At 54.9% G+C, this 57,671-nt stretch carries 48 protein-coding genes, 2 tRNA genes and 2 rRNA genes (2 of these 52 running past the window's edge); 34 read left to right on the plus strand and 18 right to left on the minus strand.

Annotation, left to right across the window (positions count from 1 at the left end; all coding sequences use genetic code 11):
- The 7 genes from P3B99_005770 to P3B99_005800 form a co-directional block, all read left to right on the plus strand.
- Positions 1–60: transfer RNA gene (locus P3B99_005770), tRNA-Ile, on the plus strand (it extends 17 nt beyond the left edge of the window).
- Between the two features lie 197 nt (positions 61–257).
- A 23S ribosomal RNA gene (locus tag P3B99_005775) occupies positions 258–3,112 on the plus strand.
- A 129-nt stretch (positions 3,113–3,241) separates the two neighbouring features.
- Positions 3,242–3,358: ribosomal RNA gene (gene rrf, locus P3B99_005780) — 5S ribosomal RNA — on the plus strand.
- A gap of 640 nt (positions 3,359–3,998) precedes the next feature.
- Complete coding sequence (locus P3B99_005785) at positions 3,999–4,358, plus strand: hypothetical protein (GenBank protein ID WYJ06718.1); 360 nt, start codon at positions 3,999–4,001, stop codon at positions 4,356–4,358.
- Positions 4,359–4,412: 54 nt separating this feature from the next.
- Positions 4,413–5,756: an FAD-dependent oxidoreductase gene (locus P3B99_005790; protein WYJ06719.1), complete on the plus strand. Its 1,344-nt coding sequence runs from the start codon at positions 4,413–4,415 to the stop codon at positions 5,754–5,756.
- 651 nt (positions 5,757–6,407) lie between these two features.
- Positions 6,408–8,519, plus strand: a complete 2,112-nt coding sequence (locus P3B99_005795; protein ID WYJ06720.1) for a hypothetical protein — start codon at positions 6,408–6,410, stop codon at positions 8,517–8,519.
- A gap of 187 nt (positions 8,520–8,706) precedes the next feature.
- On the plus strand, positions 8,707–9,642 hold the full coding sequence (locus P3B99_005800; protein WYJ06721.1) for an SUMF1/EgtB/PvdO family nonheme iron enzyme: 936 nt from the start codon (positions 8,707–8,709) through the stop codon (positions 9,640–9,642).
- Positions 9,643–9,719: 77 nt separating this feature from the next.
- On the opposite strand, the gene P3B99_005805 is transcribed toward P3B99_005800, so the two are convergent.
- From P3B99_005805 to P3B99_005815, 3 genes are read right to left on the minus strand one after another with little or no spacing between them, the layout of a single operon-like run.
- Complete coding sequence (locus P3B99_005805; protein ID WYJ06722.1) at positions 9,720–11,180, minus strand: sialidase family protein; 1,461 nt, start codon at positions 11,178–11,180, stop codon at positions 9,720–9,722.
- A 7-nt stretch (positions 11,181–11,187) separates the two neighbouring features.
- Complete coding sequence (locus P3B99_005810) at positions 11,188–12,435, minus strand: hypothetical protein (GenBank protein ID WYJ06723.1); 1,248 nt, start codon at positions 12,433–12,435, stop codon at positions 11,188–11,190.
- A 13-nt stretch (positions 12,436–12,448) separates the two neighbouring features.
- Complete coding sequence (locus P3B99_005815) at positions 12,449–13,024, minus strand: uracil-DNA glycosylase family protein (protein ID WYJ06724.1); 576 nt, start codon at positions 13,022–13,024, stop codon at positions 12,449–12,451.
- A gap of 187 nt (positions 13,025–13,211) precedes the next feature.
- Between P3B99_005815 and P3B99_005820 the strand changes: the two genes are divergently transcribed.
- The 7 genes from P3B99_005820 to P3B99_005850 all read left to right on the plus strand — a co-directional run bounded on the left by P3B99_005820 (position 13,212) and on the right by P3B99_005850 (position 20,917).
- On the plus strand, positions 13,212–14,396 hold the full coding sequence (locus tag P3B99_005820) for a hypothetical protein (GenBank protein ID WYJ06725.1): 1,185 nt from the start codon (positions 13,212–13,214) through the stop codon (positions 14,394–14,396).
- A 6-nt stretch (positions 14,397–14,402) separates the two neighbouring features.
- Positions 14,403–15,332 carry a CsgG/HfaB family protein gene (locus tag P3B99_005825; GenBank protein ID WYJ06726.1) on the plus strand — a complete coding sequence of 310 codons (930 nt, stop codon included), beginning with the start codon at positions 14,403–14,405 and terminating at the stop codon, positions 15,330–15,332.
- 1 nt (position 15,333) lies between these two features.
- Positions 15,334–16,788, plus strand: coding sequence for a hypothetical protein (locus P3B99_005830; GenBank protein ID WYJ06727.1), 1,455 nt, complete (start codon positions 15,334–15,336; stop codon positions 16,786–16,788).
- 35 nt (positions 16,789–16,823) lie between these two features.
- A complete protein-coding gene (locus P3B99_005835) occupies positions 16,824–17,240 on the plus strand; it encodes a DUF1425 domain-containing protein (protein WYJ06728.1) in 417 nt (138 codons plus the stop codon).
- 10 nt (positions 17,241–17,250) lie between these two features.
- Complete coding sequence (locus P3B99_005840) at positions 17,251–17,814, plus strand: hypothetical protein (GenBank protein ID WYJ06729.1); 564 nt, start codon at positions 17,251–17,253, stop codon at positions 17,812–17,814.
- A gap of 12 nt (positions 17,815–17,826) precedes the next feature.
- Positions 17,827–17,961, plus strand: a complete 135-nt coding sequence (locus P3B99_005845) for a lipoprotein (protein WYJ06730.1) — start codon at positions 17,827–17,829, stop codon at positions 17,959–17,961.
- Between the two features lie 121 nt (positions 17,962–18,082).
- Positions 18,083–20,917 (plus strand): beta-galactosidase, encoded by a 2,835-nt coding sequence (locus P3B99_005850; GenBank protein ID WYJ06731.1) that lies wholly within the window; start codon positions 18,083–18,085, stop codon positions 20,915–20,917.
- Between the two features lie 148 nt (positions 20,918–21,065).
- Here the strand turns inward: P3B99_005850 and P3B99_005855 are convergent, their stop codons facing one another.
- On the minus strand, positions 21,066–21,869 hold the full coding sequence (locus P3B99_005855) for a TatD family hydrolase (protein WYJ06732.1): 804 nt from the start codon (positions 21,867–21,869) through the stop codon (positions 21,066–21,068).
- A gap of 105 nt (positions 21,870–21,974) precedes the next feature.
- On the opposite strand from P3B99_005855, the gene trxB reads away from it, so the two are divergent.
- From trxB to P3B99_005880, 5 genes are read left to right on the plus strand one after another with little or no spacing between them, the layout of a single operon-like run.
- Entirely contained in the window at positions 21,975–22,889 is a 915-nt protein-coding gene (trxB, locus tag P3B99_005860; protein WYJ06733.1) for a thioredoxin-disulfide reductase, read from the plus strand.
- A 60-nt stretch (positions 22,890–22,949) separates the two neighbouring features.
- Complete coding sequence (locus P3B99_005865; GenBank protein ID WYJ06734.1) at positions 22,950–23,825, plus strand: 50S ribosomal protein L11 methyltransferase; 876 nt, start codon at positions 22,950–22,952, stop codon at positions 23,823–23,825.
- Positions 23,826–23,829: 4 nt separating this feature from the next.
- A complete protein-coding gene (locus P3B99_005870; protein WYJ06735.1) occupies positions 23,830–24,795 on the plus strand; it encodes an HD domain-containing protein in 966 nt (321 codons plus the stop codon).
- 5 nt (positions 24,796–24,800) lie between these two features.
- Entirely contained in the window at positions 24,801–25,412 is a 612-nt protein-coding gene (gene rdgB, locus P3B99_005875; GenBank protein WYJ06736.1) for an RdgB/HAM1 family non-canonical purine NTP pyrophosphatase, read from the plus strand.
- Positions 25,413–25,416: 4 nt separating this feature from the next.
- Positions 25,417–26,535, plus strand: a complete 1,119-nt coding sequence (locus tag P3B99_005880; protein WYJ06737.1) for an aldose epimerase family protein — start codon at positions 25,417–25,419, stop codon at positions 26,533–26,535.
- A gap of 201 nt (positions 26,536–26,736) precedes the next feature.
- On the opposite strand, the gene P3B99_005885 is transcribed toward P3B99_005880, so the two are convergent.
- Positions 26,737–28,584: a U32 family peptidase gene (locus P3B99_005885; protein WYJ06738.1), complete on the minus strand. Its 1,848-nt coding sequence runs from the start codon at positions 28,582–28,584 to the stop codon at positions 26,737–26,739.
- Between the two features lies 1 nt (position 28,585).
- Positions 28,586–29,560 carry a CPBP family intramembrane glutamic endopeptidase gene (locus P3B99_005890; GenBank protein ID WYJ06739.1) on the minus strand — a complete coding sequence of 325 codons (975 nt, stop codon included), beginning with the start codon at positions 29,558–29,560 and terminating at the stop codon, positions 28,586–28,588.
- 221 nt (positions 29,561–29,781) lie between these two features.
- Between P3B99_005890 and P3B99_005895 the strand changes: the two genes are divergently transcribed.
- Genes P3B99_005895 through P3B99_005905 form a run of 3 tightly spaced genes read left to right on the plus strand, consistent with a single transcriptional unit; the run spans position 29,782 to position 35,456 of the window.
- Positions 29,782–32,811, plus strand: coding sequence for a tetratricopeptide repeat protein (locus P3B99_005895; protein ID WYJ06740.1), 3,030 nt, complete (start codon positions 29,782–29,784; stop codon positions 32,809–32,811).
- A gap of 11 nt (positions 32,812–32,822) precedes the next feature.
- The gene (locus P3B99_005900) at positions 32,823–34,019 is read left to right on the plus strand and encodes a hypothetical protein (protein WYJ06741.1); all 1,197 of its coding nucleotides are present in this window, start codon (positions 32,823–32,825) and stop codon (positions 34,017–34,019) included.
- A gap of 21 nt (positions 34,020–34,040) precedes the next feature.
- A complete protein-coding gene (locus tag P3B99_005905; protein WYJ06742.1) occupies positions 34,041–35,456 on the plus strand; it encodes a hypothetical protein in 1,416 nt (471 codons plus the stop codon).
- 341 nt (positions 35,457–35,797) lie between these two features.
- Here P3B99_005905 and P3B99_005910 read toward each other — a convergent pair whose 3' ends face one another.
- The 4 genes from P3B99_005910 to P3B99_005925 are packed head-to-tail and all read right to left on the minus strand — an operon-like array spanning position 35,798 to position 38,898.
- Positions 35,798–36,328, minus strand: a complete 531-nt coding sequence (locus tag P3B99_005910; GenBank protein ID WYJ06743.1) for a thioredoxin fold domain-containing protein — start codon at positions 36,326–36,328, stop codon at positions 35,798–35,800.
- A gap of 43 nt (positions 36,329–36,371) precedes the next feature.
- Positions 36,372–37,643 (minus strand): glycoside hydrolase family 43 protein, encoded by a 1,272-nt coding sequence (locus P3B99_005915; protein WYJ06744.1) that lies wholly within the window; start codon positions 37,641–37,643, stop codon positions 36,372–36,374.
- A complete protein-coding gene (locus tag P3B99_005920) occupies positions 37,643–38,545 on the minus strand; it encodes a phosphatidylcholine/phosphatidylserine synthase (GenBank protein WYJ06745.1) in 903 nt (300 codons plus the stop codon). Before P3B99_005920 ends, P3B99_005915 begins: the two co-directional genes overlap by 1 nt.
- Complete coding sequence (locus P3B99_005925; protein ID WYJ06746.1) at positions 38,542–38,898, minus strand: type II toxin-antitoxin system RelE/ParE family toxin; 357 nt, start codon at positions 38,896–38,898, stop codon at positions 38,542–38,544. The genes P3B99_005920 and P3B99_005925 overlap by 4 nt, the downstream gene beginning before the upstream one ends.
- Positions 38,899–39,048: 150 nt before the next feature.
- On the opposite strand from P3B99_005925, the gene P3B99_005930 reads away from it, so the two are divergent.
- Entirely contained in the window at positions 39,049–39,690 is a 642-nt protein-coding gene (locus tag P3B99_005930) for an EF-hand domain-containing protein (protein WYJ06747.1), read from the plus strand.
- Positions 39,691–40,149: 459 nt separating this feature from the next.
- Here P3B99_005930 and P3B99_005935 read toward each other — a convergent pair whose 3' ends face one another.
- Positions 40,150–40,854, minus strand: coding sequence for a Bax inhibitor-1 family protein (locus tag P3B99_005935; protein ID WYJ06748.1), 705 nt, complete (start codon positions 40,852–40,854; stop codon positions 40,150–40,152).
- A gap of 59 nt (positions 40,855–40,913) precedes the next feature.
- On the opposite strand from P3B99_005935, the gene rph reads away from it, so the two are divergent.
- The gene (gene rph, locus P3B99_005940; protein WYJ06749.1) at positions 40,914–41,669 is read left to right on the plus strand and encodes a ribonuclease PH; all 756 of its coding nucleotides are present in this window, start codon (positions 40,914–40,916) and stop codon (positions 41,667–41,669) included.
- Positions 41,662–41,979, plus strand: coding sequence for a C-GCAxxG-C-C family (seleno)protein (locus P3B99_005945; GenBank protein WYJ06750.1), 318 nt, complete (start codon positions 41,662–41,664; stop codon positions 41,977–41,979). Before rph ends, P3B99_005945 begins: the two co-directional genes overlap by 8 nt.
- A gap of 113 nt (positions 41,980–42,092) precedes the next feature.
- Here the strand turns inward: P3B99_005945 and P3B99_005950 are convergent, their stop codons facing one another.
- The 3 genes from P3B99_005950 to P3B99_005960 form a co-directional block, all read right to left on the minus strand.
- Positions 42,093–42,743, minus strand: a complete 651-nt coding sequence (locus tag P3B99_005950) for an HAD family hydrolase (protein ID WYJ06751.1) — start codon at positions 42,741–42,743, stop codon at positions 42,093–42,095.
- 88 nt (positions 42,744–42,831) lie between these two features.
- Positions 42,832–45,195 (minus strand): NAD-dependent DNA ligase LigA, encoded by a 2,364-nt coding sequence (gene ligA / locus P3B99_005955; protein WYJ06752.1) that lies wholly within the window; start codon positions 45,193–45,195, stop codon positions 42,832–42,834.
- Between the two features lie 126 nt (positions 45,196–45,321).
- A complete protein-coding gene (locus tag P3B99_005960; GenBank protein ID WYJ06753.1) occupies positions 45,322–46,059 on the minus strand; it encodes an SIMPL domain-containing protein in 738 nt (245 codons plus the stop codon).
- Between the two features lie 174 nt (positions 46,060–46,233).
- On the opposite strand from P3B99_005960, the gene P3B99_005965 reads away from it, so the two are divergent.
- From P3B99_005965 to fabV, 3 genes are all read left to right on the plus strand, one after another.
- On the plus strand, positions 46,234–47,244 hold the full coding sequence (locus P3B99_005965; protein ID WYJ06754.1) for a DUF1080 domain-containing protein: 1,011 nt from the start codon (positions 46,234–46,236) through the stop codon (positions 47,242–47,244).
- 56 nt (positions 47,245–47,300) lie between these two features.
- On the plus strand, positions 47,301–48,194 hold the full coding sequence (locus P3B99_005970) for a polyprenyl synthetase family protein (protein ID WYJ06755.1): 894 nt from the start codon (positions 47,301–47,303) through the stop codon (positions 48,192–48,194).
- Positions 48,195–48,261: 67 nt separating this feature from the next.
- Positions 48,262–49,440: an enoyl-ACP reductase FabV gene (fabV, locus tag P3B99_005975; GenBank protein ID WYJ06756.1), complete on the plus strand. Its 1,179-nt coding sequence runs from the start codon at positions 48,262–48,264 to the stop codon at positions 49,438–49,440.
- Positions 49,441–49,539: 99 nt separating this feature from the next.
- Here fabV and dxs read toward each other — a convergent pair whose 3' ends face one another.
- Entirely contained in the window at positions 49,540–51,417 is a 1,878-nt protein-coding gene (dxs, locus tag P3B99_005980; protein ID WYJ06757.1) for a 1-deoxy-D-xylulose-5-phosphate synthase, read from the minus strand.
- A 34-nt stretch (positions 51,418–51,451) separates the two neighbouring features.
- Positions 51,452–51,688 carry an exodeoxyribonuclease VII small subunit gene (xseB, locus tag P3B99_005985; GenBank protein ID WYJ06758.1) on the minus strand — a complete coding sequence of 79 codons (237 nt, stop codon included), beginning with the start codon at positions 51,686–51,688 and terminating at the stop codon, positions 51,452–51,454.
- Between the two features lie 268 nt (positions 51,689–51,956).
- Here xseB and P3B99_005990 point away from each other — a divergent pair, with 268 nt between their 5' ends.
- The 6 genes from P3B99_005990 (at position 51,957) to P3B99_006015 (ending at position 56,021) form a co-directional block, all read left to right on the plus strand.
- The gene (locus P3B99_005990; GenBank protein ID WYJ06759.1) at positions 51,957–53,291 is read left to right on the plus strand and encodes a thymidine phosphorylase; all 1,335 of its coding nucleotides are present in this window, start codon (positions 51,957–51,959) and stop codon (positions 53,289–53,291) included.
- Positions 53,292–53,540: 249 nt separating this feature from the next.
- Positions 53,541–53,618, plus strand: a tRNA-Glu gene (locus P3B99_005995).
- 237 nt (positions 53,619–53,855) lie between these two features.
- Entirely contained in the window at positions 53,856–54,407 is a 552-nt protein-coding gene (locus tag P3B99_006000) for a Fic family protein (protein WYJ06760.1), read from the plus strand.
- Positions 54,408–54,913: 506 nt separating this feature from the next.
- Positions 54,914–55,261: a hypothetical protein gene (locus P3B99_006005; protein ID WYJ06761.1), complete on the plus strand. Its 348-nt coding sequence runs from the start codon at positions 54,914–54,916 to the stop codon at positions 55,259–55,261.
- A 189-nt stretch (positions 55,262–55,450) separates the two neighbouring features.
- Positions 55,451–55,588, plus strand: a complete 138-nt coding sequence (locus P3B99_006010; protein WYJ06762.1) for a hypothetical protein — start codon at positions 55,451–55,453, stop codon at positions 55,586–55,588.
- Between the two features lie 142 nt (positions 55,589–55,730).
- Positions 55,731–56,021: a hypothetical protein gene (locus P3B99_006015; protein ID WYJ06763.1), complete on the plus strand. Its 291-nt coding sequence runs from the start codon at positions 55,731–55,733 to the stop codon at positions 56,019–56,021.
- Positions 56,022–56,177: 156 nt separating this feature from the next.
- On the opposite strand, the gene ribF is transcribed toward P3B99_006015, so the two are convergent.
- Both ribF and truB read right to left on the minus strand, forming a co-directional pair.
- The gene (gene ribF / locus P3B99_006020; GenBank protein ID WYJ06764.1) at positions 56,178–57,122 is read right to left on the minus strand and encodes a riboflavin biosynthesis protein RibF; all 945 of its coding nucleotides are present in this window, start codon (positions 57,120–57,122) and stop codon (positions 56,178–56,180) included.
- A gap of 4 nt (positions 57,123–57,126) precedes the next feature.
- Positions 57,127–57,671, minus strand: partial view of a tRNA pseudouridine(55) synthase TruB gene (gene truB, locus P3B99_006025; GenBank protein WYJ06765.1) — the 3' portion only. The gene runs 184 nt beyond the window's last position; only the last 545 of its 729 coding nucleotides appear in the window; its start codon lies off the right edge, out of view; it ends in the stop codon at positions 57,127–57,129.

Consider the following 57,671-nt stretch of genomic DNA (forward strand, 5'->3'; position numbering starts at 1 on the left):
GGTTAGAGCACACGCTTGATAAGCGTGGGGTCGATGGTTCAAGTCCATCTGGGCCCACCACTATGAAAGAGTGGGGGAAGCGCAAAAAGAATTTCAGATCTTTGACAGTATGTAGAGCGAGATTTATTAACGAACATAGAATATTTACGTAGAGATACGGGAATTCTACAATTCAGTTAAGAAGACTTAGAATACAAAAGAAGAGACTAAGGAACCAAATGCATAGATAGCCCGATTTTAAAAAAGGAACAATTTGTAATTAAACAAAAGAAGGGCAACAGGCGGATGCCTTGGCGACACATGGCGAAGAAGGACGTGGCAAGCTGCGAAAAGCTACGGGGAGCCGCAAGCAGGCTTTAATCCGTAGATATCCGAATGGGAAAACCCGGCCGATGTAAGAGTCGGTCATCAATTACTGAATCCATAGGTGATTGAAGTTATACCTGCTGAAGTGAAACATCTCAGTAAGCAGAGGAAAAGAAAGCGAATGCGATTCCCTGAGTAGTGGCGAGCGAAAGGGGAGGAGCCTAAACCGAGAGGATTTATTCTTTCGGGGTTCGGACTTCGATATAGACTTGTGAAGAATAGACGAAAGGTCTGGAAAGGCCTACCAAAGGGGGTGAAAGTCCCGTAATTGAAATTTTTCACATACTTAGGAGTATCCAGAGTAGCACCGGACACGTGAAACCTGGTGTGAATATGTGCAGACCACTGCATAAGGCTAAATACAAGGTGTCGACCGATAGTGAACAAGTACCGTGAGGGAAAGGTGAAAAGAACCCCTGTTAGGGGAGTTAAAAGTACCTGAAACCTGTTGCCTACAAGCGGTCGGAGCTCCGAATGGAGTGACGGCGTACCTTTTGCATAATGGGCCTAGGAGTTTATGTGAGTTGCGAGCTTAAGAGTTTACGACTTGGAGGCGAAGCGAAAGCGAGTTTGAATAGGGCGCCAGTAACTTGCATAACACCCGAAGCGGAGGCGATCTAGCCATGGCCAGGTTGAAGCACCGGTAATACGATGTGGAGGACCGAACCCATTAACCTTGAGAAGTTAAGGGATGAGCTGTGGTTAGGAGTGAAAGGCTAATCAAGCCCCGTAATAGCTGGTTCTCTCCGAAATATATTTAGGTATAGCGCCGAATGTTAAAAGCCGGGGGTAAAGCACTGAAAAGGCTAGGGTTCACACCAGAATACCGAACCTTATCAAACTCTGAATACCGGCTGGGAAAATTAGGTAGTCAGTCAGCGGGGGATAAGCTCCGTTGGCGAGAGGGAAACACCCCAGACCATCGAATAAGGTCCCAAAGTTAGTACTAAGTGGCAAGAAGGAGGTAAATTTTCTTAGACAATGGGGATGTTGGCTTAGAGGCAGCCATCATTTAAAAAGTGCGTAATAGCTTACCCATCGAGAGAGTTTGCGCCGAAAATGATCGGGACTAAAGTACTACACCGAATTCGTGGAATTAGCAATAATTGGTAGGAGAGCGTTCCAACGACGTAGAAGCGTGATTGAAAGAGAGCGTGGAGTTTTTGGAAGTGAGAATCTAGGCATGAGTAACGAAAAGCATGGTTAAAATCCATGCCGCCGTAAGGATAAGGTTTCCTGGGGAAGGTTCGTCCGCCCAGGGTTAGTCGGGAGCTAAGGCGAGGCCGTAAGGAGTAGTCGATGCACAATAGGTTAATAATCCTATACCTGCTTAATGGTGTTCGAGTCGCATATTGACGAATACGTGAAGTTCAGCCGGGTGATGAATGTCCCGGTCTAAGGTTGTGAAAGCAGCTGGGGACTTAGAGGCTACGGCCGATAGGGATTGAATGGATGGTGTTCCGGGAAAATTTATGCGATTAATCATTAGGTAGCCCGTACCGCAAACCGACACAGGTATCCGGGAAGAGTATTCTAAGGCGCGTGAGTGAAATCTCCCCAAGGAACTCGGCAAAATGGCCCCGTATCTTCGGTAGAAGGGGTGCCAACGCGAGTTGGTCTCAGCAAAGAGGCCCAACCGACTGTTTATCAAAAACACAGCTCTCTGCGAAGTCGCAAGACGACGTATAGGGAGTGACACGTGACCAATGCGGAAAGGTGAAAACTGCTTGTTAGCGCTTGTGGTCTAAGCCCCCGTGAATGTCGGCCGTAACTATAACGGTCCTAAGGTAGCGAAATTCCTTGTCGGGTAAGTTCCGACCTGCACGAATCGTGTAACGAGTTGGGTGCTGTCTCAGGGAGAAGCTCAGTGAAATTGTAGTCGCGGTTAAGATGCCGCGTACCCGCAGAAGGACGGAAAGACCCTATGAACCTTTACTATAATCTGATATTGGCGTTTGATTTTCAATACGTAGAATAGCCGGGAGGCTTCGAAGTTGCCCTTCAGGGGGCGATAGAGCCGCAATGTGAAATACCGGTTTTTGCCAATTAGGCGTCTAACCGCAAGCCATAAGCTGGCTGTGGGACAGTGTTAGAGGGTTAGTTTGACTGGGGCGGTCTCCTCCTAAAAAGTAACGGAGGACTGCGAAGGTTCCCTCAGACCGGATGGTAATCGGTCGGCGAGGATATGGCTAAAAGGGAGCTTAACTGTGAGACCTACAAGTCGAGCAGATGGGAAACCAGGCCCAAGTGATCCGGCGATAGCTCGTGGGAGCGTCGTCGCTTATGGGATAAAAGGTACTCTAGGGATAACAGGCTGATTTCGCCCAAGCGTTCATAGCGACGGCGAAGTTTGGCACCTCGATGTCGGCTCATCACATCCTGGGGCTGTAGAAGGTCCCAAGGGTTTGGCTGTTCGCCAATTAAAGTGGTACGCGAGCTGGGTTCAGAACGTCGTGAGACAGTTCGGTCCTCTATCCTCTGTGGGCGTTGGAAATTTGAGGGGTTCATTCCTTAGTACGAGAGGACCGGGAATGACGTACCGCTGGTGTATCGGTTGTCGTGTCAACGGCAGCGCCGAGTAGCTAAGTACGGAAGAGATAAGCGCTGAAAGCATCTAAGCGCCAAGCTCCTCCCAAGATGAGATTTCCATGAGGGTCCAAGTAGACGACTTGGTTGATAGGGTACAAATGTAAGCGCAGTAATGCGTTGAGTTAAGTACTACTAATATCCCGAAAAGTTTAATTACAAAATTGTGCGCCTTTTTTAAAATAGAGTTATCAGCATTTGGAGCTGAATTGGGTTGATAAATCCGCGCTACATGCTTTGAATTTGCAAAGCGGTTGAGAGAGAGCCGAGGCAACATCTACGATGAAACTCTGGTGATCATAGGCGAGAGGAAACACACGTTCCCATCTCGAACACGCTCGTTAAGCTCTCAGCCGCCGATGGTAGTACGACCCCGCTGTCGTGCGAGAGTAGGTTGTTGCCAGTCTAATGAGCCCCGACGTCCCAAAGGATGTCGGGGCTCTCTTTGTATGCGGATGTCCGCTCGCACGACAGCGGGGGTATGTCCGAACAAGGGGTGTTTGGGGAAGCTCCTTATCCACTTCGCGGACTGCTCGTCCGCTTCGTTCAACTTTTATAGTCTGTTCTTGAAGCTACTGCTCTCGCCGTGAGCTTCAATTCATTGCCAGTCTAATGAGCCCCGATGTCCAAAAGGATGTCGGGGCTCTCTTTGTATGCGGATGCCCGCTCGCACGACAGCTGGGGGAATGTCCGAACAAGGGGTGTTTGGGGAAGCTCCTTACCCACTTCGTAAAGCGGAAGCTTTACTTCGTTCAACTTTTATAGTCTGTTCTTGAAGCCACTGCTCTCGCAGTGAGCTTCAATTCATTGCCAGTCTAATGAGGCGCAAGTTTCGAAAGAAGCTTGCTGCGCCTCTCTTGTTTTTCATGTCCGAACACAAAAGTTTTTGTGCGAAGCGCAAAAAGCTTTTGGGAAGCATAATTGGCGCGAGCCAATTACCCGTAGGGCGCGTACTGCGCGGATTGGCGTAAGCCAACCAAAGCAGACGCGTGCAAAGGATGTCCGGCTCCTCTTGTTTACGGGTGTCCGTGCGCTGTGGATTGTCCATGAAGTTGAAAATTTTCAAGGAGAACATCGCTTCCGACATAAAACTACCAGTAATACATAAGGAAAAAGAGCCACCCAGAGTTGAGAGCGTTGATAACATCATAAAAATATTCAAGGCGCTTCATAAATTTGCGGTTCCTGCCTTTGCATTGCTAACATTTGCAGGAATTCGCCACGAGGAGATTTCATCTAAAGAAAGAGAAAAGACCATCATGACGTGGGACAATATAAATATAGAGGATAAAACGCTAACTGTCCCTAGTGCTGTTGCCAAGACTCGCAAAGTTCGCCGAAGCGAAGATATTATTCCTGACAACTTATGGGAGTGGCTAAAGATAATTCCGCCGGAAGAACTATAATTTTCTTGTGCTTCCACTGTTATTGTTTTACAAGGATAAACGGAGAAGATAAATATGGATAGACGAAAATTTGTGGCGGCGATTGTTTCCGGCGGAGTTGTATCATCATTGGCAAAAGAAAAATCTATTTCCGGCAATATCGATTCAGACTATGATGTCGTTGTTGTTGGTGGCGGTGTATCGGGAATAATAGCCGCACTGCAATCCGGTAGGTCGGGGTTGAATACTCTTATTGTCGAAAGTTCGTCTCAACTCGGAGGAACCATGACGACGGCGGGCATAAATTCTCCTGGGCTTTTTCATGCGTGGGGAAATCAGGTAATCGCCGGAATAGGTTGGGAATTGGTTTCAAAAACCGTACAAGCGCACGGCGACAAATTTCCGGATTTTAGCAAATTTGACAATCCCGCATTTTGGGAACTTCAAGTGACGTTGAATGAATATTTATATTCGTGTTTGGCAGAGGAGGAAATCCTAAAAACCGGTATACATATATTGTATTATATGTCTCCCGAATCCGTGGAGGAGTGCGGCGGCGGATACAAATTGTCAATCGTCGGAAAATCATCGAGAAAAAGCGTCTTTGCAAAAAGAGTCATAGACTGTACGGGAAATGCGGCGGTAGTGGATATGGCGGGTTTTAGAAGGCTGCGGGGAAACGTAATTCAACCAGGAACGTTGGATTTCGAGTTCGAAAATTTTGATGCGTCGAAAATCACCCGTGAGGAATTTTTCATTGCCAAAAAAAATGCGATTAAAAACGGCGAACTGCTACGTTCTGATATTTACGGCGACCTATACAGATTGGTAAGTTTTAAGGGCAGAAATTGCGAACATCTCGCGGATGCCGACTCGTCGAATGCGCAAATTCAAAGTTCGTCGAACATAAGGGGCAGGGAAAGTTTTTTGCGGATTTTCAGATTTCTGAAAAAATTGAAGGGTTTTGAAAATGTGAGAATAAAAAATGTCAAAACCGAAGTCGGAGTGCGGGAGTCGTTCAGGATTGACGCACTGCACAACATAACAGTAGATGAATATGTATCCGCGAAACGTTATCCAGACGGCGTTTGCTATTCGTTTTATCACATTGATTTGCACGACGACAAAGGCGCAAGGGCAAGACGTTTAAAAAAAGGAGTAGTGCCTTGTGTCCCACTGTCGGCATTGATTCCAAAATCTTCAAAATTTATGATTGCGGCGGGAAGACACGTCGGAAGCGATAGATTGGCAAATTCAGCGTTGAGGATACAGGCCAGCTGCATGGCAATGGGACAGGCTGCCGGTGCGGCTTGTGCGGTGTCAATTAGAAATTCTTGTCCCATCTCCGAGGTGGATATCAATCAGGTTAGAACCATCCTCTCTGAAAACGGAGCTATACTGCCTCCGCTTGGAAAATGACATATTTTGTGAGGTAGTGTTAATTATAATCAAATTTTAAATCCATGCTAAAAATCGTCAATCGATATCGAAGTTTTTAAGAATGGAGCGATTCGGGAAAAGGAGTGATTTACACTAAAACTTTATCTTTAAACAACAATAAACCAGATTTTATTCTCATATAAAGTGGTCCAACTTATTTGGTTCTGGCACAACTGATTTTATAATTGTCATTAAAAGTTCTAAAATGGGTTCCGCATAAGAGCGATAATTTGGATATGTTAATCTTAAATCCCTACTGTATCGCGCCAGAAGGTTTGACGTAAGCGTGCCACACGTTTGACCATTTTGGCGATTTTTCGCCTTACCCAAAACCCCCGTTGCGGATGGTTTGCACGGGGGCTGCATTGTCTTTGCGGAGTGGTTGCAAGGTCGGGGTTGCGGGGGTATGTCCGAACAAGGGGTGTTTTGGGACGCTCCTTACCCACTTCGTAAAGCTCCGCTTTACTTCGTTCAACTTTAATAGTCTGTTCTTGAAGCCACTGCTTCGCAGTAGGCTTCAATTCATTATTGACTTTGATAGGGGGGGGAGTGATGATAGATATTATGAATTTACGTTTTGTTACATTGTTTATATCAATGCTTTTCTGTCTTTTTGCGAATGCGCAGAAATTGAATTTGCACCACGCGGATCCCGCTTACGGCGTTGCGATTGAGTATGAAAAAATTGCGGGAACAAAAGGCACGCTCTCGCTTGAAATCGTCGGAGACAAGCTTTATGCGTTGGAAAATGGAGGGCTTTCGATATACGACATTTCAACACCCGCCGCCCCGAAATTTTTAGGTTCTGTTTCGGGAATGGGGCATGTTCGCCAGTTGAAAGTTCGCGGAAAAACCGCGTTCCTTACGGCGCGCCAATCGGGGCTTTGGGCGGTCGATGTTTCCGACCCAAAAAATCCGAAAATAATTTCGCACTTCGACGCCATCGAGTATGCCACAGGCCTTGACGTTTCGGAAAATTTTGCGTTTATCGGCAACCGCGTATTCGGCGTCCAGTGTGTCGACATTTCGAATCCCGCGAAAATGCGCCATGTTTCGCAAATTTTGACACACGAATCGCAATCCGTTTACTATAAAGACGGAATAGTTTACAGTGGCGACTGGGGCGCGGGCGAAATTACGAGCATCGATTTCGCAAATCCGCTTTCTCCGCAAAAAATTTCCGTAGTAAATCTTGAAGGAATGGGCGACGGCATCGACATTGACGGAAACTTTCTCTACGCATCGACAGGGCAGCACCGCAAGACTGGGCCTGCTGAGCTTCGGCACGGCGCGGGGCATGGGCTTGAAATTTTCGACATTTCCGACAAACGCAACCCGCGCAAAATTTCGCGTGTCGACTTTCCCAAAATTTATTTCGGACCTTGCGATTATTGGACGCCGCGCGTTTCGGGGAACTACTGCTTTGCGGCGGACACTGTAAATGGAGTATTTATTCTTGATGTTTCAAATAAGGAGAATCCTAAAATTCTTGGAAATTTGATATTGCCGAAGGTCGCGCCAGACAACCCAAATCTCAAATTTTCCATGCTTGACGCTTCGCTGCCTCAGGGCGACCCGGTGTCGTCGATAGCTGTAGGCGACGGCGTCTTGTACATTGCGGGCACTTTTACTGGGATATATTTTGCGGAGCTTCCGCAAATCGCAAAACCTCGCAAAAAAACTGATACTGTCGCTCCCAAGCTTAACGGGGCGTTCAAAGCAAAACCGATAGACGGCTTCGACTTCATTGCCGCCGACTCCGCAAATCCCGCCCGTGCGCTTGCTGTTCGCGGAGATTTAGTCTACGTAGCACAGGCTGACGGCGGTGTTCGAATTTTCGACCTGTCCGCTGCGGGCTATCCGCAAGTCGGAAAGATTGAATGCAAGATTGCGTACGACGCAAAAATTTCAGACAGCAGGCTTATCGTTGCCGAAGGTTTCGACGGAGTCGGTATCTACGACATTTCTGCCGCGCCCAATAGCCGTTCGGGAGTTTCCTCCTACAAGCCGAGGGAAATCGGCAGGATAACTTGCGGCATGATAGGGCGTCCGCAAACGCTCCACGTTTGGGCGTTCGACAAATGCAATGTCGCCGGAGTCGGCGCGGGGGCAGCTTCGGCTTGGTTCTTCGACATTTCGAATCCCGCAAACCCGAAAAAGCTTTTGCGCAGCGGGGGCAGGGAAATTGTCTACAACGACTACGGTTCGCGACGCCTCGCCTCGGGGAAATATTTCGGTTTGAATTTCCACTGCGGCGGAAGAATGGTTTTTGAAATGACCGCAAATTCCGTCAAGCGTGTGTTTGCGGACAGCTATCCGCTCTGCTCTCAGAACGGTTCAATCGCCGCGTTCGGGGACAAGTTTTTAACGATGAATCGCGGAGGTTATTCGATAGACAATCCCGCGCAACCGTTGAAAAATTCGGAGTTGACGCCGCTAAAATTTCCCGACGGCGAGCCGCTTCCGTTTGTTCCGGAAGGCGATTCGGTGCAAATTCGCGCGGAATTTCCTCAGGGCGCGGACGAGGGCTTTGCATACTTCGACGAAAAAACGAAAAGGCTTGTTGTCGCCAACCGCGCTTCGGGGAAAGTATCGATTTACGATTTTTCCGACGCGAAAAACCCGAAGCGCATGCGCTCGTTTGTAGTCGACGGCAATCCGTCAGTCGCCGATTTTACGGAAGACGGCAGGGTTGTTTTACCGTGTGGCTATGCGGGCGTGTTCGTCGAGCGCAAAAAGTAGAGCTGCAATTTTCGGCACTTCGATTTTTCGTCCGAAAAAAATCACGCCGCAAAATTTTTTGCAACAAATCTTGGGGTTGGTCATTTGAATGAATAGAGCGTTTAAACGCTGTGTTTTTTATTTAGAAGTTAAAAACATAAAAACCCCAAGAAAAATGAAAATAGCAATTAAAAAAATTATCTTTTTTATGGCGGCAACTCTTGCTTGCGGCGTTGCGCTTTCAGCTGTCAACCCAGATGCAAAGCTCCACAAGTTCAGCACGACAATAGAAAAAGAGCGTCCGCAGCTCGATGTGGAAACGAAATCGCTTATCGCCGCGTACCGCAAAAGTCCGACGGAGGCGAACCGCGCCGCGCTCGAAAAGAAAGTCGCCGATAATTACGACAAGGTAATAGCCCGCAAAAAGGCGAAGCTTGAAGAATTGAAGCGCACCGCAAAGGACGCCTCCAAGGTTCGCGAAATGCAGGAAATTGTCGACGAAATGCTCGCTATGCGTTCAACGCGCATCGAGCGCACGATGAGCCGTTTTACCGATCCGCGTTTACGCCCAAACGCCCGCGAATCGAAAGACGGATTTTTGCCTGTCATCGGCGCGGCGCAGAACCTAAGCATTGCCCGCACGCCGATTACAAACGCCGAGTACAACGCGTTCCTGAAAGCGACGGGAAAAGATGTGCGCAAAGTTGCGTCGGCAAAGGCGAAGTGTCCCGCTGTGAATGTTTCCTACGACGATGCCGTAGCGTACTGCAAGTGGCTTAGCGCAAAAGACGGCAAAGCCGTATACCGTCTGCCGACCGAGGCTGAATGGGAAATCGCGGCGGGGCACATGCCCAAGGACGCCGACTTCAACTGCGGCGAGAAAAACACGACGACGCCCGTCGACGCCTACTCAAAAACGCTCGCCGCGTGCGGGGCAATCGACATGTGGGGCAACTGCTGGGAGTGGACTTCCACAGAGGTCGCCGCGAAAGACGGGGCGTCGAATCGCGGGCGGCTTATGGCGGTAAAAGGCGGCGCGTTCGACTCTCCCCGCACAAGCTGCCGCACCGAATTGAAGGGCGAGTCCCGCGCGGCGTCGTCGGGATACGCGAATGTCGGCTTCCGCGTCGTGAGAGAAAAATAGGGGCTTGCCGGCCGCACGAACGCGGCAAACGGCGCGCAAAAAAGCGGCGCGGATTCCGAACCCCGCGCCGCTTTCTTTTATTTTTCCACGATAACTTCGCGGCAGAGAATCGTCTTTTTCTTCACGCCGTCGGAGTCGGGATAATAGAAATCGCTGTAAAAAAGCAGTGCTTTGTTTTTGTCTATCGGGATTATTTCGGGATTGTTGCACGAGCCCGCCCAGCTGATGAAAGTCTTTGTTTTCGGCTTTGCGTTCGCCAGAGCGCTGCGGTCGTCGGGCGTCATTGCGACAAGCGGCTTTGTCCACTTTGTGCCAGAGTCGTTTTCGCTCGCCTGAATGTATGTCCCCGGCCGCGCGTAGCAAAGGAGCGTCGTTCCGCATTCGAGTTTTGCGAGGCGCGGCAGCACGCCGACGTTCGCGAATTTTTCGGGCTTCGACCAAGTTTTGCCGCCGTCGGTCGAGCGCGAAACGTACATCGGCGACCACTCCCAGCCCGTGTAGTTGAACCACTGCGTGCGCATGAACCAGACAATCGAGCCGTCGGGCATGAACTCGAAATCGCTGTCGCTGAATCCGCCCGTATCGTAGGGAAATTCCGAGCCGTCGGCGGGATACTCCATGTGGGCAACCTGTTTGAAGCTTTTGCCGAAGTCGTCGGAACGGAAAATTTCGGCGGAGTAGTAGGGGCTGTATTTGCCCGTGTCGGGGTTGACGTGCCCTTCGCCCGAAAATGCGGAAATCCAGAGCGAGCCGTCGGGAGCGAGCTTCATGTTGCCGCGCGGAAAAATGGGCTTCATGATGTTGTCGAAGCCCGCGCCGCTGTGGACTACGCGCGTAAGGCATTTCCAGTCTACTTTTGCGTGCTCTTTGACCGCCTCCGTTTTGCCTGCGGGAATGCGGTACGCAAGCCACTCCTTTTTTGCGAGGCTCGGCGGAAGCCTGTCGGCGTTGTAGGCTTTGATTGCGACTCCGTTTATCCAGTCCGCCTTCATTCCGTCGGGAATGGGAAGCGTGCCCTCGTCGGCGCGTTTCGACGCGTCGTAGTCGGGCGTGTACTCGCTTTGGCTTGGCTGTTTGTATTTCGAGACGCTGAACCCCGATTCGGGAGGGAAGTAGATTTTGTCGCCGTTGGGCAGAAGTATTCCGCATTCGGCGTCGCGCGCGGCGTCTATTTCCCGCCAAGTTTTTCCGTTGTCGAGGCTTTCGAACCACCTGTTGGGCGCGCCGAAGGACTTGATGTCGTCCCGCGAAACGTGGACGGCAACAAGCAGTCTGCCGCCCAAATTGTAGGGGCGCGGGAACTGATACGCACCCCAGCGGTTTTTCTCGAACGGCATTCCGCGCACAATCACGCGCGGCTCGCCGAGCCTGATTTTCATGGGCGAAACCGAGCCGTCCGCGTTGTAGTAAGCACCCGAAATTTCGGAGGCTTCCGCCTGCTTGTAGTTTACGTCGTTGAACGCGCAGAGCAGAAGCGCCGACGCGAGCGCGGCGGCGGCGGGGAGCGCGGATTTTTTTGTTAGGTATGATTTTCCCATGTCGTTGTTATTTTTCGAGCCTGTCGGATACGTCGAGAATGTAGACGCAGCGTTTGCCGTTTTTCGTGTCGTTGTAGACCACGGCGTTTCCGCCGAGCACCCAGACGGGGTGCGCGTCCACGCGGAATTCGGGGTTTTTCTTGAACGGCGGAAGCGCGGTTTTTGCGAGGGTTGTCTCCGTCTGCTTCGCGACGTTTATCAGGCGAATCGGCGAGCGTCCGTCGGGGAGGTTCATTTCGCCCGCGTACGCGTCGGTTAGGATAAGCGGAAGCCCGCGCGGGTGGTACGACGGGTGTCCCGACCCTGGCGCATAGACCTGTTTCAGCTCGCTTCCGTCGTATTTTACGGTTATGATTTCAAGCCCCTTTTTGCCGTCGATGTCCAAGTTCATCGACATGTACACGCCGTCGGGCAGCCAGTTGATGTGGTGCCCGCCCTTCGCCCACTGATCGGGGGTGATTGCCGTGCGTATGTCCGAGCCGTCGGGGTTCATTGTGATTACCGCGCGCCTGCGTTTGCCGCCGTCTAAGGGCGTCCACTGCACCGTCGCCAAGATTTTCGTTCCCTGCGGATTCCACTTCGCCTGAAAGCCGTAGTACTCGTATTTTTCGGGGTTCGGAATCTTGATTGACGGCGCGGACTTTTCGTAGATGTCGCGCAAGGAGGCAACCATTTTGCGTTTGTTCGATTCGATGTCGGTAATGTAGATTCCGTCGTCGGCGACCGGCCCCACATTGCGCTTTGCGAACGCGTCGGGGACGATTACGCCGTAGCCCACCTGCGCGAAGCGCGACTTCCTGAGGTTGTGCGAAACGAGCTTTTTGCCGTCGGGCGAGACCATGAAAACCGTGCCCGCAAGGCGCGTTTTTTTGCCCGTTTTGAAGTCGAGCCTCACGGCGAATTCCTCCCATGTCTTCGGGTCTACGTCGTTGTAGAAGAGGTCGGCGTCGCTTGCGCCCCACTGGACGTTTGCGCCCATCTGCGTTTCCCAGCCGCGCGATTCGGTTTCGAAAACCCTCTTCATCGACGGCAGTTCGACCACAACCACTTTGCCCGCGTCGCCCGCGACTGGCTTCTTGCCTTCGTAGGGCAGCTCGAAGAGCGCGGCGTATTTGCCCGACGGGCTGACGGGCGACGTGTCGAAGAACCTGTGGATTACGCCGTTTTCGGCGACGAGTTGCGGTTGGGGCGCGCCCGCGCAGCCGCACAGAATTGCGGCGGCGAAAGCCGATATTATTGCTGCTGTTTTTTTCATGTTTTTTGTGTGTTTAAATCAATCCCGTTTTGCGGAACATATCCGCGTAGATTCGCGCCTTTTCTTCGAGCGGTTTCGGATACGCCCGCGACGACGACGGCATTCTGAAAAATTCGATTTTGCGCCCGCCGATTTCGACTGCTTCCGACGCTCCCGCAGCGGGCGGTGTCGCGCCGCACGATTCCGCGAAAACCTCCGCCGCCTTTGCGCCCGCGCACGCAACCGCGCGGCATTTTGGGAGGCTGGCGAGGATTTTTGCGATGTCGGTCTTGCGGACTATTTCGAGGAACTTGTCGGAGGCGTTGTCTTTGAGGCGCACGACTTCCTCCGCCGTGTCGAAAAGCGCGATTCCCCTTTGCGAGAGAAAGCCCGCGATTTTCCCCGCGTCGAATTTCCGCTCGCCCGATTTCACGAATTCGTCCCTGTTGCCGAAAAACGCCAGCCCGAAAATGCGCCACATGTCGTTCTGGAAATTCGGGTAGAAGAACTCGATTGACCAGCGTTTCCTGTCGGGCGGGAAAGTTCCCAAAAGCAGAATTTTTGCGTTCGGAGGCAGGAAGGGTTCGAGCGGGTGTTTTTCGGGTTTCATGTCAGTCTCCAAAAAAATACGGACTGGCGCGGCTATGTCAAGGGCGCGGAATCCGCGCCGAAACAAAACGCGGAAAAATGCGTATAATATAAAAGAAGAGTGTTGCCACGGGGCGGGCGTCGGGCGTATTTTTTGCGGCGTCGGGCGGACGTTTCCCCGCGCGGCACAAACCGAAATCAGGCAAAACATGAAAAGAATACCGTTTTTTGTACTCGTCGCCGCGGCTTTCGCGACGCTTTGCGCGGGCGTTCCAGCGGGCGGCGGCACGGCGGGGCGGACAGCTCCGCAAAAGGTCGCGGTCGTCGTCGTCAACGACAGCGGAAACCGCGCGCTCGACTCAAAGACAAAGGCTTTCGAAAAGTCCCTTTCCGCACGGCTTTCGGGCGCGGGTTTCGGCATTGTCGACTACGATTTGGCGGTCCGCAACCTCAACGACTATCTCGGCGACCCCAACGCAAAGTTCCGCTCAGCCGCCGCCGCGCTCAAACGCGCGCTCGACTCCAAGGAGTCGGCCGGCTCCACGCTCATTTCGGACGCCTCCGGCGTGCGCCTCGGCGGGCTTGTGGGGGCGGACTATATTTTGTCGGTTTCCGTCGCCTCTTATTCCGTCGAAAAGCGGAACTCGAAAGTCTACGGAGTGGCGACCGAAAACACGGTCTACAAGCTCCGCACAAATTCGACTTTGCACGTCCTCTCCGATGTCGCGTATTCCGTCGCGGGCTTGTCGCTGGGTTCCGAGAAGACGCTGCGCAATACCGCCGACATTTCGGTGTCGGACGGCGGCGTGATGGACGAGCTTGTGGCGGACGCCGTCGAGCGCACAGCCGAGTTTTTCGCCCTGCGCAGCAAAAGCGAGCCGCTCGCCGCTCCCGTAGGAACTTCGGGGGAAATCGAAATACTCTTCACCGTGGAGGGTTTGGACATGCCCGAAATCGTCCGCGAGAACGGCAAATACGCGCTTTCGAAAAAGACGCTGCCCGTTTCGGTCTCGTCGGTGTCGGCGGAAATCGACGGCATCGCGCAGACGCTGGGCGGCAAAATTTCGCTTCCGCGCGGAATCCACACGCTTGTAATCCGCCAGAGCGGGCTTGAACCGCTCGAAAAAAACATAAACATTACGGGGGCTTCGGGGCAGCGGCTGACGTTTTCGCTCCGCCCCGACGCCGCAACCCGCGCGGCTTTCAAGGCGGACGCCGAGTTTGTGGAGGAGATGAAAAAACGCGCAATGGCGTCCGACTCCGCGCTCGAAATTTCCGCCGCCGAGGCTGAGCGCATTCGCGGCGCGGCAAAAATGTACGAGCAGTCGGGCTTCAAGGTGGACGCAAAGGCGCTTCCCGAAATCAACAAAACACAAAGCATATTCGGACAATAGACAACCATGAAAAAAATAGCATTGTTTCTGATTTTGTCGGCGTTTGCCGCATTCGCATTCGGACAGAAAAAGGAGTCGCTGGCGGTGGTAAAGGTAAAGCCGACGGCGGCGGTGGAGGCGGCGGCGAAGTCGGCGGGAACGCTTCCCACGCTGCAAAGAATCGTGGACTCCGTCGATTCGAACCTCACGTCGGCGTTCCAGCGCACGCGCAAGTTCGACGTGCTTACGCGCGGCGATTTGGACGCCGTCCTCAAAGAGCAGGACTTCTCCGCCTCGGGCAACGCCAACCAAAAGGACGCCCCAAAAACGGGCAACATGAAGGGCGCAAAATACGTCGTCGCGGTCGAAATTGACGATTTTCAGGACTATTCAGAACGCGACGTCTTCCAGACGGTCAAGCGCGACGTCGAAAACCGCAAAATAAGGGTTGGGGTCGTCGCGAAAATCGTCGATTCCGAAAGCGGCTCCGTGCTCGAAACCGCCAACATTTCCGAAACCGCCGACTGCGTCGCCGAGCGCGACTCGCTCTCGCAGCATTCGGGCGGGCGCATGACCGACGCCCTCGCGGGCGGCTTTTCCCGCGCCGTGTGCGAAAAAATCGCCCTCGGCGTGCTCGACGTTCTGTTCCCCGCGAAAATCGTCGGCAAAACGGGGTCGCTCGCCACGTTCAACAGGGGCGCGGGAACGGACGTTGAAGTCGGCGACGAGTACAACGTCTACGCGCTCGGCGAGGAAATGGTAGACCCCGACACGGGCGAAAAGCTCGGCAGCGAAGAGGTGCTCGTCGGCAAAATGACGGTCGTGGAAGTTTCGCCGAAGTTCTCCAAGGGCAGGCTTTCGGAGGACAACGGCGTGGAAAAGGGGCAGCTTGCTCGCGTCTCCAAAAAAGCTCCGCGCAAGGCAAAGCCCGCAGTGCCCGCGACCGAAGAAATTTAGCATGGCGCATTTCCCGACCGCGTTCGCCTTGCTTGTGCTGGCAGTCGCGCTTTGCGGCTGCGCAACGCACATGAGCGAAACAAAATCCGCCCGCGCAAGCTGGGAGGCGGGGAATTTTGCGCGCGCGCAGTCGGAGTTCGCGTCGGCGGCGGAGGACAAGTCCGACACCGACATTCTCGTGTGGCGTTTGGAGGAGGGCGCGGCGGCGCGCGCAAGCGGCGACCTCAAAAAAAGCGCGGAGCTGTTTTCCGAAGCCGAGCGCATTGCCGACTCGTACGACGACCAGCCGCAGATTAGCATAACGCGCGAAACCGCCGCGTTCCTCGCCAATCAGAGCTATCTTCCCTACAAGGGCTACAACTACGACAAAATTTTCGCGGGCGTGTATTCCGCCGCAAACTACATCGAGTTAAAGGAATTCGACAGGGCGGCGGTCGAGCTAATCAGGCTCGACAACGTACAGCGCAACTCGCAGCGCAGGAGCGGCGAGCGCATGTCGAAAGAGGCGGCGGCGATTTCCGCCGCGGGCAAAAACAACGCTTCCTACGACGCCTCGCGGACGCTTTCGAACCCCGATGTCTATCTGAAACTGCGCGAAATTTACGGCGCGGATTTCTCCGCAAAGGCTACGGCGTCGGCGTATTCCGTTCCGTTCGCCTACTGGTTAGCGGGCGTGTTTTTCATGAACAGGGCGGAGGACTCCTCCGACAGGGAACGCGCCGCCGACATGTTCAGGTTCGGCTGGAAGGCGTCGGGCGGAAAGTCCGAAATTCTCGCCGAAGACTTCAACGCCGCGGAGGACTTCGCCGACGGCAAAACCGCGACGCCGCCCGCAACCACATACATCGTCTACGAAACGGGCTGCGCCCCCGCCCGCGACCAGTTCAAAATAAACCTGCCGCTCTATCTTGTGGCGCACAACGTCCCGCATGTCGGCGTAAACTTCCCGATTCTGCGCAACAACAACTCCTTTTCGCCCGACCTCCGCGCGACCGCAAACGGGCAAGCCGTCCGCTTTGAAACCCTCGCCGACGTTGACGCCATTGTTCGCCGCGAGTTCATGGACGCTCTTCCGCTCGTGCTTGCGCGGACGATTCTCTCGTCGGCGGCGAAAGCCGCCGCGCAGTACGCCGCCGCGCGGTCGGCGGGCGACGGCTGGGCGGGGCTTGCGGTCAACATCGCGGGCAGCGTCTACCAGTACATGACAAACGACGCCGACCTTCGCGCTTGGACGACGCTCCCCAAGCGGATAAAACTTGCGCGTTTCCCGACGCCCGCCGCCGGCGTCGTAAATGTGGACGGGCGCGTCCTTCGGGTGCCGACATCGGGCGCAAACATAATTTGGGTAAAACGCACGGGCGCGGCAACGCCCGCAAGCGTCAGAATTTTCGACTTCAAAGACGGCGCGGCGGAAAAACACGTCCGGCAATCCGCCGCCGCCCGCGCAAAAAAGTGATTGTCGGACGCAAAAAACAATACCATAATCGGAATATGAAAAAAATAACGGCATTGATGATTGCATGCGCGGTTCTCGCGGGCTGTTCCTCGGTCAATTCGGTCGAACGCGCCGAGCCGCAGTCGCGCGCGCAGGTCGTGAAGGACAAGCGCATTATTACGGACTCCACTCTCGACGGATACGCGTGTGTCGTAGCCGTCAACGAGGGCGTCGCGGCGGGCGGGCTTCCGAAAGTTCAGGTGAAAATCGCAAACAAGACTTCGGGCTACCGCACCGTAAACTACAAGTTCTCGTGGTTCGACGAAAACGGCATGGAGATTTCCTCGCCGTCGTCGCCGTGGCTCACCCTCGCGCTCGAAGGCGGAGAAAGCCGCTTCGTCTCCGACGTCGCGGTCTCTCCGAAAGCAAAGGATTTCTCCCTGAAACTTCTTTCCGACGTAAGAAACTACTAAAATAAAAACCATGAAAAAAACGTACATTTTGGCATTCGTTCTCTCCGCGCTCATGCTCGCGGGCTGCGCAAGCAAAAACGCTACATATGTGGAATCGGGCGGCGCGCGCTCGATTGTCTCTACAAACAAAATCAACATGGCGGACTGGAACGCCGCCGCGTCGTCGCTTGTCAACGAGCTTCTCTCGTCGGGCGCGATAGACTCTACGGGGCTTGCCCAGCCCGTGAAAATGAAAGTCGGCAGAATCGTAAACCGCACAAGCACCGCGGTCGATACCGACCTGCTCACGCGGCAGATTTCCATTGCGCTCTCAAAGACGGGCAAAGTCGCAACCGTCTCCGACGACGCCGAAACCGAAGAGCTTGCCCGCTACGAGGCGAAGCGTCAGGGCAAAATGCTCGCCCTTCCCAAGCTCACAATGACGGGCAAAATCATAGAGGACAGGGAAAGCAACCGCGAGCTTCGCGAAGTCACCTATGTTTTCTTCCTTGAAGTCAACTACCTCGGCAAGGCGGTCTGGCAGGGGCAGAAGCAGATTGCAAAGCAGCAGGAAAAATCCGGCTTGGGCTGGTAGGCGGGAGGCGACGTGAAAAGGCTTGCCGTACTTTTGATTGCGCTGGCGGCTCTCGCGCTTTCGGGCTGCCAGAGCTGCGGCTTCAACGGAAATTTTCTGCGCGACACATTCACACCCGACGTTTCCGAAGAAGTGTATGTAAGATAGCATATTGAAAACTGCGCGGCTCGCGTCCCCGCGCAGTTTTTTTGCGCAAAAAAAGCTTGCCTGCGGAACGCGCGGCATGCTAAAATACCTACAAAAGCAACAAACAACAACAAAATACAATATGAAAAAAACACTTTTCGCTGCTTTGCTTGCAGTATTTGCGTTTGCGACGGCGTTCGCCGCGCCCCGTTCCTCCGAGTACCGACTCGACATCTCCAAATTCGCCAACATTCCGCTTGCGTCGGACATAGACGACGGTGAATACGCCGCGCCCGAAAGAATGAAGACGGGCAAATTCGGCGGCATCGACTTTACAATCCCCGAACCCGACGCCGACGGAAATTCGGTGGTCTCGCTCTCGTCGCTCCGCGACCCGAAAACGCGGGAATTTTCCGTGGACATTCCCAATATCCGCACGCGCTTCCTCTACGTTTTGCACTCGTCGGGCAAGAATATCCGCGCGAAAAACAAAAACAGGAATATTGGCAGCATAACCGTGCAGTATCGCGACGGTTATTCGGCTACTTTCTGGGTAAAGAAAGACGAAGAGGCGATTTCCGCCTTCGAAAACAAAACGGGCGAAAACGGGCTTGCCGTGCGCAAGGCCAACGCAACGCGCGGTACGGGTTCGGCGCACCTCAGCCGCTTCATGGTGGACCAAAAGGCGATTGTAAAGATTACATTCAAGGCGGCTCGGTATTCGTCGTGGAACATTTTCGGCGCTACGCTCACGCGCAAGGACGTTCCCACGACAAAGTTTTTCGAATTCGCCGCCGACGAGTGGAAGCCTATCGACGTTTCCGACTTGGAGGTCAAGAGCGGCTCGGCTCTCGATGTTTCTGCGGGCATGGGGCACGTCCCCGCGGGCAAATTCGGGCGGCTTAGAATTTCGAAAGACGGCGGCTTTGAGTTCGAGGGCGCGCCGAACGTCCCCGTAAAATTCAAGGGCACAAACTGGCGACCCGGCGACTGGTTCTTCAAGCGCATAAAGACAAAGGAGGACATCGACGTGCTCGCGAGAGCCGCATTCAAACAGGGCTACAATTTGGTTCGCTGGCGCATTTCGATGGGCGGCGAGCGCGAGTTCACCGCGCCCTACGTCATGAAGCCCGAAGTGCTCGACATGTACGACTATTTCCTCTACGCGATGGGGCGCGAGGGCGTCTATACCCACCTGAACCTTTCGAGCCACGACTTGGGCTTGCCGACCTTCAAATGGGCCGACCGCTACGACGTCAAATTCAGAACGGTTCTCGGCGACGAAACCCTGCGCGATGCGTGGCGCAATCTCGTGAAAATGCAGCTCAACCACGTCAACCCCTACACGGGCAAAAAGTGGAAGGACGACCCCGCAATCGCCACCACCGAATACTTCAACGAAATGGAGCTGGGCTTTTTCAGATACACCAGCCTCCGCCCCGAATCCGTCGCGTTCGGCAACAAGAAAATTCAGGCGTGGCTGAAAAACAAGTACGGCACAATCGACAAGCTCAAAGAGGCGTGGAGCGCGGAAAAACTTCCCGTCAAATTCGCCGACTTCTCCGAAATCGACGTTTTCGGGGACTCCAAATACAAGGGCAGCACCGACAGAAGCCTCTTCATTCGCGACTGCATTCGCGACTACGTTTCGTTCTGCGAAAAGGTCGTCCGCGAGGAGGAGGGCTTCAACGTTCCGCTCCACCAGTTCAACTGCGGGCGCAGGCTCGACATCGAGTTCGCGAGCGCGGAGTCGGGCTCGTACATGGCGCAGAACGTCTATTTTGCGCACGGCACGAACTTCATGGCTCCCGATTCCCGCACTCCGCAGGGAAGCTCGCTCGACGAGTCCGTTGCGTTGGGCTACTTCCGCGGCGCGGCGGCGAAGCGCATGCCCGACCGCCCCATGGTTCTCTCCGAATGGCAGCACTGCCACTGGAATCCCTACAAGCACGAGGGGGGCGTCGCGTTTCCCGCGCTGTCCGCGCTTCAAGGCTTTTCGAACCTCACAATCCACGACGTCGCGATTGAGAAAAAGGGCGAAGGCGTCTTCGGGCACGCGGAAGTCGCCAAAAACCCGATTCTCCGCGCAAACGAATTCCTGACCTACTGCTTCTTCTACCGCGGCGATGTGAAAAAATCGCCGCACCGCGTTGACGTTGTGTTCGACAAAAAATTCGTCGAAACAAGCCCGATGATGTGCATGGGCATAAACGCGGAACAGTCCAAAATTGCGTTCCTTACGGGCTTTGCGATAGACTTCCCCTCCGCCCGCAAGATTTCCGACTTGAAAGACGTGCGCGTAAAACCCGCCGACTTCACGCTCAGCCCGTCGGGCTTCTCCGCGGCAAACATGCTTTCCGACTTCGGAAGCCTCGGTTCGGGCGACAGCTCGGGCTTCGACCTGCCCGCATTTGCGGCTGAATTGAAGTCGCGCGGAATCCTCTCCAAAGACAACATCTCCGACCCCGCCAACGGCGTCTTCCAAAGCGACACCGGCGAGATTGTCCTCGACTTCAAGAGGCGTCTCGCAAAGGTAATCACTCCGAAGAGCGAGGCTGTCGTGTTCAAGCCCGAAACAAAGAACGAAAAGCTCGGCGCGCTGACGGTGGTTTCCTCCGACGTCGCGGCGTCGGTCGCCGCCGCTTCGATGGACGGCGCGCCGCTTGCCGAATCGTCGCGAATAGTGCTCGTCTACGCAACCGACACCGTCGCGAGCGGCTTCAAGGTTTCGCAGTCGCGCGAGGCGTTGAAATTCAGGGGCACCCAGCCGATACTTTTGCGCGTCGGCAAACTTTCCGCAAAACTGCGCCTGAACCCGCGTTCCGACGGCAAAAAATTCGCCCTCCACGCGCTCAAACTCAACGGCGAGCGCATAGCGGAAATTCCGCTGAAATACGACGGCGGCGAAATGATTATCTACATCGACACGTCGAAACTTTCCGAACCCGCCGTGTTCTACGAACTCGTCGCGGAATAGTTTGACCTGCGCAAAACGAAATTCCCGCCCCGCCGCGAAGTCCCGCGGGCGGGGCGGATTTGTTTGGGGCGTTCGGGGGCGGACTTTCTTGCGCGGGGCGTCGGATTTTGCCGCCTTTTGATTTCCACAAGCCGCGCGCAGGGTTAGATTATTTTTGCGAAAGATTAAAAAATTCCTCCGCGTTTTCCTCCGTCTTTGCCGCAATGTATTCGGGCGAAACGCCGAAGATTTCCGCCGCCGCCCGCGCGGTGTCGGCAAGCATTGCGGGTTCGCAGGTCTTGCCCCTGCGCGGCACGGGCGCAAGGTAGGGGCAGTCGGTCTCCAACATGAGTTTGCCAAGCCCCTGCGCGAGCATCGCCGCCCGCATTTCGCCCGCGTTTCTGTATGTGATTATCCCCGTGAACGACGCCCTTGCGCCGCGCTCGTTAAGCTCGGCGAGCTTTTCGGGCGAACCCGCAAAACAGTGGAAAACCGCGTTTGAGAAGTCGAGCCGCGCGCGCTCGATTTCGGCAATGCACTCGTCGATTGCGCCGCGGGCGTGGACGCACACGCGCAGTCCGAGGTCGGCGGCAATGCGCAGTTGGCGGGCGAAGATTTCGCGCTGGCGAAGTTTTTTGCGCTCCGATTCTTCGGGGTCGTCGGGCAGAAAATGGAAGTCGAGACCTATTTCCCCGACGGCTACGGGCAGTCTGCCGCCGCCGACGAAAAGCGAGGGCAGGGCGTCGAGCGCGGTGTCGGAGTCGTCGGAAATATCTTCGGGGTGGATTCCCGCCTGCCAGAATATTTCGGGGTGCTTTTCGGCGGCATCGCGGTATGAAATCCAGTCGGCGGGATTTGTGGAGCATGTGATAACCCGCTCCACGCCCGCGCGTTTCGCGCGTTCGAGCGTTTCGGCGAGCGCGCCGTTTTTTATGAATCCGTCCAAGTGGGCGTGTGTGTCCGTGAGTTTCATTTTGCGCGTTTTTTACGATATTTCACCTGCCGGTTCAACAAGGAAATTCGGACGCGGACAATATGCTTGCGGAAAATCGGGAAGTTTTTTTAGATAAAGGCAAATATGGAAGAAATAATAATAATCGGAAGTGGCTGCGCTGGAATGGGGGCGGCGATATACGCCGCGCGCGCGGGCGCAAAGCCCCTCGTGCTCGAAGGCTCGCGGCCGGGAGGACTCCTTACGACGACAAGCGAAGTCGAAAACTACCCCGCTTTCCCTGAGGGCGTGGGCGGCTTCGACCTCGTCTGGAAAATGCGCGAACAGGCGCAGAAATTCGGCGCAAGGACGGAAAACGCGACCGTCGTGAAAGTCGATTTTTCGGGCGATGTAAAAAAACTCTACGGCGTCGACGGCAAAGTTTTCGAGGCAAAGAAAGTGATAATCGCCACGGGCGCGTCGCCGCGCATGACGGGCGCAAAGGGCGAGGCCGAGCTTCTCGGCACGGGCGGCGTCTCCGTTTGCGCCACCTGCGACGGCGCGTTCTACAAGGGTAAAGACGTTGCGGTAATCGGCGGCGGCGACACCGCCTGCGAGGAGGCGCTGTTCTTGTCGCGCTTTTGTTCGTCGGTGAAAATTGTCCACAGGCGCGACTCTTTCAGGGCGTCGCGCGTGATGTCGGAGCGCGTGGCGGCTAACCCCAAAATTTCGGTCGTCTGGAACTCCGTGCTCGAAGAGGTTTTGAAGAACGAAAACGGCAAGTGCCGCGGAATTTCCGTAAAAAACACGGCGGACGGCTCCGTTTCGGAAATCCCGTGCGCGGGCGTGTTCATCGCAATAGGATACGTCCCCGACACAAAAGCTTTTGTAAATGCCGTTGACACCGACAAAGACGGCTACATTATACCATACGGAAAAACGCTTGTGCAGACGAGCGTCGCCGACGTCTACGCGGCGGGCGACTGCACCGACCGCGTTTTCGGGCAGGCGATAACCGCAACCGCCATGGGCTGCATGGCGGCGATTCTCGCAAGCTCGTAGCGCGTTCCTCCCGACGGACGCGCGGGGAAAATCCGCGTCCGCAACAATACGCACACTACAATGGTAAAACTTACGGCAACAATTTCAGACGCGCTCGTCCAGCCGCTTGAAGACGCGTTCTGCGAACTAACGCGATCGAGCTGGGGCATAGAAAAAATCAACGACCGCACCGCGCCCGAACTCTTCGGGTATTTCGATTCGGACGGCGACGCAAAACAGGCCTACGCGGAAGTCCGCGGTCGCTTCCCGACAGTCCCCGAAACGTTTTCGATAGAGAAAATCGACGACCGCGACTGGCAGAACGAATACAAAAAATTCCTCAAACCGTGGACGTACCGCGACCTCCACTGGGTTCCCGAATGGATGCGCGGCGGCTACTCCGCCCCCGCCTCCGACAAGGTTCTATACTTCGACGCGGGGCTTGCATTCGGCACGGGCGACCACCCCACCACGCGCCTCTGCGCAATGGCTATGCTCGACTACGCCGGCGCGCACGATGTGTCCGATAAATTCATAGTGGACGCGGGCTGCGGGTCGGGCATTCTCGCCCTGACCGCCAAGCTCTACGGCTTCGGCAAAATCTACGGCTTCGACCGCGACGAAGAGGCGGTGCGCGTGAGCGTCGAAAACGCCCGCGCCAACGGCATTCCGCTTGAAAACGTCTCGTTCGAGCACGCGGGGATTGAGCGCGCCCTTGCGGGCAAACAGGCGGACGTCGTATTGGCGAACATCATTTCCGACGTTTTGTGCATTTATGCCGATGTCCTTCTGGGCGCGGTAAAGCGCGGCGGACTGCTTGTGCTAAGCGGCATTCTCGCCGTCGAAAACGAAAGGGTGCGCGACTACTTTCTGTCGCGCGGCGGCGGTATGATAGAGTCCGCCGAGCCGATGACGATGGGCGAATGGTCGCGCCTTGTGATAAAAATGAGGGATTAGTTCCGTGGCGGAGACTATCGCAGCACTCAAAAACTCGCGCGAGGACGACGGGCGCAGAAGCTTCCGCGTGGTTGGGCTTCTGCGGTCGGCGCAGGTGAAGATTGCAAAGAACGGCAGCGAATTTCTCATGCTCGAATTCGGCGACAACGGCGGCTCGTTCTCGTCGATGTGCTTCGACGGCTCGCCCGCGTTCGACGCCCTGCGCGACGCCCCCGTGGGCGCGGCGTTCGAAGTCTGCGGCACGACCGACTTCTATCAGGGGCGTTTCAGCCCGAAGATTGACTCCGTCCGCAGAATCGAGGGCGAGGAGCTTGACGCCATGGTCGAAGCCCTCGCGCCCGTCTCGCCCTACGACCCCGACGAGATGCGCACCGAGCTTGAATCTTTCATCGAGCGCATAAACGACGAGCCCCTGCGCAACACCGTCCAGTCCGCGATAGATTCCGTGGGAGAGGCGTTTTTCAAAAGCACCGCGGCGGTAAAAATGCACCACGCCTACGTTTTCGGGCTGCTTGAACACACGCTGAAAACCGCGCGAATGGCGTCCGCATTGCTGCCGCTCTACCCCTTTGTGGACGCCGACTTGGCTCTCGCGGGCTGCATTCTCCACGACATCGGCAAAGTGCGCGAGTACTCTCAGGGGCTTGTCCCCGAACGCACGAAAATCGGCATTTTGCAGGGGCATGTCGTCTTGGGATACAGAATAGTGCGCGGCGCGGGGCTGAAAAACGGGCTTAAACGCAGCATTCTCGAACGCCTCGAACACATAATTTTGAGCCATCAGGGCGAGCCCGAATGGGGCGCGGCGGCGCGGGCGGCGACACCCGAAGCCGTGTTCGTTTCGAACGTGGACAACTTCGACGCGAAAATGGGCGCGATTGAAGCCGCGCTCGCTTCGGCGGGAGACGCAGAATTCGTCGAAGTCGGCGCGTTGCGGGCAAAGGTTCTCGCCGAAAAACCGCAGTATTGATTTTTATGGAAATTTACATAGCAACATCGAACAAACACAAAGTCTCCGAGTTCGGCGAAATGTTCGCCGCCGCGGGGCTGAAATGCGTCGTGCGCTCCGCCGCCGACGTAATCGGCTTCGAAAGCCCCGTCGAGGACGGCGGCACTTTCGAGGAAAACGCGTTCATCAAGGCGGAGGCGTTGAAGCGCAAAACCCCGCCCGACGCGTACGTCATGGCGGACGACAGCGGAATTGTCGTTGACGCGCTCGGCGGCGCGCCGGGGATACGCTCGGCGCGGTACGCGGGCGTTTCGGGCGCGGGCGCGGACTCCGCCAACAACGAAAAACTTTTGCGCGAGCTTGCCGACGTTCCCGACGGAAAACGGAGCGCGCGCTTCGTCTGCGCAATCGCGCTTATTTGCCCCGACGGCGAACGCGCGGCGTTTTGCGGGAAAATCGAGGGCGTCATAAACAGGGGCGCGGCGGGCGTCAACGGCTTCGGCTACGACCCGCTTTTCTGCCTGCCCGAATGCGGCAAAACCACGGCGGAACTTTCGCCCGAAGAGAAAAACGCAATAAGCCACAGGGGCGCGGCGTTCGCGAAACTCGCGGAATTTTTGAAAACCAAAACAAAGTAAAAATATGAAAAAATACCTATCGGCATTGTTGGGGCTCGCGGCGTTGTGCGCGGGCTGCTCGCAGAGCGTGGAAGTCTCCGACTTCGGCAAAACAAAGGACGGCCAGACCGTAAAGGAGTACGTCCTTAAAAATTCGCGCGGCACAACCGCAAAGATTCTCGACTACGGCGCGATTATCCGCGAACTGCGCGTCGCCGACCGCAACGGTAAATTCGGCGATATCGTTCTGGGCTTCGACAACGTTTCGGACTACGAAACCAAAAGCCCGTATTTCGGCGCGGTCGTGGGACGCTACGGCAACAGAATCGCCGACGGCAAATTCAGCCTCGACGGCAAAGAGTACAATGTCTCGAAAAACGAAAAGGGCATTACCTGCCTACACGGCGGCGCGGTCGGTTTCGACAAGAAAATCTGGAAGGCGGAAACGCGCACAACTCCCGACGCGTCCGTTTTGAAGCTCACCCTCGTTTCGCCCGACGGCGACCAGGGCTTCCCCGGAAACCTCAAAGCGGTAGTGGTCTACACGCTCGACAACAACGACGCGCTCACCGTGGAATACTCCGCCACGACCGACAAGCCCACCGTTTGCAACCTCACAAACCACTCCTACTTCAATCTCGCGGGCGCGGGCGAGGGCACAATCCTCAATCAGGAGCTTGCGCTCGACGCCGACAAATACACGGTTGTGGACCGGAAACTCATTCCCACGGGCGAACTCCGCAAGGTTGACGGCACGCCGTTCGACTTCCGCAAACCCGAAAAAGTCGGCGCGCGCATAAATTCTTCCGACGAGCAAATCAAGACGGGCAGGGGCTACGACCACAACTTCGTGTTCCGCAAGGGGCAGACCGCCGAACCCGTCGCCGCCGCCTCGCTTTACGACCCCGCCAGCGGCCGCCTCATGGTTATCGAAACCACTGAGCCCGCCGTGCAGTTTTACAGCGGCAACGGCTTGGACGGCGTAGCGGGCAAGGGGGGCAAGAAGTACGTTAAAAACGGCGCGCTCGCTCTCGAAACGCAGCACTACCCCGACTCGCCCAACCAGAAGGACTTCCCGTCCACGACGCTCCGCCCGAACGAGCAGTACAAGAGCAAGACGGTCTTCAAATTCTCCACAAAATAGAATCGGAAACCCGAAAACAAAAACAGCTCCCGAAAAATCGGGAGCTGTTTTTTTGCGCCTTCGCCCGCCGACATTTCGCTTCGGGCTGCATTGCCGTTTCAACGCGGACTTATTGGGGGGCGCAATTACTGCCGCGGAAACGCAAATCGCGCAAAGTTCCGCAGGCAGTCGCCTTGTGTCTTGGTGGCGCAAATTTCCGAGCTATGGGCGGCGGGGGGCGCTCCAAAATATTTCCATGCCGCAGCGGTTGCAGTCGAAGCGCAGGCGTAGCTCGGCGGAATCGTTGACGAGAAAAAGCGGTTCTTCGAGCTTTTTGCCCGACGTTTTTTTGCACATTCCAAGCTCCCGCAAAATGCAGTGTTTTGTGGTCATCACGCGCTTGCCGCGCATGTCGGGGCGTTCGATTTCGCAGGCGAATTCGGAGACGCTTGCGCCGAACCTTTCGTGGAATTTTGCGGCGTAGCCGTTTGCGATGTTTTCGTCGGAGTCGAGCGGTTTTGAAAACGCCTTGTAGAACTGCGGCGGGCGCGGCTTGCGGTTGCGGAGCTTGGCGTTGTAGGCGTCGAGTATATTTGCTTCGAGCGCGGCCACAAGCCCGCGCCTGATTGCGTTGATTTCCGCCGCCCGCAAAAACGGCGCGCAAGAAATTCGCACGTCGTCGGTGGAAAACGGGGTGTTGCCGAGCTTTGAAAGGTTCTGGGCAAGGGAGGCGCGGGCGGCGTCGGGGTTCTTCGCGCGCTCGAATTCCGGCAGAATCATTTCGGCGCGGGCGTTGCGGTCGTCGAGGGTTTTTATCGAAAACGCTATTTGCCCGCCGCGCTCCTCCGCCGAAATTTCGACGGGCATTTTTCTGACCGCCTCGCGCGAAAGCCCGCTTTCGAATGCGGTGTTTTTGTTTCTGTAAATTTTGGCTCCCGCGGGAATTTCCGCGCGCCCGTTCGGCGTTCCGACGAACACCCTGTCGCCGTCGATTTTCGAGACGCTCGCCCCCGACGCTCCGCCGTCCCATTCGAAGGCGAGCCCGTCGCCGTTTGCGAGTGTTTTGTCCGCGCCGCGCAGTGTGAATCCGCCGCGGAAAACTCTTTCCGCCGCGCCGAGAAGTTCGCCCCGCGCCTTCGGCGTCGCGAAAGACGCGCAGCCTCCCTGCGTTCCGTGCAGGTGGTATTCGCAGAACCCGCGGTTGAACGACTTTTCCGCCGACGGCTCGAAAACCGTTTCGACGTACCCGTAGGACGGCTTTTCGACGCGCCGCTTTTCAAGCTCGGCGTCGAGCAGTTTGCGGTAGAGGGCGGTTATGTTTTTGACGTATCCCGCGTCTTTGAGTCTGCCCTCTATTTTGAAAATGTCCACGCCCGCGTCGAGCAGTTCGCCGAGCGAGCGCGAGCGGTTCATGTCGCGCAGGGAAAGGTAGTGCGCGGCGGGGGCGATTTCGTTTCCGCGGGCGTCGAGCAGCCTGTATTTCATGCGGCACGGCTGGGCGCATTCGCCCCTGTTGCCGCTGCGCCCGCCTATCGCAAAGCTCAGCTTGCAGCGTCCGCTGTACGAAACGCAGAGCGCGCCGTGCACAAAGCACTCCAAGCGCGTCGATGGTTTGAGGGCGGCTGAAATTTCGGAAATCTCGCGCAGCGAAAGTTCCCGCGCGACTACGATTGTGTCGAAGCCGCACGCCTCCAAAAATTTCGCCTTTTTCGGGGTCGTCGTGTGGCACTGCGTGCTTGAATGGATTGCAATCGGCGGAAGCCCGTATTCCAGCAGTCCCAAATCCTGAACGATGAGCGCGTCCACGTTCGCCTCGTAGAGCTTTTGCGCAAGCCTTGCCGCGCGGGGAACTTCGGCGTCGGAAAGAATCGTGTTCAGGGCGACGTACACCTTGCAGCCGTAGATGTGGGCGAAGTCGCAGAGCTTTGCGATGTCGTCAACCGTATTGCCCGCCGCGCTTCTTGCCCCGAATTCGTCCGCGCCGATGTACACGGCGTCCGCGCCGCACAGAATCGCCGCGCGGGCGGTCTCGGCGTTTTTTGCGGGCGCGAGAAGTTCTGGCTTTTTCATGCTATTTTTCGGAATTGCCCTTAGGCTTCCACATGCAAAGCGCAACGAAAATCAGCGTAAGAAGCGCGAGCGACATGTAGCCTGACGTCAGCCCCGAACCGCCGAAATACACCATGTTCGGGCTTTTGCCTATTTCGAAAATCTTGCGGTATGTCTGGATTGAAAACACTATGCCCGCGTGCATGGCAATCGGCGCCCAGAGCATTTTAGTCCTGATATAGAGCATGCAGAGCACCGCGCCGAACATGAAAAGCGTTGCGAAGTGCACGAACTGGAAGCTTGTGCCGATTCCGACAGTGTCGTACCACGCCACGAAAAAGCCGATGTCCCACGACGAATTGTGGACGCCTCCGGGGAGCGAGTCCCAAATTGAATTCGGGACTTTGAAGTGCTTGTACGCAAAAAACAGCGAGCTTAGCACGACCGCCGAAAGCGCGTCGAACGCCGTGTAAATCGAGCGCATTATAAGACAGCGCATTACAAGCTCTTCGAGAAAGCCGAGAATCAGCCCGCCGAGAATCGCCGAAATTAGAATGTTCGCAAGCTCGCTTCCGACGGCTCCAACAAACTTCACGTTGCAGAATGCGTATTGGAATGAGAAAATCACGACCGCAAGCCCCACGCCAAGCGCGAAGAATCTGAAAAAGTAGCCCGCCGCGCCGAGCGTGAACGGCATTCCGATGTTTTTGAAGGAAAACAGCCCGCAGCGTTTAATCATGTACGGCAATCCGATTACAATCGGCGCCCACCTGAGCCTGTCGTAGAAAACGTCAACGCCCTTGCCGAGAAGCCAGCGCGTGGTTTCGGTCGATTCAATCGAATCGACCCATTGCACGACCCAGTACGCGGGGGCGGTCAGCACCGCGGCAAAAAGCGTCGCGCCGAGGTAGATAAAAAGGAATAGTCCGAGCCCTTCGAAAGAGTGGCGGTTTGTTCCCAGCCCGAAGAGCATCAATTCTTTTTCGCGTTTAAACATGGGGCGCAATTTAGACCAAAAAAATTTTTTTTAAAGCCAAAAAACGCCTCCCGCGCGCCCCGACTTTGCTCCAAGTCGGCGCGGAACGCAAATTACGCAAAAAAAAGCTGGAAATTTGAGAGTTTAGCGTATTGAATTTTCATTTGCAAATAGTAGCGGCGGTTTGTGTTCGGACACTCCGACGCTACTACAACGGTTTTCATACTTTAATTACACGGCACATGATATTTAACAGACAAATACTTAAAGGCGCGGCAGTCGCGGTGCTCGCATTGCTTGCGTCGGTACGCGCGGCTTCGGCGCAACAGGTCGCCCAAATGGGTACGACCGACTTGAAAAACGAGGCGAGCGCGCTCGTCGACGAAAAGAAATACATAGAGGCGCGCCCCTATATTCTCGAACTCGTCAAGCGCATCAAGGATTCCGACGACCAGAATCTGAAAAAAGAGCTTGAGCAGATGTATTACTTCGAGGCGTTCGGCTATTTGCAGGAATACAACGGCACGCCCTCGAAAAACCTCATGAACAAGGCAATCGCGGGCTTCGACAAGGTCATAAAGGAATTCCCCACGGGGCAGTATGCCGATTCGGCAATCAAAACAAAGGCGTCTTGCTACGAAATGCTCGGTCAGTTCGACAAGGCGGTCTCCACGCGCGAAATTCTGCTCTCCAAGCCCTATGTCGATAAACTCAACCGCAACGAGCAGTTTGCAATCGTAAAGAAAATCGCCACAAGCCTCTATAACCAACGCCAGTGGAAAGCCGGCAAAAAATGGTTCGAGAGAATGCTCAACACGGCGGTTCTGCCAGAAGACAAGGTTTTCGCCGCGTCGGGTCTGATTCAGGCGGCGTGCGCCCAAAAAGACTACGAAACCGTTAAAAAATACTTCCCGTATCTTGTTATAGACGCTCCCGCGCGAAGCGACATCGCCCTCAACTACGCGCTACTGCTCGCGGGCGACGACCTCGTGAAAAAGGAGAAATTCAGCGAAGCCTCCGTATTCTACAATATGGTGCTTAGCCGCGATACCATTGTAAACAACCTCAAACGCTTCCTCGAAAAGGCGCAGAAACGGCTCGAACGCGCCCAGCGCGTGTCGGCGGACAGCCCCGCCGTTCAGGAACTTACCGCTCAGGTTGCGACCCTCGAAGCGTACATCGCGGCAATGGCGCCCGTCGAAGACTATACTGCCGACCTCATGGCGCGCAACGCCCGCAACTATATGCTTACCGAGCGCGACTTCGAAAGCTTCTGGTCGTACTGGCAGATGCTCAAAACATACCCCAACCACCAGAGCATTGAAGACTTCTACATGGCGGCGATTGTCGGCGCGTTCAAAATCGGCAAGAGCGACGTTATGTTCAAACTGTGCGAGGAATATGTAAAGAATTATCCCGACGGCACATACGTCAAGGCGGTCGAACTGCAAATCGCCCAGTACTATTTGAAGAAGAAGGATTACCCCGCATTCTTCCAGCTCGCAAAGAAATTCATCGCCGAAAATCCCGACGAACCGCCGTACTCGCAAGACTTCATCTTCCTCATGGGCAAGACTTGGCTCGACATGCAGAAGTACGACGAACTCACAAAGACTTTCGAAAAATACGCAAAAGACAACCCCGACACCGCGATTTCAGAGGGCTGCCTCTACTGGTCGGGTATAGCGTACCTCGCAAAGGGCGACTTCAAGAACGCCATGCGCGTGCTCGTGAGAATGATTGACGACTTCCCGAACGGCATGTACGCCGAAGACGGCATGTACCGCCGCGGCGTTGCGGCTTTCGGCGCGGGAGACTTCAACATTGCCCGCGACACCCTCGAAGACTTCACCGCCCGCTACGCAAATAGCCAGCTTCGCGGCGAAGTAGAGTTCTTCCTCGGCGACATTTACGCAAACAACGCCGAAGCGGAGCTTGCGATGAAGCACTACATGAATGTGGAAAAATACACCAAGAACCAAAGCTTTATCGACAACGCCTACACGCAGGCGGCAAAACTGCTCCACAACCTCGAAAAATACGACGAGGAAATCGCGCTGATGGACTCCTATCTTGCGAAATTCCCCAAGGGAATCTGCTCGGAGGCGTCGTTCAATAAGGCGAAGGCACTGGAAATCAACGGCCTTGCGTCCGACGCGCTCGCGCTCTACGGCTCGGCAATCGAAAAGTACGGCGCGGTTAAGACAGACGACGGCGTCGACAAAATGATTCTCGACTACGACAGAATGTACAAGGAGAACGAGGCAAAGCTCGCCGCAACCGTCGAGTTCCTCAAAAAACTCATGGCCGACAAGGCTCTCCTCCAAGACATGGTCGCCGTTCCCGCAAAACGCTACCGCTATTTTCAGGACAACCCGAAAATCGACAAACGCCTCTACGAAAAATTCAAGCGCGACAAGGCTTTCGATGAAAAACTCTACACCGACAAAACCGTCCTCCAAAAACTTCTCGACCGCTACACCGCGCAAATCGCGAAGTACCCCAAGGGCGGCACGGAAAAAGTGTTCGGCGAAATGCTCAAACGCGCAAAGGCGGCCAAGAACGACACTCTTGTATACCGCCTCATGATGGGCTTGGATTCAATCGGCAAGCCCGTCAAGGACGACAAAATGTTCAACGCCGACGACATCAAGAAAGCTTCGGTGCGCACTCTCGTCTGGATTTCCAACGTAAACGAAAAATACGGCGCCGAACCCGCCCGCAAGGCTCTGAAAGAGGCGATAGACCGCGACGAGTTCGAATACCTCATCGACGCGCTCTTCGCCTCCGCCCAGCTCGAACAACGCTTCGCGGCAAAGGGGCAGGGCAAATGGGAGGACGCCGTCAAATTCTACGAGGAAGTGGAAGACCAGTTCCCGTCGGACCCGCGCGCGGCGGAGGCCGTTCTGCGCAAGGCGGAAGTTCTCACAAAGCTCGGCAAACGCGCCGCGGCTATAAAGTGCTACGAGCAGATTCTCAAATCTCCGTCGTGGCGCGGCGAAGCCTACGCCGAAGCTCTTTACAGGCTCGGAACAATCGCCAAGCACGACAAGAAGCCCGACACCGCGCTGATGTACTTCGACCGCTGCTATCTGGGCTACGCAAACTGCTACAAATGGACGGGCAAGGCTCTCCTTTCCGCCGCGCAGCTGCTCGCCAACCGCAACGAAATTGCAAAGGCGAAAGAGCTGTGCGACGAATTCCTCGACAACAAGCTCAACGAGCAGTCGCCCGACTACGCCGAAATTAAACAATTCCGCAAAACATTATAGAATTGACGAAAATGAAGATTTCCAAAACAACGGTATTTTCCGCGGCACTTGCAATCTTAGCGTGCGCCGCGACGGCACAGCAAGCCGCAACGCCCGCCGCGCAGAAAACAGAGGCAGCCGAAGCCGCAACCCAAAACGAGGACCGCTCCTACCTTGCCGACTACGAGGGCAAGGCGGCGTCTGTCACGCTCTTCGACGAAAAGACAAAAAGCGAAAGCGTGGCGGCGTTCAAGAGCGCGACCGATTCCGACATCGTGTTTGTCGGAGGCGGCGGCGACATCGCGGTTTCCAAAAAGAAGCCGTCGTCGCTGAAAGTTGTGGTAAAGCCCGACAACAACTGGCTGAGAATCCGCTCCGCAATCGGGCGCGAAAATTGGGACGAAGCAATCGTCTACATGCGCCCCTTCGTCTACCCCCTCATTCCCCTGATGTCCATAAACCACGAAACGTTCAAGGGCAATTCATACCTCGAAATGTACCTGAACGCGCTCGTGAACGCAAACCGCATGAAAGAGGCGGTCTCGATTGTGGACGCGCTGAAACTCGGCGAAGTCGCGCCGTCGCTTGTGTCGTCGGCATTGAACGTCGCGGAGGCGCTGGCGAAATCGGGCGACAAAAAGGGCGCGCTTGCAATCCTCGAACACATTCCGTTTTCGGGAGACTACACCGCGGTGATTCCCGACATGCTCTCCGTACTTTCCGAGCTTCGCAACCGCGGGGCGGTTCAGGAATGCGGCGTGCTTTACACAAAACTCACCGGCGTTGACAGCCCCCAGAAAAACGAGGCAACCCTCTGGATGGTCTATTGCGATTTGAGTATGGGCAAAAAAATGTCGGCGGAAATCTACCTCAACCAGATTTCGATTGACGCAAAATCGCCCGAATTCTCGCTTCTTAAAATGGCGCAGGGCATGCTCGCCGCCAAGGCGGACAAGCCCGACTACAACGCGGTTCTCGACGCATACGCCGAGGGCATCGTGTTCGGCTCTCTCACAAGCTCCTGGATGCCCGAACTGCTCTACAACACGGGCATGGCGTACAAGAAAATCGGCAAACAGTTCGCCGCAAACGAAATTTTCGCCCAAATGAAGGCGTTGTTCCCCGACAACGCGTTGACGGCAAAAGGCCAAAAGGAAATCGTAAAAATCGAGCGCAAGCCCAAGAAGGCTGCGGCTTCAGAAGACGACGAGGACGAAGACGACGAATAATTTACAACAAACACCCTCCATATGAAACTCCATCATTTTAGACCCAAAAAGGAAAAACGCGGGCTTTTGTACCAAGTTTTCATTCTGGTCGCGGTATTGCAAATATCGCTGCTTATCGGATTGAGCGGCTACATCGTTTCGCAGTCGATTATCGAGGACGAGCAGCGTCTCGACGCTCCGCCGCCCGTCGAAAAAGTCCAAGTTGCGCAGAAAGAGCACAGGGTGCGCGTCGAAAGACAGCAGAAAAAGTCGCGCAAAATGAACAAGCGCATTCAGGTTGCCAACCCGCAGAACGTCAATGCGCCGGAAGTAAAGGTGACAATCCCAGCGTCGATTTCCACGGGTGCGGGTATCTCGACAATTTCCGACAAGGCAATGACCGGCGGCTTGAAGCTCGCAGTCCCGACCGTCGAAATCGGCGGCATCAAGAGCAAGACGGAAAAAGTCCTCATCTGCGTCGACGCTGGCCCCTACCTCATGACCGACGAACGCGGTGGTTTGGACACATACAAAGTCATTCGCGAAGACATTAAGAGGCTCGTCAACACACTGCCGTCCACAATGCTCTTCAACCTCATGGCGTTCGACATCAGCAACGGCGCGCAAATCAAGTTCTTCCAGGGAAACCTCGTTGCGGCAACCGCGTTCAACAAACGCATCGCGTGCGACTGGGTTGACCCGATTAACGTCGCCCTCAACAAAACGGGCGTGAGTGCGGTTCGCGGGCCTTACTACAAACTCAAATACGAGTTCCTCAAACAGCCGCCCGCGTCGCAGTACTACAACCCCTACGTTTCCAACGTCTACCGCGTATATCAGGCGGCGTTGGAGCAGGGCGCGGATACAATCTACATTCTGACCACGGGCTGGGTTGACCCCGACAGAATCAAACTGCCGTGGACGGACGCCGAAACCGAACGTTTCCGCCGCGCAATGGAAAACTACGAAGACCAAGTTGCAAAGGCGCGCAAACAGCAGGGCTGGACGGACGAAAAACAGCAGGAGTTTGAAACCGCCGATGCTCTCGCGCATCAGAAGGGCATCAAAAAAGCCCGCGAATGGATTAAACAGGAAAACGCAAAGCGCGCCCAGAAAGGCGTTCCTCTCTACACGGGTACTCCGTCGAAGGCGATGTACGAAAACAAGTTCTACGTTCGCCCCCAGCCGTCGCCGCCCGCAGTTAAGGTGAAACGCCCCGAAGCAAAGTTCAAGCCCTACGGACGCGTCGGAATTATGAGATACTACAACAAGCTCTTCAAGGAAGTCTACTTCGACAAAAAGATGAAGCCGCCGGTTGTGAACATGATTGTGTTCCGCGGCGCAAAGGAAGAATGGACTCCCGCCGAAAACAAAGTTGTGCGCCAGTTCACAAACGCCAATAACGGCGGACGAAGCCGAATCCTGAAAGGCTTGAAGTCGGTCAAAGAATACGAATAAAACATTTTACGCAAAGCCCGATACGTTCTCGTATCGGGCTTTTTTGCGCCCGCGCGGGGCGAATGAAGAACTGGAAATTGAAATTTGCGCCGCGAAAGCGGGCAAACACGATAGTCTCACAGATGAAGCCGAAATTTTGTGATTTTACATAAAGCCTTTGAAAGCATCTGCGGAAGTGTCTTTTTATTTAATAGCTCCCATCGCAACGCAAAAATTAAATAATGTTGTTCTTTTTGCGCTTATGATAAACGCAAAAATTCATTCTTAATTCCGCCGCGCATGCGCAAAAAGCGGCGGGTTTGTTCGACCCGCCGCTTAGGTATGGAAATGTTTTTTTCGCGCTACTTCTTCGCCTTTGCGACCTCTTCAGTCTTTGCAATCATCTCTTCGGGCGACTGTATTTGGAATCCCACGATTTTCTCGATATAGCCCGATTGCGGATTTATCAAAATTATCGTCGGGAAGCCCGTAAGCTCATAGGTGTCGGCAAGTTTTGCGTATTGCGCGGCGTTGGCGGCGTCGCGCGGATTGCCGTTCCTTTCGAAGTCGGCAACGACAACTTTGAGCTTGTCCTTTGCGTGCTTCAAAAACTTGTCGGTGTTCAGCACGTATTTGTGGAGCATTTTGCAGGGCGGGCACCACTGCGACCCCGTAAATTCGAGCATGAGAACCTTGCCGTCTTTTTTCGCTTCGGCAAGAGCCTTTTCGAAGTCTTTTTCGGCGATGTCCTCCAATGTTTTTGCGTCCGATTTCGCCGTAGCCGCGGGCGTTGACGCCGCCGCGGGGTTTTCTGCCGCTGGGCACGCCGCCGCGCCCAGCAATGTGGAAATTGCCGCCAAAAGGAAATATGTTTTTTTAGATATTTTTTTCATGTTTTAACTTGTTCGCTTTTGAATCGGCAAAAATTGCGGACGCTTAACGCGCCTTGTCGAAGAAAGACAAATTCCACGAGGCATGCCACCTTATGACGGGCAGTCCGTTTTCCCATTCGACGGGGAGGAAAATGTAGCGGCCGTCGATTGCGTCGTTCGGTAGCCACCTGTCGCCGACGTAGATGAACGCGTCCTTTTTGCCCTCCACGGGGATAACGTATGTGCTTTGCGAGCGGAAAGTTGTGTCCGCCTTTGCTTCGGGGTAGGTTCTGTCGGCGGGCTGGCCCGCGCCGCGGCAGGGATTGCCGACCTGCTTCCATTCGCCGAGCATGGAGTCCGCCACGCTGAGGCGTCCGGGGTTGGGCGCCCAGCCTGTGCAGTAAGAGGTGAACATGAAATACTTGCCGTCTTTCTTGAATACGGCGGGGGCTTCGTTAAGCCCGCCGACGAGCGCGCGCGTGAATTTGCCCGTGAAGTCGAGGTAGTCGTCGGTAAGCTCGTGGATATGGAGGGTTGCGTTTTCTTCGGACGCGGTGATGAGGTATGCCTTGGCGTCGTCGTCGACAAAAACCGTCATGTCGCGCGACATCTGCCCGTTGGGAAAGTCGCGCAGGAAAATATGCCCGTCCATGATTTGGCTTGAAAGCGAAAGGGCTTTGTCGGGGGCGTCCCAGTTCGGGTGCTTTGAATCGAGCAGCGTGCGGACGGCTTTGAGCTTGCCCTCCCAGCCGACGGGGTACTTTCCCGCATTCGGGCGCAACGCCCGCAGGAATTTATAAGGGCCTTCGACTTTGTCGGAAACCGCGATTGCGATTTTCGCCGCGCGGTAGTTCGGTCTTTCCTTCAAGATGTCTTCAAGCTTCGGCGATTTCGCAGTCGCGCCCTTGCGCTCTTCGAGGTGCGCGAACATGACGTACTTGCCCGTCTTTTTGTTGAACACAACTTTCGGGCGTTCAAGCACAGTCCCCACGATAATCGGCGATTCGGGGTCTTTCGACATTTCCAGCGCAAGGCCTTCGTCGCGCCAGTTGTAGAGGTCGGCGGACGAGTAGCAGTGGACTCCCGCCAGAGCCTTGTTGCCGAGCGTGCCGCCGAGCTTGTGCTCGCCGAACATGTAGTATCTGCCGCCGTCGAAAATGAAGCCCGCGCCGTGCGCGTTTACCGCCCTGCCGTTTTCGTCGAGCAGAACTTTCCCCGATTCGAAGCCCGAATTTTTCACATAGTCGGCGGAGTTTACCCCGCCGAATTTTTCAGTCGCGCAGCCGCACAAAAAGAGCGCGGCCGCAATCCCCGCAGTCGATATATTTTTAAGCATTATTTGTTCCGGATTTTTTTGAATTTATACGAAATTATCCTGAGTCCGCGCGGCGCGTATTTGAGTGGCGCGTAGAAAACGTACGCGAGGAAGAGAATCGCAAAACTGTACTCGCGCAGAATTACGATGAGCATCACGGCGATTACGAACGCCACGAACGAGCGGAAGCGCATGCTCGCCGTCCAGTTGACGTGCTTGAACGACGGATACGGAATGTTGCTTACCATGAACCACGCAATCAAAAGCATGAGCGGAATGAGCAGAATCGGGATAATGCCCTCCAAGTTGAGGCTGAGCATTGTAAGGGCGATTGACGCCACCGTGCCCGCCGCCGCCGGCGCGGGAAGCCCCGAAAAATAGTCGCCGTGCTCGTATTTTTCGTGCCCCAAAATGTAGGGGTTTGTGAGCACGTTGAAGCGCGCAAGCCTAATCGAGGCGCAGAGCAGGTAGATAAATCCTATCAGCCAGCCCGTATTTTTGAGAAAATTGGAGTAGGAATCTTTCATGCCCTCTATGGGCTGGAGCACGAGGAAGAACATCAGCAGGCAGGGCGCGACGCCGAACGAAATGCTGTCGGCGAGCGAGTCGAACTCCTTGCCGAAGAGCGATGTTTTTCCGCTCATTCGCGCAACGCGGCCGTCGAGGGCGTCGCAGAAGCACGCCGCGAGAATGCAGAGAATGGCGAGCAGGTAGTAGCCCGTGCTGTTTGCGATTTCCGAGCTGCTCGGCGTGATGAGCGCGGCTATTTGCGTCAGCGACTCGCGGGCGGAGTCCGAATTGAACTTGCCCTGTATGCACAGGACAATCGACAGAAAGCCGAAGAACAGGTTGCCTGCGGTGAACGCGTTGGGAAGAATGTAGATTTTGCTTTCCTGATGTACGTTTTTTTGTTCGTTTTTCATTTTTTCAGGGATTCGAGATAACGCCAGAAATTGTCCTCCTGCTCGAACATGGTCTCCTCCTTGAAGGGGAGCTTGAATCGGAACACGAAGTCGGCGAGAGTATGTTGGTGGAGAATATAGTGGGCGTGGAGCGTCTGCGTTTCCTCGATTACCTCGAAGTAAATGCGGTAGTCTCCGGTTCTGAGCCTGTAAAAGACTTTCGAGCCGCGGCGGATTTTCCCGATTTCGGGCAGCCCGCTTTCGAGCTGTTCGGCGGTCAACGCCCCGAAAGATTCGATAATCTCCAACTGGGTGAGCTTGTCGAGCTTGTTAAGCTCCGACATGCTTTGGTTGCTGAACGTCACTTGGTACATAATTTTAATTGCTATATCGTACGCTAAACGCCGCCCCGCGATTTTCAAACAAATTTTGAAGCGCGGTTTTTGCGGTCGGCGCAAAAAAATCCCCCGTTTTTTGAAACATTTGCCGGCGTCGGGCGTTTGCATCTGGCGAAAGGATACGAAATGCGAAAACTTTTAAGCTCAACCCTGACCCTCCTGCTTCTCGCGGCCGCCGCGTATGCCGACGACGCGCAAAACGCGGCAAAGGGCGGCGACGACGAAATCAGAAGCGCGTTCTCAAAGCTCGACGTCGAGACCAGAATCAGGCTGATGAAAAAATTCGACAAAGACGGCGACGGACGCCTCAGCCCCGAAGAGCGCAAAGAGGCGATGGAGGCGATGAAAGGCAAAGCCGCCGATTTGGAGTCGCTTAGGCAAAAGCACGTCGAGGACGTCATGAACCGCTTCGACAAAGACGGCGACGGAAAGCTCGACAAGTCCGAGCTTGCGGGCTTCCTCGAAGAACAGCGCAAGATGTTCGACGAACAGCGGCGCAGAATGGGCCCGCCGCGCAAATTCCAGCCCCCGAAGGAAATCCTCGCCAAGTACGACAAAAACGGCGACGGGAAAATCGACGCCGAGGAGCGCCGCGCCATGTTCAAGGACGCCCGCGAACGCCGCGAAAAGCTCGTCAAAAAATACGACAAAAACGGCGACGGCATTTTGGACGACTCCGAACGCGAGGCGTTAATCAAAGACCCCGAAGTGCAGAACATGATGAAGCGCATGCTTTCGCGCCCGCTTCCGCCGCCTCCGAGGGATTAGCATTTTTCATAAGGTTGTATTGTCGGCGCGGCTTTGCGCCTGCGCCGAACGGATTGTTCCCAATGCCCCGCAAAACCCGCGGGGCATTTTCTTTGCAAAGGGCGTTGCGGAAACGAGGAGCGGGGCGGTCGAGTCGCTTGGACAGTCGGACGGACGGGGCGGGCGGTCGGGTTTGCAGACGGACGAGCAGTTGCTTGGCGTTGGCGGTCGGCTTCGGAATCGGCGTTTTCGGGCTTTTTCTGTTTCCCGATTTTCGCATTTCGCCGCGTGCGCGAAAATTCCGCGCGGGTATTTCCGAAAACGGAAAGACGCCCCGATAAATCGGGGCGTCCTCCATATATGACTACTATCACTTTACTATCGGCGGAAAGTCCGCCGCGGGAAAATTTATTCCTCTCAGTGTTGTCGTATTTTGTTATCGAAATTTTCGAAGCCGCGTTAAGCGCGTTTCGGCAAATTCTATCTGCGGTTGTTGAGCAGTATCTGCAAAATGTACCAGAACAGCATCGCGATTGACGCAAAAAGCCCCAGCGCCGCCGCTACGTACTGGTCGTTGTGGTATTGGTGGATAATCGCGCTCGTCTGGTAGAGCAGGGCGATTGCCGCAAAAACCGCCATCGCGACCGAGAACCACAACCCAAGCTGGAAGCCGAAAATCAGCGCGCACACGATTATTCCCAGCGCCACGAAAAAGCCCATCGTCAAAAACGAGCCGAGGAACGAGAAGTTTTTGCCCGAAATGAACGCGTACGCCGTTATGCCGCCCGAAAGCGAAAGCGTGAGAATCGCCGCCTGCCCGATTGTGTCGGGCGCGATTGCCTCCGCCAAAATCAGCAGCGGCAGGAATACGACGGATTCTGCCAGAACGTACAGGTACAGCCCCGCGTACTGCTTGCCGACCGACGCCGGCTGAACCGCCCAGCTGCTCGCAAGCCACGAAATCCCCATGAATACAAGCAGCACCACAAGCCAGTTGCGCCCCGAAACCATCGTCTGCGCAAGCTCTACTGCGGGCTGCCAGTGCAGCAGGAACGCCTCGCACGCAGCGAACGCCACGAGCGCGAACGCCAAGTTGACGTATGTCTTTTTCATGAACACCGAGCGCGCGTAGGACGCCTCTGCGTTCCGTTCGAACGGGGTTTCGAATGTGTCTCTGTTTTCCATGTTTTGTATGTCGAAAAATTCTTGTGGATTTAAATCGAATGTATAATAACGTAATTTTAATGGAAAATGAAAGTCTAAAATCGGCTGAATTGCGCGCCGACGGCAGAACCGCCGAGCAGACGCGCGAAATCAAATTCGAAACGGGCATTGCCGCCAACGCGACGGGTTCGGTTCTCGTGTCGTTCGGGAACACGCGGGTAATCTGCGCGGCGACTGTCGAAAAGCGCGTGCCGTCGTGGCTGAATTCGGCGGTTCCGCCCAAGGGCTGGATTAGCGCGGAATACGCAATGCTTCCGTACTCCACGCTTTCGCGCAAGCCGCGGGCGTCGTCGGCGAACAAGGTGGACGGCAGGTCGGTCGAAATCCAGAGGCTCATCGGGCGCTCGATTCGCGCGGTTGCCGACCTCGAAAAAATCCCGAACACGACGATTTGGCTCGACTGCGACGTGCTCCAGGCCGATGGCGGAACGCGCACGGCGTCTATTAGCGGCGCGTATGTGGCGGCGAAAATCGCGGTCAAAAAGCTAATAGCCGCGGGCGAGCTTGAAGCCGACCCCTTTACCGACTCCGTCGCCGCCGTGAGCGTGGGCGTCTGCGGCGGCAAGCCCGTGCTCGACCTGCCCTACGAAGAGGACAGTGTCGCCGAGGTCGATTCGAACATCGTGATGACGGGTTCGGGCAAATTCGTCGAAATTCAGGCGAGCGGCGAAGAGGCTACTTTCGACGCCGACGAGCTTGCCCGCCTTATCTCCCTCGCGAAAATCGGCATAGAGAAAATCTCCAAACTTCAAAACGATGCAATAGAAAATGGATAGAAAATCGAAAGCATTGGATAAATTCCGCAAACCGTATTCGTGCGCCCAGACCGTGTACGCCGCGTACGCCTCCGACTCTCCCGACGACCTCGCCGAAATGGCGGCAAACAGCGGCGGGCGCGCTCCCGACAACATGTGCGGGGCATTGTACGCCGCGCTGAAAATCCTGCCCGAAGGGCGGCGCGAAGCCGCAAAGGCGAAATTTGCCAAGCTCGCAGGCTCTACAAAATGCCGCGAAATCAAAACGCAGTTCGGCACTCCCTGCCCAAAGTGCGTTGAAATCGCCGCCGATATTCTCGAAAACCAGTAGAGGACGCCTGTTTGCGCCCAAAATGGGAACACGCGAAACTTCCGCCGTTCCCGTTTTTTGTTCCCGCGACTTTTTTTTAGCGGGTTGCTTGTTTTGCGCGGCTGGTTTCTAATTTACAGCGCGTTTTCGCGAACCCATTGCGCGAAATCCGCAACAGATTCAAACACCTTGCTTGTGGGCGACTTCCGCAGGGCGTTAACGTCGGCGTGTTTCGACCACGCGGCGGAAAGCGGTATGACGCCAGCTTTCAACGAGTTTAGCACGTCGCTTACAATGTCGCCCACATAGTAGACTTTGCCGAGCGTTTCGGCGGCGTTCCAGCGCTCCAAAACGTTGCGGATTTTTTCGGGTTTGACAACGCCGCTCTCGCTTCCGCATTCCAGCGCGGAAAAATAGTCCGTTATGCCGTATACGGCAAGCGATATTAAAAGAGACTTGCGGCATTTGCCCGTAACAATCGCCATGGGGACGGAGTTTTTGTAAAGCGTTTCAAGCACGTCTTTTATGCCGTCAAACGGCGCGGGCGAATACTGCTTTGCAAGCTCCGCATAGTGCGCCAAATAGCGTTCGAAGAATTTTTCGCCGTCGGCGGGGCGCAACACTTTGAACAGTCCCAACTCGTTCGGGCCGAAATGCGAAACAATCTCGTCGCGCGAGGGTGCTGAAAGCCCGAAATCGCGGTATGCCGCGCAAATTGCGGCAATTACAAGTTCCTCCGTCTCGCCGAGAGTCCCGTCGAAGTCGAATATAAAAGCGTTTTTCATTGTCGCCATATTGCAGTTTGGGGCGCGGTTTTAAAGAAAAAAGTGTTTACCGAGCGCAGTTTGCGCGGCGAATCCCGTTTTGGGAGCATTAAAAGCCCAGAAGGCCCTGCCCACCGTCGTCGAATTTTGCGTCGTCGTCGCGGGGCTTGCATTTTGCCGATTCCTCTGGGGCGTCGGCAGGCTTTTTCTGTTCTTCGGTAGCGTCAGGGGGTTGCCATGCGCCCGTTTTGGGAGCGGGTTCTTTGCTTTGGGGAGCTTCGATGGGCGTTTGCTCGGCGTTTTCCGCCTGTTCGGCTTCCGAAAGCATTTTGAGGAAGTCCGATTCTGCCAAAATGCTTGTGCCGAATTTTTTTGCCGCGTCCATTTTTGAGCTATGTTCTTCCGCCGAAATAAGATAATCTGTCTTTGCGCTTACCGATGACGCCGTTTTGCCGCCGAATTTTTCGATTAGCTTTTTTGCGTCGTCGCGTCCCATTGATTCGAGCTTCCCCGTGATTACGAACAATTTGCCGCTAAACGGTGTTCCCTCCACTGTCTTTGTGTGCGCTTCGAAATTAAGCCCCGCCGCCCGCAGGCGTTCAATCATTCCCCTGTTGTGCTCGTCGTCGAAAAACGCGCGAACCGAAAGCGCGCGGACGGGTTGCGCAATTTCTTCATTTTCAGCTGACTTCTTCTTTTTCTGAGACTTCGAACCCATGCCCTCAACGGACTTGATTTCCTCTATGTCGGCGTTCATGAGCGCGTCGAGCGAGCCGAATTTTGCGGCAAGCTCTTTTGCGAACTGCTCGCCGATTTCCAAAATTCCCAAGCCGAAAATCAGCCGCCAAAGCTCGCGCGACTTCGACTCCTCTATCGATTTCATGAGGTTGTCCGCGCTCTTGTCTTTGAATTTGCCGATTTCAAGCAATTTGTCGCGCGTAAGTGTGTAGATGTCGGACGGGTCGCGCACGTCCAGTTTGTCGGTAAGCTCCGCAACAACCTTTTCTCCCAAGCCGCGAATATCCATGCAGTTGCGCGACGCAAAGTGTTCGAGTCTGCCGCGAATTTGCGGCGGGCACGCCATGTTCGGGCAGCGCGAAATTTCGCCCAATTTGCGCAGTTGCGCTCCGCATTCTGGGCAGTGCGTGGGAAAAACAAAGGCTTGGGCATCGGGCGACCGCTTTTCCAAAACGACGCCCAGAACGGCGGGGATAATTTCGCCCGCCTTTTCCACAAGCACGGTGTCTCCAATGCGTATGTCTTTGGAAACTATGTAGTTTTCGTTGTGGAGGGTCGCCCTGTGCACTTCCGTGCCCGACAGCCTTTTTATAGGTTCAAGCTCCGCCACGGGCGTAATCGCTCCCGTTCTGCCGACCTGAATTGTAATGCCGTTAAGGCGCGTTTCGGCGCGTTCAGCTCGGTATTTCCAGGCAATCGCCCAGCGCGGAGCGTGGCTTGTCATGCCAGCCTTTTCGTGGAGGGCGCAGTCGTCGAGCTTCACGACCGCGCCGTCGGTGTCGAACGGAAATTCCGCGCGGATTTCCTCCAACTCGCAAATTTTTTCGAACGCTCCGTGCGCTCCGTCGGCGAGCGCGAACCAGTTTACCGACGGCAAACCCCACGATTTCAGTATCTTGGGAAGTTCGTGCTGCTCGGCGATTTCGACGCCTTCAATCGCGCCGACCGAATAGAAAATCGCCATGAGCGAGCGCGAGCGCAAGACGGCGGTATCCAACAATTTAAGAGTGCCCGCCGTCAGGTTGCGCGGGTTTGCGGGCAGTTTTTTTTCTATTGCGGCAAGTTCTTCGGGGAGAAGTTTTACGTTTTCGTAAGTTGCGGATTTATCCGTTTTTTGAAGTTCTTTTAGCTTTTTGTCGAGCGTCTTTTTTGTAAGCTCTTCGCGCTGGACTTCCGAAATCCGCAAAAATTCGGAACGCTCCATGTACGCCTCGCCGCGAATTTCCAAAAGCGACGGAATGTTTGTTCCCAATAAGGTAGCGGGCAGGTTTTTTACGACAAACGAATTTCTCGTGATGTCGTCGCCCTTTGCGCCGTTCCCGCGCGTAAGAAGCCGGACGAGCCTGCCGTTTTCGTATACGGCGGAAATTCCCGCGCCGTCGATTTTCGGCTCTACGCAGTAGCGCAGGTCGGCGTCGGTTTCGAGCACTTTTTTGAGGCGGGCGTCGAATTCTTCAAGCTCGGCGGAGTCGAAAACATTGTCGAGGCTGAGCATGGGCGAGAGGTGCTCGACGGATTCGAACGATTCGGAGAGATCGTTGCCGACGCGCACGGACGGCGAGTTGGGGTCGTAAAATTGGGGGAATTCGTCTTCGAGGGCGCGAAGCTCATGCATAAGCGTATCGAACTGGTTGTCCGATATTTGCGGCGCGTTTTTTACGCGGTAAAGCTTTTCGTGGAAGGCAATTTGCTCCCGCAATAATTGTATTTTTTCCTTTGCCTCTGCGCTGTCCATGCAGATTAAAAATTTTCGGAATGCGTCCGAATTCGTCAAGCATTATCGACAAAAAAACGGCGAACCCAAGTACGGGCATGTCGCCGTTTTTGCGGAAATTGCGCGTTTTTTAGCGATGAAAGCCGCCTATTTTTCTATTTCAAACTGCGCGTTTACGACGCACCGCACGTCTTTTTCTATTGTGGAAGTGTCGTACATGCCGTAAGACGCGGTTTCGGTTGAAAGCGGCGCGGTTATCTGGAAAACGCCCTGCGTTGCCGACATTATGTTGCCGAGCTTTGCGCCGCCCGCGCTTGCGAGCGTCTGCGCGCGCGACTTTGCGTTTTCCGTCGCCTTGGCAAGCAGATTGAGCTTCAAGTCTTCGATTTTCGAGTAGAGGTACACGGGCGAGTTGATTGTGATTGCGTCGCCGCAAATCGCCGCCGATTTCGCCATAACCTTGTCGAGCAATTCGAGCTTTTTTGTTGCGACATCGACACTTGCGAACGCCGTTTTGCCGCAGACTTCGCTCGTGTTGTAGCCGTCTTTGTTTGTCTTGAAGAGTTTGCCGAGGGTGATGTTCGAACTGCGGATTTCGGAATTGTCGAAGCCGTTTTCGCGCAGGAAGTTGACGACCTTTTCGACGTTTGCGGAGGTCTCCGCAAAAGCGTTTCTTTTTTGCGCTTCATTGAAGTTTACCGACGTTTCAACTGAAATTGTCCAGTTCGCGGTGTCGGACACAACTTTTTGCGTTGCAACGCCTTTTACGCTTATTCCGCTCGGCTTGCGGAACAAAATGCTTGGTTTTACCACGATGAGCGAGCACGCGATTAACGTCGCGCACGCGACAAGTGCGGTGAAAAATATAAATATCTTGTTTTTCATATAATTATAAAACTCCTTCCATCTTTTTTTGTTCCCCTTTATAAAAGAATGCGCGTTTTTAAATTTCAACACAAAAAAACGCAAAACATGTAATTCCCGTTTTGGTAGCAAAAACGCGCCCGAAATCTTCCCAATTTTGTTGACAGAAACGCAAAATTCGGGGAAATGTTAAGCATGAAAAAGTTTATTGTTTCCATGGCATTTGCGATGCTTGCGGGCGCGTCGGCGTTCGCGCAAAAAGACCCGCTTGTGGGCTTCTACACGGGGAAGGTCGAAAACGTGAAGTCCTACCCCTTCGGCTGGGGTAGCCCCGAACTTTGCCTTGAAGTGGCGCGTTTCGGCGACGAATACCAGCTCAAACTCGGCGAGCGCCCCCTTTTGCGCACCGACACCTACGGTTTCGAAAAAGGCCTCAAAGCCGAAAACGGGAAAATCGTCGTGAAAGACTTTTCCGAGCTTAAACTTTCGGGCGAGATTTCGCCGAACGGCGTTGTCCTCAAAGGCAAAAATCCCAAGGGCGGCGAAACCGTCGCGACTTTGAAGAAGACCGACATCGTTTCTCCCACAATGGGAACACCCGCTCCCGCCGGCGCAATCGTTCTCTTCGACGGCAAAGACACTTCCGAGTGGCAGCACAAAGACGGCGAGCCGTGTTGCTGGAAAGTCGAAGACGGCGCGTTCGTCTCGCAAAAACTTATCGCGGGCGGCAAGCGCAAAAACGGGACGATTTTCACGAAGCGCAAATTCGGCGCGCTCAAAATGCATCTTGAATTCATGATGCCAACAAAGTATTTGAATACTAACACGCGCGGAAATTCGGGCGTGCATTTCGGCCCGTACGAAGTGCAAATCATAGACTCGTTCGGCGGCGAGGGCAACTGGTGGCAGTGCGGGGCGATTTACAGAATGCACGCGCCTAAGACGAACGCGTCGCTCGAACCCGGCGCGTGGCAGACCTACGACATCGAGTACCGTCCCGCGCAGTTCCTTAACGGCAAACTTGTGGCGTATCCCGAACTTACCGTGTACCACAACGGCGTGCGCGTGCAAAACAAAGAGCCGGTTTTTGCGCCGACCGACATCACCCAAAAGCACAATCCGCACACAGCCGACCCAATCAATCTCGGCTTGCAAGACCACGGTTCGCCCGTGTCTTTCCGCAATATTTGGGTGCAACCCCTTTAAGGAGAGGGATTCAAAAAGCTTGCAAAATCCGAAGCGCGAAAAATTATATTTTAACCATGACAACCGAAGAATTCAAAAAAGAGTTTGAAGCGCGCCGCCTTAAAGTGGAGGCGGCAATAGACAAATACCTCCCCGCGGAGGACACGCGGCCGTCAATCGTCCACAAGGCGATGAGGTACAGCATGGAGGCGGGCGGCAAGAGAATCCGCCCGATGCTGTTGCTTGCCGCGCACGACATGTTCCCGTCGGAAATCGACCCGCTACCCGCGTGCGTCGCCATTGAATGCCTGCACACGTACTCGCTTATCCACGACGACCTTCCCTGCATGGACAACTCCGACCTCCGCAGGGGCAAGCCCACATGCCACATGCAGTTCGACGAAACCATGGCGCTGCTCGCCGGCGACGCCCTGCTGACGTACTCGTTCCGGCTTTTGGCGGACGCATACAAGGCGTACCCGAAAGTTGCGGCGGGCTTGGTTCTCGACCTCGCCGACGCTGGCGGAAGCACCAAGATGATAGGCGGGCAGGTTGAGGACGTTCTCGGCGAGCGCGACGGCAAGATGACGCCCGAAAAGCTCGACTTTATCCACCACAACAAAACGGCGGCTCTCATTACTGCGGCGGTCACCATGGGCGTAAGGCTTGCGGACGACTATTCCGAAGAGAAGCTTGAAGTTGCCCGCGAAATCGGCAAGAACATAGGCCTTGCATTTCAGGTGATTGACGACATTCTTGATGTCGTAAGCGACGACGCCACGATGGGCAAAACAACCCACCTCGACGCCGCAAACGACAAAATGACATACGTCTCGCTTTACGGAATCGACCGCTCTCGCGAAATCGCGGCGGAACTCACCGCAAAGGCGGTCGCCCTCTGCGAAAAGCTCAGCCCCAAGTGCGATTTCCTCAAAGCGCTTATAGGCTACATGCAAAACAGAATAAACTAACGCGTTGCGGGAGGCTTCTCCCGCCGCAAACAAGACGCCCGTTCGGGCGCGAATCGAAAGGTAAAACATGGTAGTTGCTCCCAAAGTCAAGGGCTTTCTGTGCATTACCGCGCACCCAGAAGGTTGCGCGGCGAACGTGCGCGAACAAATAGAATATGTTAAAAGCAGGGGCGAAATCAAAAACGGCTGCAAATGCGCGCTCGTTATCGGCTCGTCCACGGGCTACGGACTGGCGAGCCGCATAGTGTCGGCATTCGGCTGCGGAGCTTCGACGGTGGGCGTGTTCTTCGAGCGTCCCGCCGACGTCGCGCGCGAACGCCCCGCAAGCGCGGGCTGGTACAACACGGCCGAATTTACGAAACAGGCGGAATCGGCGGGGCTTTACGCCGCGAACATCAACGGCGACGCGTTTTCGGACGAAATCAAAAAACAGGCGATAGAGGCAATCAAAAAGTCCCCGCAGGGAAAGGTGGATTTGATTGTGTACTCGCTCGCGTCGCCGCGCCGCACCGACCCGAAAACGGGCGAAGTCTACAAGAGCGTTCTCAAAACCGTCGGCGAAGAGCGCGAAGACAAGAGCCTCGACACCGACAGGGGCGCGGTCGTGAACGTCAAAGTTCCCGCCGCCAACGAGCGCGAGATTTTCGAAACCGTCAAGACCATGGGCGGCGAAGATTGGGAGCTTTGGGTTAAGGCTCTCGACGAGGCTGGCGTGCTCGCCGAAGGCTGCACAAGCGTTGCGTACTCCTACATCGGTCCGAAGCTCACATACCCCATTTACCGCAGCGGCACGATAGGGCTTGCAAAGGCGGACCTCGAAAAAACCGCCGAGCGAATCGACGGGCTTTTGAAGCTCCACAGGGGCAAGGCGTTTGTCTCGATGAACAAGGCGCTCGTAACGCAGGCGAGCAGCGCGATTCCCGTCGTGCCGCTCTACGTCTCGATTCTCTACAAGGTGATGAAGGAAAAGGGAATCCACGAAGACTGCATTCGCCAAATCGAGCGGCTCTTTGCGGAAAATCTCTACAACGACAATTTCCTCGACTTCGACGAGCAGGGGCGCGTGAGAATCGACAACCTCGAACTCCGCGACGACGTCCAAAAAGCCGTTTTCGACATCTGGCCGAAAGTGAGCACCGAAAACCTCTACGAGCTTACCGACTTCGCCGGCTACAAGAGCGAATTCATGAAGCTATTCGGCTTCGGGCGTCCCGACATAGACTACTCGAAAGACGTTCAAATTTAAGCGGTCGCAAGACCCGAAAAACGCAAAACGCGGAGCAATTTTTTGCCCCGCGTTTTTTTGCGCATTTGAAAGCCGCAAACGGCTTGTCTTGCCTCGGCCCTACGCCAGGCGCGATTTAATTCTTTCGGTAATCTGCTCTGTCGAAAGTCCGAACTGGGCGCGGATAGTCTTTACGTCGGTGCCGTGCGGTATGAATTTGTCGGGCCAGCCGATGACGTCGAGCGCGCATTTCGCGCCGTTTGCAAGCAGGCATTCGCCGACCGCCGAGCCGAAGCCGCCCGCCACAACGTGGTCTTCAATCGTGATTATCGTCTTGTTTTCGGCCGCGCATTTGAGCAGAAGCTCCGCGTCGAGCGGCTTGGCGTAGCGCGCGTTGACGACGCCGATTTTTACGCCCGTTTCGGCTTCGATTGCCTTCGCCGCCGTGAGCGCCTCTTTGACCATGTTGCCCAAAGCCCAGACGCAAATTTGTCCGTCCGACTCCCTCAAAACCTCCGCCTTGCCGATTTCGAGCAGCGCGGGTTCGTCCTTGATTTTAACGCCCTCGCCCTTGCCGCGCGGGTAGCGTATGAACGACGGCTGTTTCGATTTAATCGAAGTCCAAAGCATGTCGGTAAGTTCGTCCTCGTCTTTGGGCTGCATGACAACCGCGTTCGGGAGCGGGCGCAGGTAGGAGATGTCGAAAACGCCGTGGTGCGTCGCGCCGTCGTTGGGGCTAAGCCCCGCGCGGTCGAGGCAGAACACGACGGGCAGTTTTTGCAGGCAGACGTCGTGCATGGCGCAGTCGTAGGCGCGTTGCATGAACGTTGAATATATTGCCGTGACGGGCGTAAAGCCCTCGCATGCCATGCCCGCCGCGAAAACCGCCGCGTGCTCTTCGGCAATGCCGACGTCGAAAAACTGTTTCGGCAGCTCTTTCTTGATGTACGAAAGCCCCGTGCCCGACGCCATTGCCGCGGTGATTCCCACAATGCGCTCGTCTTTCTTTGCGAAGCGCAGCAATGCCTGTCCCATGGCGTCCTGATAGTTCGGAACGGACTTGTCGGCGTTGAGCGTTTCGCCCGTTATTACGTTGTAGGGCGACGCTCCGTGGAACTTTTCGGGGTTGCGCACGGCGACTTCCAAGCCCTTGCCCTTTTTCGTGATGACGTGCAGAAGAATCGGGCGCGTTGCGCGTTTGCAATAGTTGAGGTAGCGTTCGAGAAGCGGAATGTCGTGCCCGTCGATAGGCCCGAGGTACATCAGCCCGAAATATTCGAAGAACGGAGACGGCACAAACCAGCCCTTTGCGTCGCGGGCGGTGTTTTCGGTCATCTTGATAACCGTTTCGCCGAAGGGGAGCTTTTTGAGGAACGAGTTCATGTCGGAATACAGCCTGTTGCAGGCGGGATTCGTTATTACCTCGTTCAAATACTGCGCGATTGCCCCGACGTTCTTTGCGATGGACATTTCGTTGTCGTTTAGCACCACAATCATTTTTTTCGTGGTGGAGGCAATGTTGTTGAACGCCTCGAACGTGACGCCGTTTGTGAGGGCGGCGTCGCCCAAAACCGCTATGACGTTTTCGTCGCCGCCGAGCCTGTCGCGCGCCGCCGCAAAGCCGAGCGCCGCCGAGGCCGCCGTGCCCGCATGTCCCGCGCCGAACGCGTCGTGCTCCGACTCAAACCTGTTGCAGAAGCCGCTTATGCCGCCCGTCTGGCGCAGGTTCTGGAATTTTTCGTTATTGCGCCCCGTCAGGAGCTTGTGCGTGTAGCATTGGTGCGAAACGTCGAAAAGGATTTTGTCTTTCGGGGTGTCGAACACGCGGTGGAGCGCAATGGAAAGCTCCACAATGCCCAAGTTCGGGCTGACATGCCCGCCTTTTTGCGAGGTAACGTCTATGATTTCCTGCCTGATTTCGCGGGCGAGTTCGGGGAGCTGATCTGGGGGCAGTTTTTTCAGGTCGGCGGGAGATGAAATTTCGCTAAGCAATGACATTTTCGAAAGGAATTGTTGTTTGCCGAATTTGCGGTTAATCGCGTTCGAGGACGAAATCCTCGGCGGAATCGCCCGAAAGTTTTTTTATGGAAAGCTCGGCGTCGTCGAGCTTTTTGCGGCAGAAGTCGAGGCATTCCTTGGCGCGGCCGTATTTTTCCACAAGGTCGGAAAGCGGAATCTGCGGATTTTCCAGTTGCGCCAGAATATCGCCGAGTTCTTTCAGTGAAGCCTCGAACGAGACTTCCGATTTCGAATTTAACTTTGCTGCCATTATCACAAGTTTCACATTAAATATTGCAATTTACAAGGCAAAAAAGAATGCAAAATCCTCCCCTAAAATCGGCAAACGCAGAACAAACGCTCGAAATTACGTGTCCAATCAAAGCGGAACGGGGCGAGGGTCGAAAATTTTTGCGAATAAAAAGCTCGACATTTTCGATAATATCTACACTGTGGGGATTTACAGATACTATGCCCCTTTCGTTCGCCGAAAGGATATCGGCGAACAGAGAACTTGTATTTCAAGGAGAATCAATAACATGGCAACAAAGAGAACGACAGGCAAAGCTCCCCTCAAACCCTCCTACGCGTATCTTATAGAGAAAAAGCGCGACGGGCACGAATTTACGGAAGACGAAGTTCGCAATATCGTAGACTCGATTCTCGACGACGAAATGCCCGACTTCCAAATGGCGGCGCTCATCATGGCGATTTTCTTCAAGGACATGGCGGCGCAGGAAACCGCCGTCTTTGCCGACGAAATGATTCTCACCGGCGAAACGATTGAACTTTCCGACATCTCGCGCCCGAAAGTCGCAAAATACTCGACGGGCGGCGTGGGCGACAAAACCTCGCTGATTCTCTCGGCAATCGGCGCGGCGTGCGGCGTGGTTGTCCCCGGAATGTCGAGCGCGGACGAAGACTTCGTAATCACAGTCCACAACAAACTTTCGTCCATTCCAGGCCTTAAAACAAAACTGCCGCTCGACGCGTTCCATAAACAGCTCGCAACAGTGGGCTGCGCAATCTGCGAACATGACGACTCTATCGCGCCGGTAGACGCAAAAATCTTCAAAATGCGCCACGACACCGCGACTATCCCCAGCTTGCCGCTTATCACCGCAAGCGTGCTCAGCAAAAAATTCGCGGTAGGCTCCGACGGTCTCGTGGTCGATGTAAAGTGGGGCAACGGCTCTTTCCTGCGCGACATCGAGCAGGCAAAACAGCTCGCCCGCACAATCACGCGCGTAGCCCGCGTAATGAAACACAGGTGCGTAGCCCTCGTAACCGACATGAACCAGCCGCTCGGCAACTGCGTCGGAATGGGCTTGGAAGTCATGGAGGCTCTCGAATTTTTGCGCGGCGGCGGCTCGGAAGACATGAAGGATTTGGTTCTCAAATTGGGAATGGAAATCCTGAGACTTGCGGGCGTTGCCGGCTCTACGCTTTCGGCGAAACAGTCGGTCGAACGCGTCATCGAAGACGGCTCTGCATATAAGAAACTGCTCGAAATGGTTAAGGCGCAGGGCGGCTCGGCGTCGTGGCTCGAAGACCCGACAAAATACCCCATGCCCAAACACACGCGCAAACTTCCCGCTCCGAAGCGCGGATATGTCCACAATATCAACGCGGGGCAAATAGCGCGCGGCGTGCAAATTCTTTCGACAATGAAAAACGGCAAGACCGACCCTTACGTCGGCGTAACCGAAATCAAGAAAGTTGGCACACAGGTGAAACAGGGCGAACCCCTGCTCGTCATTCATTACAACGACGAAACGAACCTCGACGCGGCGATGGACTATTTCAGAAACGCATACAGACTTGCGCCGCGCCGACCCACCCCGCCTCCGATTGTGGTCGAACGCGTCGCATAAACGAACATGTTTTGAGAGAGAAGCCCGACTTCCGTCGGGCTTTTTTGCGAACGGGACAAGCAAGTGCCGCAAGGGGATAAACACAGATAAACTCAACCAACGGCTATCATGCGAATAAACAAGAGGATATGAGGAGCTTGCGGGGCGGGCTGCGAATCGGCAAATAAAAAAACGCATAATTTTTGAAAAAAAAGCTTGCAAGGAGACCTAAAATACCTACCTTTGAAAACATCATAATTCTTTGGAGAAGTCCCTATCGTCTAGCCCGGTCTAGGACATTGGATTTTCATTCCAAGAACCGGGGTTCGAATCCCCGTGGGGACGCCAGAGGGTGATGAGAAAAAGCCGCGCGAAAGCGCGGTTTTTTTGTGCCCGTTGAAGGCGGGCACAAAAACCAAACCGAACGGCGGAGCGCGGGGAAAGAATTTTTGCGAAGCAAAAACCCGCAGGGCAAGCGAAGCGCAGTTCAATTCACCGCCGCGAATTTGTTTTTTTTGTCTGCCGCTCATTAAAACTTGAAAAGCGTCGGTTCGTTTTTGCATCATTATATCAAATAAAATCCCTATGAAAAATATTGACGCGCAAGGTTTGGAGAACGCCAAAAGGCTATTCGAGTCGGGCGAAATTGATAAGTGCGAAATCGGCACTACAAAGGGCTTGCAACAAGTTCACGAGCAGCTTTTCGGCGGGCTTTACGACTTTGCGGGGCAAATCAGAACCAAAAATATTTCAAAGGGAACGTTCAGGTTCGTCAACGCGCTATATTTAAAAGAGGCTTTGGCGAAAATAGAGCAAATGTCCGAAACCTCCTACGAGGACATCATCGCGAAATACGTTGAAATGAATATCGCCCACCCTTTTATGGAGGGCAATGGACGTTCAATGCGCATCTGGCTTGATATGATGCTAAAACGCGCCCTTGCGAAAGTTGTCGTTTGGCAGCGCGTAGACAAAGAGCAATATTTGCAGGCAATGGAGCGCAGCCCGATAAACGACTTGGAATTGCGTTTTTTATTGCAGCCGAACTTGACGAGCAAAACCGCCAACCGCCAAGTAATCTTCAAAGGGCTTGAACAATCCTACTACTACGAGGGCTACAAAAAGCCGAAGGAATGAGCGTTTATCGGTTCTCGCTTTTCGACAAGATAATGGTGGGGCTGCGGTGCGCGAAATCTTAAAATCTATTTGCCTACACCGCCCGATTTGCTGCATGGAGCGGGTTCTATGCATGGTAGATTGGACGATTGGAATTTCCTTGTGGAAATTTACAGAAGTTTAAATCGTCTACAAGTTCAAGCGCTTCGCGTCCGTTGGCTTTGAAATTATAGTACACATGCTTGTCGATTGCCGAATCAAGCCCGTACTTTAAATTTTTGCGTAAATACGCAGTTTTTTAAAGTGGAGTTTTTGGAGGGTTGCGGGAGGCTTTGTTTGTGGAATGGGAAATCGGCGAATTTTTTGGGGGGGCGATGGCGGTGTCGGGGTTGGGATTCGGCTTCCGCAACTTGTGCTCTGTGGGAAATTTGCTTGCAAAAAAATATTCGGGGCAAAATGACGGTTTCGAAAAGGAGGCGGCGCATTGCCGCTCCCATGCAACACACGCAAATATTAAAATTCTATATATGTTAAAACTCAGAAAACCACTGTTTCTTGCAATGCTAATTTCCGCGGTTTCCGCGTTTGCCGACGTGTCGAATCCGCCCGACGTAAAGCTCAAAAATCCGCCCGCGCTCGAAAACAAGGACTCGTTTTCGATGATACTTTTCGGCGACCCGCAAACCTACTCCAAGTTCAGTTTCAGTCAGCCGATTTTCGAATTGATGACCGCGTGGACTGCCGCGCACAAGGACGCTCTGAACATCAAGGCGGCTCTTTACACCGGCGACCTTGTTGAGCACAACGGCATGTTGACCAAGTTCAATCCCAAGCAGAAAAGGGAGATCTCGAACGTGCCGTCGGCATTGCAGTGAGAGAGTGTCGCCCGCGCGTTTTCGCGGCTCGACGGCGTTCTGCCCTACATTCTTTGCACGGGCAACCACGACTACGGTTTTTACTGCTCCGAGAACCGCGGCACCCAGTTTGCAAAATATTTCCCGATAATAAAAAATAACTGTTGGCGCGATTTTCTGGTTGAAACCGCTTCCGATTCCCGCGGCGTAATGACTCTCGAAAATGCCGCCTACGAGTTCGACCTGCCCAACTGGGGCAAGGTGCTTGTCCTTTCCCTAGAATTCGCCCCGCGCGACGAAACTCTCGACTGGGCGACGAAACTCTCGACTGGGCGAAGAAGCTCATGACTTCCGAAAGGTTCAAGAACCACAAGGTAATTTTGCTCACGCACTCCATTTTGCGCGTTTCCGAAAAGGAGGTTTCTATAGGCTCGCTCCACGCAACTACGCCGAGGCCGTTCTGAAAAAGCTTGCGGACGACTCCGACAATTTGAAGCTCGTTCTCTGCGGGCACTCAGGCAGACCCGCCAGAATGTCGGGCAACATTGACTACACGAACGCGAAGGGCAGGAAGATTCCGCTGGTGCTCTTCAACCCGCAGTCCTGCGGCGGTTGGTTCGGCAACGGCGGCGACGGCTGGCTGCGCATCATGGAATTCATGCCCGACGGCAAGACGATTTCCATGCGGACCCACTCTCCCCTGTTTGCCGCCTCCGAGCGCACTCAGGATTTGTCGTGGAATCGCGATTCCGACAACGAATTCAAGCTTGTGATAGAATAGTTCGGCGCAGGCGCAAAGGCGCGGGGCGTGGTTCGTTCCCCGCGGTTTGCAAAGTGAAAGCGGGCGGGTAATCCGTCCGCTTTTTGCGTTTTTTTGAAATGGAGTTGCCGCCGATTTTTTTGCGTCCGCTATTGCTGCCGAAAACGGGCTTGCGTGTTATTTTGTGTCCGGAGGCAAGCCGAAGTATTCCGCCGCCGCCGCCCTGTCTTTTGCTATTTGCGATTTCAGTTCGTCGAGCGATGGAAACTTCATTTCGGGGCGCAGGAATTTAAGGAAGTCGACCGAGATTTTCGTGCCCGCGCCGAAATCGACGTTTTCGAAGAGGTTTGTTTCGAGCACGGGTTCTGGAATGTCGTCGACCGTCGGATTCAGCCCGTAGTTTGCGACGCCCTTGTAGCTTGCGCCGTTTGCGCGCACTTCCGCCGCATAGACCCCGAACGGCGGCTTGCAGTCGGGATTCCATTTGATATTGAGAGTGGGGAAGCCTATTGCGCGCCCCAATTTTTTCCCGCCCGCGACTGTTCCCCGCGCCGAGTACGGCCGCCCCGCGATTTCCCCGAACAGTTCGAGATTTCCGCTTTCGAGCGCGTCGCGCATGAGCGAAGAGCTTTTTCTGCGCCTGTCGGGCAGGTGCTCGCTTTTGACTGCGGCGTATTTCCAGCCGTTTGCCTTTGCGGTTTCGGCGAGCGTTTTTGCGTCGCCTTTTGCGCCGTGCCCGTAGCGGAAGTTTTCGCCCGTGGCGATTCCCCTAAGCCGGGGGAATTTCGATTTGAGGAAGCTTCCGAAATCCGCGCAAGTGCGTTCGGCGAAAGGCTTGTCGAAGTTTTTTACGAAGACCGCGTCCGCGCCAGCCTCGGCGAACATTTCCGCGCGTACGCCGCTCGGAAAGAGCATGCGGACGGGCGGGCGTCCCATATCGACGACTTTCGACGGGTGGGGCGAAAACGTGAGGATTCCGAGTTTTGCGCCGCATTCCTCCGCCATTTTACGCGCGGCTTCGACCACGCGCATGTGTCCGCCGTGAAGGCCGTCGAACATGCCGATTGCCAGCACGCATGGGTGCGGGTAGTTGCCGATGTCGTCGAGCAGAACGGCGTTCATTTTGTCAGAGCGCGAAGCTCGGCACTGCCGACGCCACGGGTATTAGGATTTTCTTTATCGCCGAGGGGCTTAGTTGCGAAAGCTTTTCTACGGTGATTGCGTTTTCGACGTTGAATTTGTCGCTCGAAATTCTGCGCAGTTGCGTCATGTGCGCCCCGCAGCCGATTTTCTTGCCGAGGTCGTGGCAGACGGTTCTCACATATGTGCCCTTGCTGCACGCGAGCCTGAACTTCGCCGCGGGCTTGTTCCATTCGAGCAGCTCGAATTTCGAAATGTTGATAAAGCGCGGTTCGCGCTGAACCTCCTGCCCCTGTCGGGCGAGTTTGTAGAGCGGGATTCCGTTGAGTTTTTTTGCCGAGAACATCGGGGGCGTCTGGTACTGGTCTCCGAGGAACGACGCCATTTGCTCGCGCATGTACGCTTCGTTGACGGATTCGGGCACGGGGAGTTCGGAGACAACTTCGCCCTCCGAGTCCTGCGAGTTCGTTTCGACGCCGAGCTTCATTTCGCCGTCGTAGACTTTGTCGAGGCTCATTAGGTACTGCGAAA

Source organism: Opitutia bacterium KCR 482 (assembly GCA_029269845.2).
In the GTDB taxonomy this organism is placed as follows: Bacteria; Verrucomicrobiota; Verrucomicrobiia; order Opitutales; family Intestinicryptomonadaceae; genus Merdousia.

Coding starts and splice junctions, on each gene's coding strand:
- P3B99_005915 (WYJ06744.1), bottom strand. CDS start 37,643: ATGCTTAAAAATATATCGACTGCGGGGATTGCGGCCGCGCTCTTTTTG.
- P3B99_005950 (WYJ06751.1), bottom strand. CDS start 42,743: ATGAAAAACGCTTTTATATTCGACTTCGACGGGACTCTCGGCGAGACG.
- P3B99_005840 (WYJ06729.1), top strand. CDS start 17,251: ATGAAAAAAACGTACATTTTGGCATTCGTTCTCTCCGCGCTCATGCTC.
- P3B99_005905 (WYJ06742.1), top strand. CDS start 34,041: ATGAAACTCCATCATTTTAGACCCAAAAAGGAAAAACGCGGGCTTTTG.
- P3B99_005830 (WYJ06727.1), top strand. CDS start 15,334: ATGGCGCATTTCCCGACCGCGTTCGCCTTGCTTGTGCTGGCAGTCGCG.
- P3B99_005825 (WYJ06726.1), top strand. CDS start 14,403: ATGAAAAAAATAGCATTGTTTCTGATTTTGTCGGCGTTTGCCGCATTC.
- ribF (WYJ06764.1), bottom strand. CDS start 57,122: ATGAACGCCGTTCTGCTCGACGACATCGGCAACTACCCGCACCCATGC.
- P3B99_005935 (WYJ06748.1), bottom strand. CDS start 40,854: ATGGAAAACAGAGACACATTCGAAACCCCGTTCGAACGGAACGCAGAG.
- P3B99_005820 (WYJ06725.1), top strand. CDS start 13,212: ATGAAAAGAATACCGTTTTTTGTACTCGTCGCCGCGGCTTTCGCGACG.
- P3B99_005920 (WYJ06745.1), bottom strand. CDS start 38,545: ATGAAAAACGAACAAAAAAACGTACATCAGGAAAGCAAAATCTACATT.
- P3B99_005965 (WYJ06754.1), top strand. CDS start 46,234: ATGAAAAAGTTTATTGTTTCCATGGCATTTGCGATGCTTGCGGGCGCG.
- P3B99_006010 (WYJ06762.1), top strand. CDS start 55,451: ATGACTCTCGAAAATGCCGCCTACGAGTTCGACCTGCCCAACTGGGGC.
- P3B99_005925 (WYJ06746.1), bottom strand. CDS start 38,898: ATGTACCAAGTGACGTTCAGCAACCAAAGCATGTCGGAGCTTAACAAG.
- P3B99_005785 (WYJ06718.1), top strand. CDS start 3,999: ATGAAGTTGAAAATTTTCAAGGAGAACATCGCTTCCGACATAAAACTA.
- P3B99_005960 (WYJ06753.1), bottom strand. CDS start 46,059: ATGAAAAACAAGATATTTATATTTTTCACCGCACTTGTCGCGTGCGCG.
- P3B99_005800 (WYJ06721.1), top strand. CDS start 8,707: ATGGCGGCAACTCTTGCTTGCGGCGTTGCGCTTTCAGCTGTCAACCCA.
- fabV (WYJ06756.1), top strand. CDS start 48,262: ATGGTAGTTGCTCCCAAAGTCAAGGGCTTTCTGTGCATTACCGCGCAC.
- P3B99_005805 (WYJ06722.1), bottom strand. CDS start 11,180: ATGGGAAAATCATACCTAACAAAAAAATCCGCGCTCCCCGCCGCCGCC.
- P3B99_005815 (WYJ06724.1), bottom strand. CDS start 13,024: ATGAAACCCGAAAAACACCCGCTCGAACCCTTCCTGCCTCCGAACGCA.
- P3B99_005855 (WYJ06732.1), bottom strand. CDS start 21,869: ATGAAACTCACGGACACACACGCCCACTTGGACGGATTCATAAAAAAC.
- P3B99_005850 (WYJ06731.1), top strand. CDS start 18,083: ATGAAAAAAACACTTTTCGCTGCTTTGCTTGCAGTATTTGCGTTTGCG.
- trxB (WYJ06733.1), top strand. CDS start 21,975: ATGGAAGAAATAATAATAATCGGAAGTGGCTGCGCTGGAATGGGGGCG.
- P3B99_005885 (WYJ06738.1), bottom strand. CDS start 28,584: ATGAAAAAGCCAGAACTTCTCGCGCCCGCAAAAAACGCCGAGACCGCC.
- P3B99_005900 (WYJ06741.1), top strand. CDS start 32,823: ATGAAGATTTCCAAAACAACGGTATTTTCCGCGGCACTTGCAATCTTA.
- xseB (WYJ06758.1), bottom strand. CDS start 51,688: ATGGCAGCAAAGTTAAATTCGAAATCGGAAGTCTCGTTCGAGGCTTCA.
- P3B99_005835 (WYJ06728.1), top strand. CDS start 16,824: ATGAAAAAAATAACGGCATTGATGATTGCATGCGCGGTTCTCGCGGGC.
- P3B99_005930 (WYJ06747.1), top strand. CDS start 39,049: ATGCGAAAACTTTTAAGCTCAACCCTGACCCTCCTGCTTCTCGCGGCC.
- P3B99_005990 (WYJ06759.1), top strand. CDS start 51,957: ATGGCAACAAAGAGAACGACAGGCAAAGCTCCCCTCAAACCCTCCTAC.
- P3B99_005945 (WYJ06750.1), top strand. CDS start 41,662: ATGGATAGAAAATCGAAAGCATTGGATAAATTCCGCAAACCGTATTCG.
- P3B99_006005 (WYJ06761.1), top strand. CDS start 54,914: ATGTTAAAACTCAGAAAACCACTGTTTCTTGCAATGCTAATTTCCGCG.
- P3B99_005865 (WYJ06734.1), top strand. CDS start 22,950: ATGGTAAAACTTACGGCAACAATTTCAGACGCGCTCGTCCAGCCGCTT.
- rdgB (WYJ06736.1), top strand. CDS start 24,801: ATGGAAATTTACATAGCAACATCGAACAAACACAAAGTCTCCGAGTTC.
- dxs (WYJ06757.1), bottom strand. CDS start 51,417: ATGTCATTGCTTAGCGAAATTTCATCTCCCGCCGACCTGAAAAAACTG.
- P3B99_005910 (WYJ06743.1), bottom strand. CDS start 36,328: ATGAAAAAAATATCTAAAAAAACATATTTCCTTTTGGCGGCAATTTCC.
- P3B99_006000 (WYJ06760.1), top strand. CDS start 53,856: ATGAAAAATATTGACGCGCAAGGTTTGGAGAACGCCAAAAGGCTATTC.
- P3B99_005890 (WYJ06739.1), bottom strand. CDS start 29,560: ATGTTTAAACGCGAAAAAGAATTGATGCTCTTCGGGCTGGGAACAAAC.
- P3B99_005790 (WYJ06719.1), top strand. CDS start 4,413: ATGGATAGACGAAAATTTGTGGCGGCGATTGTTTCCGGCGGAGTTGTA.
- P3B99_005880 (WYJ06737.1), top strand. CDS start 25,417: ATGAAAAAATACCTATCGGCATTGTTGGGGCTCGCGGCGTTGTGCGCG.
- P3B99_005895 (WYJ06740.1), top strand. CDS start 29,782: ATGATATTTAACAGACAAATACTTAAAGGCGCGGCAGTCGCGGTGCTC.
- P3B99_005810 (WYJ06723.1), bottom strand. CDS start 12,435: ATGAAAAAAACAGCAGCAATAATATCGGCTTTCGCCGCCGCAATTCTG.
- P3B99_005970 (WYJ06755.1), top strand. CDS start 47,301: ATGACAACCGAAGAATTCAAAAAAGAGTTTGAAGCGCGCCGCCTTAAA.
- ligA (WYJ06752.1), bottom strand. CDS start 45,195: ATGGACAGCGCAGAGGCAAAGGAAAAAATACAATTATTGCGGGAGCAA.
- rph (WYJ06749.1), top strand. CDS start 40,914: ATGGAAAATGAAAGTCTAAAATCGGCTGAATTGCGCGCCGACGGCAGA.